54 protein-coding genes and 1 pseudogene (2 of these 55 cut by a window edge) are annotated in these 57,671 nt (G+C 32.4%); 41 read left to right on the plus strand and 14 right to left on the minus strand.

The window, feature by feature from the left end; all coding sequences use genetic code 11:
- Together LQ677_RS11865 and LQ677_RS11870 are read right to left on the minus strand one after the other, a co-directional pair.
- On the minus strand, positions 1-15 hold the beginning of the coding sequence (locus tag LQ677_RS11865; RefSeq protein WP_058611381.1) for an LrgB family protein. Its footprint begins 669 nt before the window's first position; only the first 15 of its 684 coding nucleotides appear in the window; it begins with the start codon at positions 13-15; its stop codon lies beyond the left edge, outside the window.
- Complete coding sequence (locus LQ677_RS11870; protein ID WP_239748897.1) at positions 12-398, minus strand: CidA/LrgA family protein; 387 nt, start codon at positions 396-398, stop codon at positions 12-14. Before LQ677_RS11870 ends, LQ677_RS11865 begins: the two co-directional genes overlap by 4 nt.
- 154 nt (positions 399-552) lie before the next feature.
- Between LQ677_RS11870 and LQ677_RS11875 the strand changes: the two genes are divergently transcribed.
- From LQ677_RS11875 to LQ677_RS11885, 3 genes are all read left to right on the plus strand, one after another.
- Positions 553-1,239, plus strand: coding sequence for a 2,3-diphosphoglycerate-dependent phosphoglycerate mutase (locus LQ677_RS11875; protein WP_049320582.1), 687 nt, complete (start codon positions 553-555; stop codon positions 1,237-1,239).
- Positions 1,240-1,444: 205 nt separating this feature from the next.
- Positions 1,445-1,645, plus strand: a complete 201-nt coding sequence (locus LQ677_RS11880) for a cold-shock protein (RefSeq protein WP_025905033.1) — start codon at positions 1,445-1,447, stop codon at positions 1,643-1,645.
- A gap of 154 nt (positions 1,646-1,799) precedes the next feature.
- A complete protein-coding gene (locus LQ677_RS11885) occupies positions 1,800-2,312 on the plus strand; it encodes a thioredoxin domain-containing protein (protein ID WP_239748898.1) in 513 nt (170 codons plus the stop codon).
- Between the two features lie 119 nt (positions 2,313-2,431).
- On the opposite strand, the pseudogene LQ677_RS11890 reads toward LQ677_RS11885, so the two are convergent.
- A pseudogene (locus tag LQ677_RS11890) lies at positions 2,432-3,983 on the minus strand (IS3 family transposase).
- A gap of 432 nt (positions 3,984-4,415) precedes the next feature.
- On the opposite strand from LQ677_RS11890, the gene LQ677_RS11895 reads away from it, so the two are divergent.
- The 3 genes from LQ677_RS11895 to pruA all read left to right on the plus strand — a co-directional run bounded on the left by LQ677_RS11895 (position 4,416) and on the right by pruA (position 8,410).
- Positions 4,416-5,744 carry an amino acid permease gene (locus LQ677_RS11895; protein WP_037589896.1) on the plus strand — a complete coding sequence of 443 codons (1,329 nt, stop codon included), beginning with the start codon at positions 4,416-4,418 and terminating at the stop codon, positions 5,742-5,744.
- A complete protein-coding gene (gene mmuM, locus LQ677_RS11900) occupies positions 5,728-6,630 on the plus strand; it encodes a homocysteine S-methyltransferase (RefSeq protein WP_239748899.1) in 903 nt (300 codons plus the stop codon). Before LQ677_RS11895 ends, mmuM begins: the two co-directional genes overlap by 17 nt.
- A 229-nt stretch (positions 6,631-6,859) precedes the next feature.
- Positions 6,860-8,410, plus strand: a complete 1,551-nt coding sequence (gene pruA, locus LQ677_RS11905) for an L-glutamate gamma-semialdehyde dehydrogenase (RefSeq protein ID WP_239748900.1) — start codon at positions 6,860-6,862, stop codon at positions 8,408-8,410.
- Positions 8,411-9,233: 823 nt separating this feature from the next.
- Here pruA and LQ677_RS11910 read toward each other — a convergent pair.
- Complete coding sequence (locus LQ677_RS11910) at positions 9,234-10,241, minus strand: LLM class flavin-dependent oxidoreductase (protein WP_239748901.1); 1,008 nt, start codon at positions 10,239-10,241, stop codon at positions 9,234-9,236.
- A gap of 225 nt (positions 10,242-10,466) precedes the next feature.
- On the opposite strand from LQ677_RS11910, the gene LQ677_RS11915 reads away from it, so the two are divergent.
- The 5 genes from LQ677_RS11915 (at position 10,467) to uidA (ending at position 17,322) form a co-directional block, all read left to right on the plus strand.
- Positions 10,467-11,387, plus strand: a complete 921-nt coding sequence (locus LQ677_RS11915; protein ID WP_239748902.1) for an ABC transporter substrate-binding protein — start codon at positions 10,467-10,469, stop codon at positions 11,385-11,387.
- Positions 11,388-11,509: 122 nt separating this feature from the next.
- Positions 11,510-12,394 (plus strand): 5'-nucleotidase, lipoprotein e(P4) family, encoded by an 885-nt coding sequence (locus LQ677_RS11920; protein ID WP_239748903.1) that lies wholly within the window; start codon positions 11,510-11,512, stop codon positions 12,392-12,394.
- 168 nt (positions 12,395-12,562) lie between these two features.
- A complete protein-coding gene (locus LQ677_RS14810) occupies positions 12,563-13,783 on the plus strand; it encodes a helix-turn-helix transcriptional regulator (protein WP_191836391.1) in 1,221 nt (406 codons plus the stop codon).
- 344 nt (positions 13,784-14,127) lie between these two features.
- A complete protein-coding gene (locus tag LQ677_RS11930) occupies positions 14,128-15,501 on the plus strand; it encodes a glycoside-pentoside-hexuronide (GPH):cation symporter (RefSeq protein WP_239705879.1) in 1,374 nt (457 codons plus the stop codon).
- Between the two features lie 24 nt (positions 15,502-15,525).
- Positions 15,526-17,322: a beta-glucuronidase gene (gene uidA / locus LQ677_RS11935; RefSeq protein WP_191836393.1), complete on the plus strand. Its 1,797-nt coding sequence runs from the start codon at positions 15,526-15,528 to the stop codon at positions 17,320-17,322.
- Between the two features lie 270 nt (positions 17,323-17,592).
- On the opposite strand, the gene LQ677_RS11940 is transcribed toward uidA, so the two are convergent.
- Complete coding sequence (locus LQ677_RS11940) at positions 17,593-17,871, minus strand: transcriptional regulator, SarA/Rot family (RefSeq protein WP_239748904.1); 279 nt, start codon at positions 17,869-17,871, stop codon at positions 17,593-17,595.
- 488 nt (positions 17,872-18,359) lie between these two features.
- On the opposite strand from LQ677_RS11940, the gene panD reads away from it, so the two are divergent.
- From panD to LQ677_RS11985, 9 genes are all read left to right on the plus strand, one after another.
- Positions 18,360-18,743: an aspartate 1-decarboxylase gene (panD, locus tag LQ677_RS11945; protein ID WP_025905023.1), complete on the plus strand. Its 384-nt coding sequence runs from the start codon at positions 18,360-18,362 to the stop codon at positions 18,741-18,743.
- A gap of 12 nt (positions 18,744-18,755) precedes the next feature.
- Positions 18,756-19,115 carry a DUF1304 domain-containing protein gene (locus LQ677_RS11950; protein ID WP_025905022.1) on the plus strand — a complete coding sequence of 120 codons (360 nt, stop codon included), beginning with the start codon at positions 18,756-18,758 and terminating at the stop codon, positions 19,113-19,115.
- A 186-nt stretch (positions 19,116-19,301) separates the two neighbouring features.
- Positions 19,302-21,731: an MMPL family transporter gene (locus tag LQ677_RS11955; protein WP_239748905.1), complete on the plus strand. Its 2,430-nt coding sequence runs from the start codon at positions 19,302-19,304 to the stop codon at positions 21,729-21,731.
- 593 nt (positions 21,732-22,324) lie between these two features.
- A complete protein-coding gene (locus LQ677_RS11960; RefSeq protein ID WP_239748906.1) occupies positions 22,325-23,374 on the plus strand; it encodes a MupG family TIM beta-alpha barrel fold protein in 1,050 nt (349 codons plus the stop codon).
- Entirely contained in the window at positions 23,375-24,259 is an 885-nt protein-coding gene (murQ, locus tag LQ677_RS11965) for an N-acetylmuramic acid 6-phosphate etherase (RefSeq protein ID WP_239748907.1), read from the plus strand.
- A gap of 19 nt (positions 24,260-24,278) precedes the next feature.
- Positions 24,279-25,715, plus strand: coding sequence for a PTS transporter subunit EIIC (locus LQ677_RS11970; protein WP_191836656.1), 1,437 nt, complete (start codon positions 24,279-24,281; stop codon positions 25,713-25,715).
- Positions 25,716-25,720: 5 nt separating this feature from the next.
- Complete coding sequence (locus tag LQ677_RS11975) at positions 25,721-26,572, plus strand: MurR/RpiR family transcriptional regulator (RefSeq protein ID WP_037589840.1); 852 nt, start codon at positions 25,721-25,723, stop codon at positions 26,570-26,572.
- Positions 26,573-26,854: 282 nt separating this feature from the next.
- Positions 26,855-27,145: a hypothetical protein gene (locus LQ677_RS11980; protein ID WP_037589838.1), complete on the plus strand. Its 291-nt coding sequence runs from the start codon at positions 26,855-26,857 to the stop codon at positions 27,143-27,145.
- Between the two features lie 247 nt (positions 27,146-27,392).
- Positions 27,393-28,355, plus strand: a complete 963-nt coding sequence (locus LQ677_RS11985) for an LCP family protein (protein ID WP_037589837.1) — start codon at positions 27,393-27,395, stop codon at positions 28,353-28,355.
- A 78-nt stretch (positions 28,356-28,433) separates the two neighbouring features.
- Here LQ677_RS11985 and LQ677_RS11990 read toward each other — a convergent pair whose 3' ends face one another.
- A complete protein-coding gene (locus LQ677_RS11990; protein ID WP_239748908.1) occupies positions 28,434-30,614 on the minus strand; it encodes an AraC family transcriptional regulator in 2,181 nt (726 codons plus the stop codon).
- 263 nt (positions 30,615-30,877) lie between these two features.
- Between LQ677_RS11990 and LQ677_RS11995 the strand changes: the two genes are divergently transcribed.
- Positions 30,878-31,207, plus strand: coding sequence for a MarR family transcriptional regulator (locus LQ677_RS11995; protein WP_025906024.1), 330 nt, complete (start codon positions 30,878-30,880; stop codon positions 31,205-31,207).
- A 55-nt stretch (positions 31,208-31,262) separates the two neighbouring features.
- On the opposite strand, the gene LQ677_RS12000 is transcribed toward LQ677_RS11995, so the two are convergent.
- Both LQ677_RS12000 and LQ677_RS12005 read right to left on the minus strand, forming a co-directional pair.
- Positions 31,263-31,478: a DUF2922 domain-containing protein gene (locus LQ677_RS12000; protein ID WP_191836660.1), complete on the minus strand. Its 216-nt coding sequence runs from the start codon at positions 31,476-31,478 to the stop codon at positions 31,263-31,265.
- A gap of 32 nt (positions 31,479-31,510) precedes the next feature.
- Positions 31,511-31,720: a DUF1659 domain-containing protein gene (locus tag LQ677_RS12005; RefSeq protein WP_025906021.1), complete on the minus strand. Its 210-nt coding sequence runs from the start codon at positions 31,718-31,720 to the stop codon at positions 31,511-31,513.
- Between the two features lie 136 nt (positions 31,721-31,856).
- Between LQ677_RS12005 and LQ677_RS12010 the strand changes: the two genes are divergently transcribed.
- Genes LQ677_RS12010 through LQ677_RS12045 form a run of 8 tightly spaced genes read left to right on the plus strand, consistent with a single transcriptional unit; the run spans position 31,857 to position 38,318 of the window.
- Complete coding sequence (locus LQ677_RS12010; RefSeq protein WP_191836661.1) at positions 31,857-32,408, plus strand: tyrosine-type recombinase/integrase; 552 nt, start codon at positions 31,857-31,859, stop codon at positions 32,406-32,408.
- An 18-nt stretch (positions 32,409-32,426) separates the two neighbouring features.
- Positions 32,427-34,826 (plus strand): DUF4040 family protein, encoded by a 2,400-nt coding sequence (locus LQ677_RS12015; RefSeq protein WP_191836662.1) that lies wholly within the window; start codon positions 32,427-32,429, stop codon positions 34,824-34,826.
- A complete protein-coding gene (locus LQ677_RS12020; RefSeq protein ID WP_025906014.1) occupies positions 34,813-35,238 on the plus strand; it encodes a monovalent cation/H+ antiporter subunit B in 426 nt (141 codons plus the stop codon). The genes LQ677_RS12015 and LQ677_RS12020 overlap by 14 nt, the downstream gene beginning before the upstream one ends.
- Positions 35,235-35,582 carry a Na(+)/H(+) antiporter subunit C gene (locus LQ677_RS12025; RefSeq protein WP_025906012.1) on the plus strand — a complete coding sequence of 116 codons (348 nt, stop codon included), beginning with the start codon at positions 35,235-35,237 and terminating at the stop codon, positions 35,580-35,582. Before LQ677_RS12020 ends, LQ677_RS12025 begins: the two co-directional genes overlap by 4 nt.
- The gene (locus LQ677_RS12030; RefSeq protein ID WP_191836663.1) at positions 35,575-37,071 is read left to right on the plus strand and encodes a Na+/H+ antiporter subunit D; all 1,497 of its coding nucleotides are present in this window, start codon (positions 35,575-35,577) and stop codon (positions 37,069-37,071) included. The genes LQ677_RS12025 and LQ677_RS12030 overlap by 8 nt, the downstream gene beginning before the upstream one ends.
- Positions 37,072-37,073: 2 nt before the next feature.
- Positions 37,074-37,556: a Na+/H+ antiporter subunit E gene (locus LQ677_RS12035; RefSeq protein WP_025906008.1), complete on the plus strand. Its 483-nt coding sequence runs from the start codon at positions 37,074-37,076 to the stop codon at positions 37,554-37,556.
- Positions 37,556-37,849 (plus strand): monovalent cation/H+ antiporter complex subunit F, encoded by a 294-nt coding sequence (locus tag LQ677_RS12040; RefSeq protein ID WP_049320936.1) that lies wholly within the window; start codon positions 37,556-37,558, stop codon positions 37,847-37,849. The genes LQ677_RS12035 and LQ677_RS12040 overlap by 1 nt, the downstream gene beginning before the upstream one ends.
- A complete protein-coding gene (locus LQ677_RS12045) occupies positions 37,827-38,318 on the plus strand; it encodes a Na+/H+ antiporter subunit G (RefSeq protein WP_025906003.1) in 492 nt (163 codons plus the stop codon). Before LQ677_RS12040 ends, LQ677_RS12045 begins: the two co-directional genes overlap by 23 nt.
- 594 nt (positions 38,319-38,912) lie before the next feature.
- Here LQ677_RS12045 and mntC read toward each other — a convergent pair.
- From mntC to LQ677_RS12060, 3 genes are read right to left on the minus strand one after another with little or no spacing between them, the layout of a single operon-like run.
- Positions 38,913-39,830: a manganese ABC transporter substrate-binding lipoprotein MntC gene (gene mntC, locus LQ677_RS12050; RefSeq protein ID WP_126477897.1), complete on the minus strand. Its 918-nt coding sequence runs from the start codon at positions 39,828-39,830 to the stop codon at positions 38,913-38,915.
- Between the two features lie 10 nt (positions 39,831-39,840).
- A complete protein-coding gene (locus LQ677_RS12055; RefSeq protein WP_159316346.1) occupies positions 39,841-40,665 on the minus strand; it encodes a metal ABC transporter permease in 825 nt (274 codons plus the stop codon).
- Positions 40,662-41,375 carry a metal ABC transporter ATP-binding protein gene (locus LQ677_RS12060; RefSeq protein WP_239756489.1) on the minus strand — a complete coding sequence of 238 codons (714 nt, stop codon included), beginning with the start codon at positions 41,373-41,375 and terminating at the stop codon, positions 40,662-40,664. The genes LQ677_RS12055 and LQ677_RS12060 overlap by 4 nt, the downstream gene beginning before the upstream one ends.
- 144 nt (positions 41,376-41,519) lie before the next feature.
- On the opposite strand from LQ677_RS12060, the gene LQ677_RS12065 reads away from it, so the two are divergent.
- Entirely contained in the window at positions 41,520-42,170 is a 651-nt protein-coding gene (locus LQ677_RS12065) for a metal-dependent transcriptional regulator (RefSeq protein ID WP_025905995.1), read from the plus strand.
- A 356-nt stretch (positions 42,171-42,526) separates the two neighbouring features.
- Here LQ677_RS12065 and LQ677_RS12070 read toward each other — a convergent pair whose 3' ends face one another.
- Together LQ677_RS12070 and pbp4 are read right to left on the minus strand one after the other, a co-directional pair.
- A complete protein-coding gene (locus tag LQ677_RS12070) occupies positions 42,527-43,276 on the minus strand; it encodes a M50 family metallopeptidase (protein WP_051575454.1) in 750 nt (249 codons plus the stop codon).
- Between the two features lie 88 nt (positions 43,277-43,364).
- Positions 43,365-44,732 (minus strand): penicillin-binding protein PBP4, encoded by a 1,368-nt coding sequence (gene pbp4, locus LQ677_RS12075; RefSeq protein WP_239748910.1) that lies wholly within the window; start codon positions 44,730-44,732, stop codon positions 43,365-43,367.
- A gap of 184 nt (positions 44,733-44,916) precedes the next feature.
- On the opposite strand from pbp4, the gene LQ677_RS12080 reads away from it, so the two are divergent.
- The 10 genes from LQ677_RS12080 to LQ677_RS12125 all read left to right on the plus strand — a co-directional run bounded on the left by LQ677_RS12080 (position 44,917) and on the right by LQ677_RS12125 (position 55,563).
- Positions 44,917-46,638, plus strand: a complete 1,722-nt coding sequence (locus LQ677_RS12080; protein WP_239748911.1) for an ABC transporter ATP-binding protein — start codon at positions 44,917-44,919, stop codon at positions 46,636-46,638.
- Positions 46,639-46,930: 292 nt separating this feature from the next.
- Positions 46,931-48,529, plus strand: a complete 1,599-nt coding sequence (locus LQ677_RS12085) for an L-lactate permease (RefSeq protein WP_037589894.1) — start codon at positions 46,931-46,933, stop codon at positions 48,527-48,529.
- Positions 48,530-48,552: 23 nt separating this feature from the next.
- Complete coding sequence (locus LQ677_RS12090; RefSeq protein ID WP_126477901.1) at positions 48,553-49,506, plus strand: L-lactate dehydrogenase; 954 nt, start codon at positions 48,553-48,555, stop codon at positions 49,504-49,506.
- A gap of 628 nt (positions 49,507-50,134) precedes the next feature.
- Positions 50,135-50,971, plus strand: a complete 837-nt coding sequence (locus tag LQ677_RS12095; RefSeq protein ID WP_025906313.1) for a YitT family protein — start codon at positions 50,135-50,137, stop codon at positions 50,969-50,971.
- 208 nt (positions 50,972-51,179) lie between these two features.
- On the plus strand, positions 51,180-51,983 hold the full coding sequence (locus LQ677_RS12100; protein WP_025906315.1) for an ABC transporter ATP-binding protein: 804 nt from the start codon (positions 51,180-51,182) through the stop codon (positions 51,981-51,983).
- Positions 51,984-51,998: 15 nt separating this feature from the next.
- Complete coding sequence (locus tag LQ677_RS12105) at positions 51,999-53,003, plus strand: FecCD family ABC transporter permease (RefSeq protein WP_037590409.1); 1,005 nt, start codon at positions 51,999-52,001, stop codon at positions 53,001-53,003.
- Entirely contained in the window at positions 53,000-54,016 is a 1,017-nt protein-coding gene (locus tag LQ677_RS12110) for a FecCD family ABC transporter permease (protein WP_126477902.1), read from the plus strand. Before LQ677_RS12105 ends, LQ677_RS12110 begins: the two co-directional genes overlap by 4 nt.
- 181 nt (positions 54,017-54,197) lie before the next feature.
- On the plus strand, positions 54,198-54,737 hold the full coding sequence (amaP, locus tag LQ677_RS12115) for an alkaline shock response membrane anchor protein AmaP (RefSeq protein ID WP_025906320.1): 540 nt from the start codon (positions 54,198-54,200) through the stop codon (positions 54,735-54,737).
- 21 nt (positions 54,738-54,758) lie between these two features.
- A complete protein-coding gene (locus tag LQ677_RS12120; RefSeq protein WP_369919472.1) occupies positions 54,759-54,986 on the plus strand; it encodes a DUF2273 domain-containing protein in 228 nt (75 codons plus the stop codon).
- 61 nt (positions 54,987-55,047) lie between these two features.
- Positions 55,048-55,563 carry an Asp23/Gls24 family envelope stress response protein gene (locus LQ677_RS12125; RefSeq protein WP_037590412.1) on the plus strand — a complete coding sequence of 172 codons (516 nt, stop codon included), beginning with the start codon at positions 55,048-55,050 and terminating at the stop codon, positions 55,561-55,563.
- 41 nt (positions 55,564-55,604) lie between these two features.
- On the opposite strand, the gene LQ677_RS12130 is transcribed toward LQ677_RS12125, so the two are convergent.
- Positions 55,605-56,762: an MFS transporter gene (locus LQ677_RS12130; protein ID WP_206166735.1), complete on the minus strand. Its 1,158-nt coding sequence runs from the start codon at positions 56,760-56,762 to the stop codon at positions 55,605-55,607.
- A 359-nt stretch (positions 56,763-57,121) separates the two neighbouring features.
- Here LQ677_RS12130 and LQ677_RS12135 point away from each other — a divergent pair, with 359 nt between their 5' ends.
- Positions 57,122-57,671, plus strand: partial view of a YjiH family protein gene (locus tag LQ677_RS12135; protein ID WP_037590415.1) — the start only. It continues 809 nt past the right edge of the window; 550 of the gene's 1,359 nt are visible here — the first part of the coding sequence; it begins with the start codon at positions 57,122-57,124; its stop codon lies beyond the right edge, outside the window.

The following is a 57,671-nucleotide window of genomic DNA, read 5'->3' on the forward strand; positions in this document are numbered from 1 at the left end:
TGCTTTAATCATCATGATTGATCACCACTTTCTTCTATATGATTCTTTTTTAACATTTTCTCAGCTATGTATCCTGAAGAGAGTGCAACAATGCATGTGCTTGCGATGACTAATACAATTAAAAAGATAAACTGTGCGTTTATTTGGTCAACCAAATTCATAGCACCGACGATTGAAGGGATGAAGAAGAAAATCATCGTACTTAATAATAAATTTGCACCATCTTTTATCCATTCTTCTTTTATAATTTTAAATTGTAATAATAAGAAAAGTATCACAAGTCCGATAATACTACCTGCAATAGGTATGTTTAATGTGTCTTGAATCCAACTACCCAGAATGGTAATAAAATAGATCATACATATTTGGAGTATGATTTTTATGAATTTATAAATCATGACAACTCAATCCTTTGAACTTTTTATGATGATATTTATTTATTATAGAACTGATTAGTATATTTTGAAATGCTATCGGACGGTCTTTTTATTTTTAAAAGTTTGCAATTAGTGGTTCAATAGACTTAACAATTAAAAGATTGGAGCGAATCATATGCCAAAATTAATTTTATGTCGACATGGGCAAAGTGAATGGAATGCGAAAAATTTATTTACAGGTTGGGCAGATGTAGAGTTATCAGAGCAAGGGTATAATGAAGCGAGAATCTCAGGTGAAAAATTATTAAAACAAAATATCGAAATAGATGTTGTATATACATCACTTTTAACAAGAGCAATTGAAACCACATATTTATTATTGAAACATTCTCACCAACTTTGGATACCAGTTTACAAAACGTGGCGTTTAAATGAACGTCATTATGGTGGACTTCAAGGTAAAAATAAAGATCAAGCACGAGAAGAATATGGTGAAGAACAAGTGCATATTTGGAGACGTTCTTATGATACAAGACCGCCGGAAGCGGATGAAAAGTTACGAGAAGAATACTTGAATGATAGAAGATATGAAATGTTAGATAGAAGAATCATGCCAGTTACAGAAAGTCTTAAAGATACATTGGATAGAGTCATCCCATATTGGATAGATCATATTTCAACAAGTTTATTAAACCATCAAACAACTTTAGTTTCTGCACATGGTAATTCTTTAAGAGCACTGATTAAGTATTTAGAAGATATTCCAGATGATGAAATTTCAAACTTAGAAATCAAAACAGGTGCACCATTAATATATGAATTAGATGAATCTTTAAAAGTGATAGACAAGTATTATTTATAGGTTATAACGCATGATAAAAGTAAAATAAAAGTTTAATTTCACATAAAGCTTTACTTTCAATCATTTATAGCGTATAGTGGGTAGCAAGTGATATTTCGAGATTAAATTAATTGGTAGTTTTATTCATAGTTAATAAAGTCCATTTAAGTTTGAAGATTGATTATTGCAAATATACGTGCAAAAGCACAATAGGAGGACTTTTATTATGAATAAAGGTACAGTAAAATGGTTTAACGCAGAAAAAGGTTACGGATTTATCGAAGGAGAAAATGGTAACGACGTATTCGTACATTTCTCATCTATCCAAACTGAAGGTTACAAATCATTAGACGAAGGTGCTTCAGTTACTTTCGATATCGAAGAAGGACAACGTGGACCTCAAGCAGTTAACGTTATCAAAAACTAATATTTAACCAATTAGTTAAACACTTCATAACTTTGTTATGGAGTGTTTTTTTGTATATTAAAATAGAATTGATAAACAATTCTGAATATAATCATTCGCTTTATCGGCTGTGAAATGGTTAAATAAGTATAACAACATATAGGAGGTAAACGTTATGACAGAAATCCAACATTTAACAGTAGGAAGCAAAGACGCAAACATAACAATTGAGGCATTTATTAATTTTGCATGCCCATATTGTTTAAATTATTTTGCAGCAGCTGACGAAGTTTTAGAACCTTATATTAATAAGAATAAAGTACAATATATCGTTAAGCATTTTGATAAGACGAAACAAAGATTGCTTAAAGGAACTGTTGCGAATATTTATCTGGATTACGATGACCCCGAAGAAACTTTTAAAATAATACGATACCTATATGAAACACAAGACGAATGGACATTGAATTTTGAAACAATAGAAAGAAAAATGGAACATGAATTAGGCTTATCACCACAAAAAAATGCAGACGACCGATCCTTAGCCATTATGCAAGAAACATTTGAAAGAGGGATTAAAGGCGTGCCAACCATTTTTATAAATGATGAAAAATTTGAATTTAATCCTGTAGAAGATGACAAAGAGACAATACAAGAAAAATTAAGAAATGCATTAGAAAGTATATGATGAAGCGGTGAGAACGCACGAAGACTTCGAGATATCGTGCGCAAAGATGCGAAATCAAGGTGTATCGCACGAAGACTCCGAGTGAACACAACCCTGTCAAGTAGACACTAAAAAAATAATCAATTTGATGGCTGTGCTTTTATAAGTGCAGCCATTTTTAATGAAATTCTTTTAGAATTATAAAATTTTATATATTCATTTATTTGCTTTGTAGCGTGTTTTATATCATTGAATGTTTGAGGTTTGTCTTTGAATACCTCTGATTTGAGAAGCCCCCAAAAACCTTCCATAGGACCATTATCAATACATCTACCTACACGAGACATGCTTTGCTTCATAGAAGCATTTTTAATCATCTCTCTAAATAGTACACTCGTATATTGGAATCCTCTGTCGCTATGAAATATAATGCCTTCGGTATTTCTTTTAATTATTGCTTTATTAAAGGTATCGTATACAAGTTTATTATTGTTTTTAGATGAGACTACATGACTGATGACTTTCTTAGCACCTAAATCATAAATAGCGCTTAAATACACTTTAGATCCATTTTTTAATTTAAATTCTGTCACGTCTGTTAACCAGACCTTATTAACTTTACTTGTTGTAAACTCTCTATTTAAGATATTTTGAGAAGTAATTTCTGGTTTACTAATTTTATAATGCCTTCTCTTTTTTCTAATGACTGCTTTTAATCCGTACTTCCTCATAATTCTATATACGCGTTTATGATTAACCTGGAATTTAGTGTATAACCTCAAATAAATATAAATTCTTCTAGATCCATATATGCCATCATGTTCATGATAAATCCTAAAAATCTCATCTTTCAATTCATTATTGAATCTTTCAGATTCTGAAACTTCTCTGTTTTTCCATTTATAATAACTCGCTCTCGATATTTCAAGTGCGGCGCATATCCATTTGATTGGATACTTATCTTTTAAAGCTTCAACCGTCTTGTATGCTGCTAATTGTCTGACTTTCGATTCATCAACTGCCTCTCTATTTCTTCCTGCTTTTTTAATACCTCATTCTCCATTTGAAGAAATTTATTTTTTTGTTCAAGTGCTTTTATTTTTAATTTGAGTTCTTCTTCAATAGTTAATGCTTCAATTGGTTTTCCTTTACCTCTACCATCTACTAAACCAATATCGCCATGTTTTTCATATTTTTTACCCAATTATAGACCTGTGAATAGTTAACTTGGTACTTTTCAGCTGTCTTTTTAAAGTCTCTATTATTTTCAATACAATATTTAGCTATTTCAATTCTCTCTTCAAATGTTGTTTTTCTAGTATTCATAGTGTCTACCTCCAGATATGGAAAATAAGATTTATTTTCCTTTCCTTCAGTATACTTTACCACCCAATTTTTTAAAGTAGCATGATGTGAAATATTGTAATAGGCTGCTAGATCTGAATACGTCTTATTAGTCTCTAGATATTCTTTAACAACTTTTTCTTTAAATTCACGTGTATAGATTTTATTTCGATTCTTATTTATAAGTGCGGTTATACCATGTTGCTTATACACTTTATATTTAAATCGAATCACACTATCACTAATATCTAGATTTAACTTATCAATTACATTTTGAAAGGAATAGCCCTGTTCGTGTAAATCGAAGATTTCCTTATAGAGTTCGGCAGATAGCCTAGTTTTATACATAAAAATACCTCCTATAGTGTTTTCAATTTTTTAATGTCTACACTAAAGGAGATAATACAGAGATATCGTGCGCAAAGGTGCGAAATCAGGGTGTATCGCACGAAGACTCTGAGATATCGTGCGCAAAGGTGCGAAATCAGGGTGTATCGCACGAAGACTCCGAGATATCGTGCGCAAAGGTGCGAAATCAGGGTGTATCGCACGAAGACTTCGAGATATCGTGCGCAAAGGTGCGAAATCAAGGTGTATCGCACGAAGACTCCTAACCTAAAACTTCTGTATAGCAAGGTATAAAAACCATGCTATACAGAGGTTTTTTTATATTTACAGAAAATTATAAGTTGACTGAATTATTCGAAAGATATAAAATTGAAGATATTTTTAATTTTAGAGAGAAGGTATATCGTGTCAAATCAGTCATATAGACGTGATATGAAACAACGTCATATTATGTTATTAAGTTTTGGTGGTGTAATTGGGACGGGGTTATTTTTAAGTTCTGGTTATACCTTGCAACAAGCGGGTCCGTTAGGTACGATGTTATCTTATGTCGTTGGTGCTATTCTCGTGTATCTCGTTATGCTATGTCTCGGACAATTAGCGATTGAACATCCGGTGACAGGCGGATTTCATGTTTATGCTTCAAAATATATACATCCTTCAATAGGATTTATTGTCGCTTGGTTTTATTGGTTAACATGGACTGTAGCACTTGGTTCAGAATTTACGGCAGTGGGTATTTTAATGCAGAAGTGGCTACCCGATGTACCTGTATACATATTTTCAAGTATTGCGATTATACTTGTCTTAGCTTTTAATATTGTATCTACGAAATTCTACGCTGAAGTTGAATTTTACTTTTCTTTAGTGAAAGTGTTAGCGATTATACTGTTTATTTGTTTAGGCGCTCTCACGTTATTCGGGCTTATTCACTACAGTGGTTATAACGGTCTAGATACAATTAAATCACGATATACGAATCCAACATTTCCGAATGGTTTAGGTGCCGTATTCTTAACGATGTTAGCTGTTAACTATGCATTTAGTGGTACGGAACTGATTGGTATTGCTGCAGGTGAAACGAAAAATCCTAAAAAAGTCATTCCGAAAGCAATTAATGCAACGTTATGGAGATTGATCATTTTCTTCATTGGAACAATGGTTATTATTTCTATTCTCATACCGAGTTATCAAGGGAAATCTTTAGAAAGTCCATTTGTTGTCATCTTTCAAAATATGGGTATCCCGTATGCTGGAGATATCATGAATTTAGTTATTATAACTGCATTATTATCAGCAGCCAATTCAGGGTTGTATGCAGCTAGTCGAATGGTTTGGAGTCTTTCAAATGAAGGCATGTTCCCTAAATATTTTAAGAAACTAAACAAACATCAAATGCCGATACGCGCGACTATTTTTAGTATGTGTGGTGGTTTACTGGCATTATTTTCAAGTATTTATACTGCAGATACTTTATATATCGTACTTGTTTCTATAGCAGGTTTAGCTGTTGTAATTGTATGGATGAGTATTTGTTTATCTTATTTCAATGCGAAACGTGCTAATAAACACTTGAAAATTCATCAAAGTGTACCAATCATTGGCTTTATACTTTGTTTAGTGTCATGTGTTGGTATGATTTTTGATCCGAACCAATCACCAGCACTATATTTCGGTATTCCGTTTGCGATTATTGCGATTGTATTTTATTTTGTAAAATATCATAAAAAGGACGGTCAGATCATTGAGACTTCTGAATAAAATTAAACAAGAACGCACTTTAGTATTAGATGGTGGATTAGCCACAACATTAGAAGGTTATGGATGTGATTTGAATTCGTCATTATGGTCTAGTGAAGTAATCATTCATGAACCTCATAAAGTGAAACAAGCGCATCAAGCATTTACAGATGCAGGTGCTGATATTGTATTAACAAGTACTTATCAAGCAAGCTTTGCTACATTTGAATCGATTGGCATGCAAACGTCAGAAATAGAACATTTATTTGATGTAGCTGTCGAACAAATAAAATCATCTGTGACGGATGAACAAGTTATAGTAGGTAGTTTAGGTCCATACGGCGCATATTTAAGTGATGGTTCAGAATACACTGGGGCATATGAAGTATCTATAGAAGATTATATCGACTTTCATCAAGCACGTATCCAAGCACTAATTGATAGAGGTATATATGATTTTGTATTTGAAACGGTGCCTAACTTTAATGAAATAAAAGCAATTGTTGAACATATCATTCCTCAATATTCAAATGACATGACATTCTGGATATCATGTACCGTTAATAATGAAGGCAATTTATCTGATGGTACTGAGTTTGAGACGGTATGCCAATATATTAAAGAGCATGAAGCGCGTCTGCCTGTATTTGGTGTGAACTGTTCAAAGATTGAAAGTGTTGATAAAGCAATTGAAAAAGGATTGACGGCATTACCACAAGTCATAGCTGTTTATCCGAATGGTGGTAAGACATTTGATCCAGTAGAGAAAGTTTGGATAGGTCAAGGAGATCATGCATTGCTTGCTCAAAAGTCTAAAGAGTGGATATCGCAAGGCGCCCAAATAGTAGGTGGGTGTTGTGAAACAACGCCACAAGATATTCAACACATTCATCAAGCGATTAAATAAAGTGTATAATTTCTCTATTCGAGTAAAGATGAGGCATCTAGTGATGTCTCATCATTTTTTTGTGTGTGATGCTCTGAAGTACTGCTGTTATAGGGATTATAATCTTTTTGAGTAATAATCATTTCTTTATGAAAGCCCTTTACTTGATAATTTTTAAAATACAATAGTAAAATGTTTTATAAGAGGTATTTATCTCTTATTAGGTTTATATTTTTAGGAGGTATGAAGGATGGTAGTAGAATTTCACAATGAACCAGCAACAGATTTTACAAATCAAGAGAATCAACAAGCGTTTAAAGATGCATTAATAAAAGTTAAATCTGAATTTGGGAAAGAAATTCCTCTAGTAATTAATGGTGAGAAGATTTATACAGATGATAAGTTTGAATCTGTAGATCCAGCAAACCACCAACAAGTACTAGGTACAATTTCAAAAGCTTCTAAAGAACAAGTTGACCAAGCGATGGAAGCGGCTAAAGAAGCCTATAAGACTTGGAGAAAATGGTCTCATAAAGAAAGAGCCGAATTATTAATTAGAGTTTCTGCAATCATTCGCAGAAGAAAACATGAACTTTCTGCATTAATGGTTTATGAAGCGGGTAAACCATGGAATGAAGCAGATGGAGATACAAATGAAGGTATTGATTTTATTGAATATTATGCGCGTTCTATGATGGAGTTGGCTAATGGTAAGCCAGTCTTCGATAGAGAAGGGGAGCATAACCAATATATTTATAAACCAATGGGTCCTGGTGTTACAATTCCACCTTGGAACTTCCCATTTGCAATTATGACAGGTACAACAGTTGCACCAATTATTACAGGTAATACAGTATTGCTTAAACCAGCAGAAGATACACCATTAATTGCATATAAATTAATGGAAATTTTAGAAGAAGCAGGTCTTCCAAAAGGCGTTGTAAACTTTGTACCAGGTGATCCGAAAGAAATCGGTGATTACTTAGTTGATCATAAAGATACGCACTTTGTAACATTTACGGGTTCAAGAGCAACAGGTACACGTATTTTTGAAAGAGCAGCTAAAGTTCAAGAAGGACAAAACTTCTTAAAACGTGTTATCGCTGAAATGGGCGGTAAAGATGCAATTATTGTAGATGAAAATACAGATACTGATTTAGCAGCTAAAGCAATTGTAGATTCTGCATTTGGCTTTTCTGGTCAAAAATGTTCTGCATGTTCTAGAGCAATCGTGCATAAAGATGTTTATGATGAAGTTCTAGAAAAATCAATTGCATTAACAAAAGAACTTTCAATTAATCATACAGAAGACGGTTCTGATGTATACATGGGACCTGTCATTAATAAAAAACAATTCGATAAAATTAAAAATTATATTGAAATTGGTAGTAAAGAAGGTAAGTTAGAAGTTGGCGGTAAGACTGACGACAGTAAAGGTTATTTCGTACATCCAACAATCATTTCTGGACTTAAATCAAGTGATCAAATTATGCAAGAAGAAATCTTCGGACCAGTTGTTGGCTTCACTAAAGGCGATAACTTTGAAGAATTATTAGAAATTGCTAATGACACAGATTATGGATTAACAGGAGCAGTCATTACAAATAATCGTGAACATTGGAGACAAGCATGTGAAGATTATGACGTAGGTAACTTATACTTGAACAGAGGTTGTACATCAGCAGTAGTAGGTTATCATCCATTCGGCGGCTTCAAAATGTCAGGTACAGATGCTAAGACAGGTAGCCCAGACTATATGCTAAACTTCTTAGAACAAAAAATCTTATCAGAACAATTCTAGAATAGATAAAGAGAACCTGAGGCACATCGTGTGCCTCAGGTTCTTCTATTTTGATGACTATTTTAGGTTGTTAGGGACAGAATTCCGAGAAATGTCCGTAAGAGGTGCTGTTAGGGACAGAATTCCGAGAAATGTCCGTAAGAGGTGCTGTTAGGGACAGAATTCTGAGAAATGTCTCTAAGTGAGTGCCCACCTAATTACCAGAATTCGAAATAATGGTAGTTAGCGGATTCTAATTACCAGAATTCAGAATAATGGAAGTTAGCGCGTTCTAATTACCAGAATTCAGAATAATGGAAGATACAGCATTCTAACTACCACAATTCGGAATAATGGAAGTTACAGCATTCTAATTACCAGAATTCAGAAAAATGGAAGTTACAGTATTCTAATTACCAGAATTCGGAATAATGGAAGTTAGCGCGTTCTAATTACCAGAATTCGAAATAATGGAAGTTAGCGGATTCTAATTACCAGAATTCGAAATAATGGAAGTTAGAGGATTCTAATTACCACAATTCGGAATAATGGAAGTTAGCGCGTTCTAACTACCACAATTCAGAATAATGGAAGTTACAGCGTTCTAACTAACACAATTCGAAATAATGGAAGTTAGCGCGTTCTAATTACCAGAATTCGGAATAATGGAAGATACAGCGTTCTAATTACCAGAATTCGAAATAATGGAAGTTAGCGGATTCTAATTACCAGAATTCAGAATAATGGAAGTTAGCGGATTCTAATTACCACAATTCGAAATAATGGTAGTTAAATCCCCGCGTATATCCCCGCTCATATCTCAACCCATCCTCTCACATCTCCATCAAATCTCATTTTCAGTTAAGATTTCTTCTGCTAGTAATTGATATGATTTTTTCTTGGCTTCGAAATCATAAATATTTGTGATAATCATAAATTCGTCTGTTTGATATTCTTCTGCTAGTTGATTAAGTTGTTTTTTCACTGTTTGTGGTGAACCTATAATACTTCTTTTTCGGTTCGTCTTAATGAGTTCTAATTCTTCTTCTGTATAATCGTCTATATTGATTTCTTCTGGTGGTTGAACTTTTGTTCCTAATCCTTTACCTACGTTTAGTAACCATTTGTCTTGTGATATGGCTAATTGTTCTGCTGCTTCGTCTGTTTCTGCACATACTACAAAAATACAAACAATGGTTGATGGTTCTTTCATATTAACGGATGGTTTAAAGTCTTCGTAATAGCGTTTCATTGCGATTTCTTTATATTTCGGATTTATAAAGTGACCGAATACAAATCCAATACCTAGTTGTGCTGCGTTTCTAGCACCATTCTCGGTTAAACCTAATAACCACATTGTTGGTGGATTGTCTATGCGTGGTCCTGCTTTAACGAGTCTAAATTGATGATCTCTAGGTAATGAGTTATGCAAGAATCCTTGTAAGTCAGATGCTTGTCTGTAAAAGTCTTCAATTGGTTTAATATGATCATCAGTTAAAGCTTTTTGTGTAATTGGAGAACCACCTGGTGAATTACCAAATCCTAAGTCGATACGGTTAGGAAATAATGCAGATAAAGTCTTACCATTCTCTGCAATTTTATAAGGATTATATTGTGGTAATAATATGCCACCAGAGCCAACTCGAATATGTTCAGTTGAAGAAGCAATTTGAGTCATTAAGATTTCTGGTGAAGAACTTGCGAGACCACTCGTATTGTGATGTTCAGCAACCCAATATCTGTGATAACCTAACGATTCAGTCCATTGTGCCAATGCGATAGTATTTTGTAATGTTTCTTCAGGTGTACTTCCTTTAGAAATGGGTGCTTGATCTAATACACTTAATTTCACGTTATAACGCTCCTTATAATTGACGTTTGTATTTTAATGATATGTAGTTTTCATTTTCCGGTAAAGTATACATTGGTTTTTAAATGTATCACCTTCGTAATTTATTTAATTCTAGTATATCTTATCTTTAAAATTTTTAACTATTTTTGCTTATGTGTATGGTTATTTTTTTTAAAAGTGTATATAATTGATAATGTATATCAATTAGAAAGTGGGAAGCATAATTTGAAAAAGCTTATTATAGGATTGTTAAGTTGTATTTTACTTCTAAGTGCGTGCTCAAATAGTTCAAATGATACGAAAAAGTCAGAATCGAATGAAATGAAAGATTACAAACTAGAGAACGGGAAGACGATTCAAGTTCCTAAGAAACCTCAGAAAGTTGCTGTTTTGACAGCTTTTTATGTAGGGGATTTTATTGAATTAGGTATTAAGCCAATTGCTGTGCCGGATTGGACGAAAGACTCATCTATTATTAAACCACATTTAGATGGTGTAGAACTTGTTGGTGATGGGAATGTTGAGCAAGTAGTGAAACAGAAACCGGATTTAATTATTGTGGATGCAATGGATAAAAACCTTAAAAAATATCAAAAAATTGCACCAACCGTTCCTTATACTTATACAAAGTATAACCATAAAGAAATTTTAACAGAGTTAGGGAAGTTAACTGGTAAAGAAGATAAAGCTAAAGATTGGATCGACAAGTGGAATAAAGAAACAGCTAAAGATAAAAAAGAGATTCAAAGTAAAGTTGGCGATTCAACTGCATCAGTATTTGAACCAGACTCAAAAGAAATCTTTATATATGAAAGTACATGGGGACGTGGATTAGACATTGTACATGATGCATTTGGCATGCCAATGACTAAAGAATATGAAGCTAAAGTTAAAAAAGGCGGAAAAGGTTATGAATCTATTTCTAAAGAAGAAATTTCAGATTATGCCGGAGACTATATCTTCTTAAGTAAACCATCATACGGTAACTTTGATTTTGAGAAAACAGCAACTTGGAAAAACTTAGACGCTGTAAAAAATGATAGAGTCATTACGTATAAAGCAGAAGATTATTGGTTTACAGATCCACTTACATTAGAACAACTTAGAGTAAAACTTAAAAAAGAAATTCTTAAAAAAGCTGAATAATATAACGGGATTCCAGTATAGATGAAACTTCAAATTAATCTATACTGGAATTTTTTTGAAGGTTGAAATAAATATTAATTAAATGTAAAGTGGATGTGAAAAAATAAAAAGGGGATGAAAGTATGAAAAAATTAATTGCAAGTTCAGCTTTAGTTGTATTATTAGGGGGCGTAACAGGTGTTTCAAATGCTGATTATGCATTAGCTAATCAAACAGCAACTAAAGAAGTTAAGAAAGATAAAGTCACTAAAAAAGATTTAACAGAACAAAATGTAATGAGTGTTGCATGGTATCAAACGTCAGCCGAAGCAAAAGCATTATATCTACAAGGTTATAATACTGCTCAAGATAAATTAGATGAAAAGTTAAAGCACCATAAAGGTAAAAAGAAACCTGCCATTGTATTAGATTTAGATGAAACAGTTCTAGATAATTCACCATATCAAGCATACGCATCACTTAAACATAAGACTTTTCCTGAAGGTTGGCATGAATGGATTGCAGCAGGAAAAGCAAAGCCAGTTTATGGCGCTAAAGAATTTTTACAATACGCTGATAAAAAAGGGGTAGAAATTTTCTATGTGTCTGATAGAGACCAAAAAGAAGATTTTAAAGGTACTTTGAAAAATATGAAAGACCTTGATATGCCACAATCAGATAAACATCATATATTACTAAAAGGTGAAAATGAAAAAGGCAAAGAAGAAAGAAGAGCAAAAGTACGTAAAAATCACGATTTAGTTATGTTATTTGGGGACAACATACTTGATTTTGATGATCCAAAAGAAAATACATTAAAATCAAGAAATGAATTTGTGAAGAAACATAAAAAAGACTTTGGAGAAAAATATATTATTTTACCAAATCCAATGTACGGTAGTTGGGAAGCAACACTTTATAACGGAAATTATGATCAAAGTCCAGAAGACATTAATAAATTAAGAAAAAAAGAACTCACATATTTTAATCCAGAAACAAATAAATTAGAAAAAGAAAATAAGAAATAATAACTATAAAAATTGCCTGTTATAGCCTGATTTGAAAAGGTTATGATAGGTGATTTTTTATTTTATCAAACTCACTTTCAATCCACCTTATAAATTCAATACTAAACACCAAAAGCGTATTATACGTTAAAATAACTATAGGATGGTTAGTTGAGGGGGAGTGTTATTGTGGAGAAGACTTTATTGCAATGGCATAGGGATGTTGCTGAACAAATTTTGAGTATCCATTTAAATGTGTTTAATGTTGAGGATATTGAAGATGTTGTTAAAGTTCTTGCGACACCGTTTGATAATGTGAAATCGAAAAAGTTTCAACGAAAGATTTATAAATGGATAAAGGGTCTAAGTTCTAAAAAGATTTATCATATGATTAATGGTTATGGTATTCATTTTATGGTGATGAAATTTCATAATATAAACGAGATTATTTTGTTTGGTCCGTTCGTATTAAAGCGACCTTCAGAGAAGGAATGTCTAAATATGTTGGAAGAACAAATGCGTTCTAGTGCTGACTTGAAAATATTAAAGCATTATTTAACTGGGATTTCTACTGGTCATTATCAACAGATTGTTCGCTTTGCTAAATTAGTCGGTCGCCATGTTCATCAACAAAAAAGAAATTATGATGTTGTTGAGGTACATATGGATGAAACAGATCAAGACCAAATCATTCAACAACCAATTTCAAAGACTTATTTACTTAAAGAATTAGAGGAGCGCTATAAACTTGAAAATCAAATGATGCTCGCTATGCAATATGGGAGAGTTGAAGAAGTACTAGAAATAAATAGGAAGTTAAATGATAAAGTTCAAGGTTTAGAAAGATTGAGTACTAAAATGGATAACTTCTTATATGCTGCTACTTTAACGAATACACTTGGTAGAAAAGCAATTGAAGCGGCTGGGGTAAATTATTTAACGATTGATGATATGTCCAAATCCCATGCGAGAATGATTGCCAATGTGTCTGATAATAAAGAAAGAGCATTATTGTTAGAAGAAATTTGCTGCAATTACGCGAAAGCTGCACAGAAAGTTCATGCTATTCAATATTCAGCACATGTTAAATCAGCTGTACAATATATTCATAAATACATTCATACAGACATTTCGCTAGATGATATTTGTGAAAACCTAGGTGTATCAACATCATATCTTTCAAGATTATTTAAACAAGAAGTCGGTAAAAGTGTAATTCAATATATTAATGCGATTCGTTTAGACCTCGCAAAAGACTTGTTGATTAAGACGAATATGAATGTACAAGAAATAGCTGAATATATCGGATTTCAACATACTCATTACTTTATTAGTTTGTTTAAAAAAGTGTATGGTCAAACGCCATTAAGTTATAGAAAAACGTTAAAAACTGAAAATTCATATAATTGAGTTCGTAATTGTGTTATAAAAAGCGAAATATTGATATTATAATATGTGATTTTTCGTGTGAGTGATATAGAAAAATGTTACTTATTGTATCAATTTATGTTAAGTAGTGTGTGAACATGAGTTCCTTATAATCCTTGATATATAAGGCTTTTGGAATGTTTTTGATTTTTTGTAACAACGTTGTTATTTTGTGTGATGATTTTCATCGAATGCTAATAGAATTATAATGAACTCGTAGATTCGAGTTTATTTATGTAAGCGCTTACTCAAATTATTGAGGGGGTGTTGTTATTAGCACTGCAAAAACAACAACTAGTCACCAAGCAAATAAAGGGAAAACAAAAATTGAAACATTTAAGGATATTAACAAACCTAAACTATCTTTAAGAGAGAAAATGGCATATGGTGCCGGAGATTTTGGTAATGGTCTCATGTTTGATTTAGGTTTAATTTATTTACTGAAGTTCTACACAGATGTATTAGGTATTTCATCATTTTACGGAGGTTTAGTGTTTTTAGTTGCTAAACTTTTTGATGCTTTTGTCGATACAGGTGTTGGCGCATTAGTAGATTCTAGAAATAAAATCGGTCCAAAAGGTAAATTTAGACCATTTATATTATATGGGACTTTACCACTTGCATTTTTAACGATTGTTTCATTTATTTCACCTGATTTTTCTGATCAAGGTAAAATAATTTGGGCGTTTGCGACATATTTATTATTTAATGTTGCATACTCAGTTGTGAATATACCATATGGTTCATTATCTGCTTCAATGACTTTGAATTCAGATGATAGAACACAATTATCTGTATTTAGAAATTTCGGTTCACAAGGTGCGATGTTTATAACAGGTATCATCGTTATTCCAATGATATCGCTCTTTGATAGTGTATCTGTTGGCTATCCAGTCGTGATCGGTGGTTTAGCACTAATAGGTGTGATATTTCATATTCTATGTTACAAAGGTGTTAAAGAAAGATTTATCGTTGAAAGAGATGAAAATGAAAAGAAAGGCAGTGAATTGAGAGCGTTTAAAGGACTCTTTAAAAACGGACCTTTTGTCGTTTTAATTATATTTACATTGCTCAGTATTACATCACTCTTCTTAAAACAACAATCACAACTGTACTATTTCCAATATGTATTAGGCGAACAGAATTTAGTAGGTATCGTAAGTGTATTAAATATTATCACGTTAATTCCAGCATTATTCTTAACAACTTTTCTTAATAAAAAATTTGGTAAGAAATATACCGCGATTATCGGGCTTTTAGGGTTTGCGATTGCTGAAGCGGCAAACTTCTTAATCAGTGGTGAACATGTGATAACATTCTTAGTTATTAACTGTATATCTCAATTTTTCCTTGTTATACCGAATACAGTTGTTTGGGCCTTTATTAGTGATATTGTAGATTATTCACAATGGAAGACAGGTGTTAGATCTGAAGGGATTATTTATTCAAGTTATAGCTTTGCGCGTAAAGTGTCACAAGCATTAGCTGGCTTTATTCCTGGTATGGCTTTAACGATTATCGGATATCAACCGAATGTTCAGCAAACAGCAGGCACAATACATGGTTTGAAAATACTTTATTTCATCGTGCCAGGCGTTGCAGTATTATTAGCACTCATCATATTTGGACTGTTCTATACGCTTACAGATAAAAAACATAAACGAATTGTTTCAGAACTCGCATTATTTGAAAAACTATAATAAATAGATAAAGGAGAATGTTATATGCTATATCCAACTATGACAGAAACGAGAAACGTGATTGATTTATCAGGTATTTGGTCTTTTAAATTGATTGAATATAAAGGTGAATATGACGTTACAACTGAAATTGATACAGATTTACAAATGGCAGTGCCAGGTTCTTATAACGATCAAGGTGTTGTATCATCTATTAGAAATCATGTCGGTAAAGTGGTCTATGAAACAACTTTTACAATTCCTAACGTATTACAACAAGAAAGACAAGTGCTCAGATTTGGTTCAGCTACACATGAAGCGGAAGTATTTGTGAACGGTCAAAAAGTTGTGTCGCATCGAGGTGGATTCTTACCATTCGAAGTTGAAATCAATGATGTTGTACAAAAAGGGAAAAACCGATTAACAGTTATCGTCAATAATATTCTTGATGACTCAACACTTCCAGTTGGGAATTTTAAAGAAGTTAAAGATTCAAAAGGAAATATTAAAGCAGTCAATGAACCTAATTTCGATTTCTTTAACTATGCAGGTTTACATAGACCGGTCAAAATATACACAACGCCAAAAGAACATTATATAGAAGATATCGTCATCGTACCGCATGTAGATGGTCAGAATGCACAAGTAGAATATACGGTTAAAGCATCAGGCAATCAATCTATACAGGTGGATATCATTGATCAAGAAGGTCATATTGTAGCGTCTCAAAATGGTGCGGAAAGTGCGGTAGAAATTGAAAATGTTCATTTATGGCAGCCAGGTGAAGGTTATCAATATACGTTAGCAGTATCTATTAAAGCTGATGATGAAGTCATAGATTATTATGAAGAACCATTTGGAGTAAGATCAATTGAAGTGAAAAATGGCCAGTTTCTCATTAATGGTGAGCCGTTCTACTTTAAAGGATTTGGTAAACATGAAGATACTTATTATCATGGAAGAGGTTTGAATGAAGTTTCTAATATTCAAGATTTAAATTTAATGAAATGGATAGGTGCCAATTCATTTAGAACTTCACATTACCCATATTCTGAAGAAATGATGCGTCTTGCTGATGAACAAGGTGTAGTCGTGATTGATGAAACAACAGCAGTCGGTGTGCATTTGAATTTCTCAGCAGCATTAGACGGTAGTCAAAATACAGATACATGGAAGAAAATTAGAACGAAAGAAGATCATGAGCAAGTGATTAAAGAATTAATTGCTCGAGATAAAAACTTAGCATGTGTTGTGATGTGGTCGATTGCAAACGAACCAGACTCTGCTTCATTAGGGGCAAAAGAATACTTTGAACCACTTGTAAATCTTGCGAAAGAACTAGATCCGCAAAATAGACCTTGTACGATTGTGACATTACTTAATTCATTACCAGACGTGTGCCAAGTGCAAGACTTAGTAGATGTTCTTTGTCTAAATAGATATTATGGATGGTATGTACAAAGTGGTGATTTAGAAGCGGCAAAAGAAGCATTGCGACAAGAATTAGACGGCTGGCTAGAAAAACAACCAGACAAACCAATCATGTTCACAGAATACGGAGCAGATACAGTAGTTGGTTTACATGCAATAGATGATATTATGTTTACAGAAGAGTACCAAGTTAAATATTACGAAGCAAACCATGAAATCATTGATCAATGTCCTAATTTTGTAGGAGAGCAAGTATGGAATTTCGCAGACTTTGAAACAAGTAATGGTGTCATTCGCGTACAAGGAAACCGTAAAGGTATCTTTACTAGAGAAAGAAGACCAAAAGCAGTCGCACATTACTTCAGAAAACGCTGGAATAACATACCAGACTTCGGATATAAGAAGAAATAAGTGTGAAGTAGGTGCTGTTAGGGACAGAATTCCGAGAAATGTCCGTAAGAGGCGTCCCTCTAATTACCACAATTCGGAATAATGGAAGTTAGCGGATTCTAATTACCACAATTCAGAATAATGGAAGTTAGCGGATTTTAATTACCACAATTCAGAATAATGGAAGTTTATTATGGATAAACAATCAATATAAACATTAAAACGCGTCTGGGATATGTAAATGTCCCAGGCGTTTCAGTTTGTTAAGCGTAATAATGAATATGTAATACTTTAGTTAGAAGTTTGGTTGATTTTTTCTAAATTTTCGTAAGTGATTTTTTTACAAGTATCTAATGTTTCTTTGATTGCATCATAATTGATATTTTTTAAAATGATAGAACGCTCATCTTGAGGATCTCTTACTTTATTGAAGTATTTTAGTTCTTCGAGTGATTTTAATGCCCCTGTTAATTCTGACGAAGAAGGTTCAAACATGAGTCTGCGTAATTTACGGACGTAGACTTCCTCTTCATTGATTTCGTTAAGATAGAATAGTGTGATTAAATCCATGCGTTTTAAGTGCGTTTCATCAAAAATTCTATTAAAGATGTCTTTTTTAGTAGTTCATAATGAATAATGTTTTCCATGTTATCCTCCTAATGTTTAATTTTTTAGTTGTTCTTATCTTTAAAAATGTAAAATTGCAATGTCTGAAACTTGTTGAATTTTTCAAAGAGTAAATAGTTTACTCCTAAATAATACCAAAAAATTAACTACTTACGCAATATAATAAGTAAAAAATCATATGTATTTTATTAAAATGAAAAGTTATAAAAATAATTGTATTATACAAATAAATTAATAATTATCTTGTGCGAAATCAAAAAGTTGTTTAATACAAATGTTTTCTTTTTGAACTATCTATAATCGTGGTAGAAGATAAATAAAATAAAAAGTGTAAGAACTTAATAGTTGACGGATGAAAATATCATTGTATGATAATAACGAGTATCAAAATTTATAAATTTAAAATAAAAATATATATGGAGATGAATTTCATGATAAGAACAATGATGAACGGGAAGATTCATCGTGCTAGAGTTACGGAAGCTAATTTAAATTATGTAGGTAGTATTACAATAGATGCAGACATATTAGATGCAGTAGATATTTTGCCTAATGAGAAAGTTGCGATTGTTAATAATAACAATGGGGCAAGACTTGAAACATATGTAATTGAAGGTGAAAGAGGAAGCGGTAAAATTTGTCTTAATGGTGCTGCTGCACGACTTGTACAAGTAGATGATGTGATTATTATTATGAACTATGTACAAGTAACAGATGAAGAAGCGAGATCACATGCACCGAAAGTGGCAGTTATGAATGAAAAGAATGAAATTATTGAAATGATTCATGAAAAAGAAAGTCAAATCATTCTATAGAGGTGACCAGAGATGAGTATTCTAGCAACGATTTTTGTCGTGATTGTAGCAGTTGAACATTTGTACATTATGTATTTAGAAACAATCGCTACGACTTCTAAAAAAACGGCAGAAACATTTAATTTAAAGCAACAAGAGTTAAAAGATAAAAATATTCAAACACTTCTTAAAAACCAAGGAATTTATAATGGTTTACTGGCATTATCATTATTTTATGGTGCCTTTTTATCAAGTAGTCCTAAAGAGTTTGTAGCAGTTCTGTTAATATTCATTATATTAGCGGCTATATATGGTAGCCTTACAAGTTCAAAATCTATTATTTTGAAACAAGGTGGACCAGCAATTATTGCATTAATTCTACTATTAATATAGAAATAAGAAATCCCAAATGTGAACGTTTTGTTAACAGCTTTTCTACAATTTTTGAAAAGTGTAGACAAAGTATACACATTTGGGATTTTATCTCTTTTTAGGGAATATTACAGGTGTTAGTATAAGCGTTATGTTGTATACACTGTATGCATAAACTATATAGTAGATTTAAGGGAGGAAATATTTTTGGCGAACTTTTTATACAAATTGGGTTCTTCCATTGCTAAACATAAGTGGTTAACTATATTTATATGGGTCATCTTATTAGCTGGAATCGTAACGCCATTAACGATTAATAAACCTACATTTGACAACGATATTACAATGAGTGGTATTAAATCAATCGATACGAATGAAAAGATTGAGAAAGAATTTAATCAAGATAGTGAAAAGGCAAATATAAGAGTTGTCTTTAAAAGTGAAGATAAAAAAGGCATAACGGATCAAAAGGTTATGCAAGATATTCAAAAAGCTTTAAAAGATGTAAAAGATAAAGATGATGATATTAAAGAAGTGACAGATCCTTATAAAAATAAACAAATTAATAAAGATCAAACAACTGCTTTTGCAGATATCAATTATAAAGTATCTCAAACTTCTATTAAATCGGATTCCGTTGATAAAGTTAAAGATGCTGTTAAATCTTTAGAAGATGATGACGATATTCAAACTGAATTAACAGGTAATGCTTTAACTGCGAATACTGAAATCGGTGGCGCTTCTGAAGCTATTGGTATCGTAATTGCTTTCGTAGTGTTACTTGTAACTTTCGGATCATTTATTGCAGCGGGCATGCCAATATTAAGTGCAGTTATCGGACTTGGTTCTAGTATTGGTACAATCGCTTTACTAACGTATTCATTTGATATTCCAAACGTTACGTTATCATTAGCAGTTATGATTGGATTAGCGTTAGGTATTGATTATGCTTTATTTATTTTATTTAGATATAGACAAATTATTAAGACTGAGAAAAATCATATTAAAGCAATTGGATTAGCATTAGGTACAGCCGGAAGTGCCGTTATCTTTGCAGGGGTTACGGTTGTTATAGCTGTCTGTGGTTTAGCATTAGTTGGTATTGATTTCTTAGCTACAATGGGATTTGCATCAGCGCTTAGTGTTATCTTTGCTGTACTCAGTGCCATTACATTACTACCAGCATTGATTAGTGTCTTCCACAAACAAATTCATCCGAAAAAACGTAAAATACATTCAAATGAAAGTTTGGATACACCATGGTCAAAATTTGTAGTAGGTAAACCATGGATAGCATTAATCATTGGATTTGTTATTTTAATCGCAGCAGCACTACCAGTGACACATATGCGTTTAGGTATACCTGATAATGGTATGAAACCAAATGATTCTACAGAGAAGAAAGCATATGATATAATTTCTGACGATTTTGGAGAAGGCTTTAATGGTCCAATCGTCATGCTTGTGGATACTTCTGATAAAAAAGATAATCCTAAAGCATTACAAAAAGATTTACAAGATTTGATGAAAGATGTAGGCGATATTAAAAATGTTGAAACTGTCACACCACCTCAATTGAACAAAGATCAAGACTATGCACTTGTGACTGTTCTTCCTGAAAAAGGACCAAATGCAGAATCAACATATGATTTAGTTCATGATTTAAGAGATTATAATAAAGATGCTAAAGACAAATATGATTTAGATACAGAAATATCAGGTCAAAGTGTTATTAATATAGATATGTCTGAAAAACTTAACGATGCGATACCGTTATTTGCAGGGGTTATTATATTATTAGCCTTCATATTATTAATGGTTGTATTTAGATCAATTATTATTCCTTTAAAAGCAGTACTAGGATTTGTATTGTCATTAGCAGCAACTTTAGGATTTACAACACTTATCATGCAAGATGGCTTTATGAGTAGCCTGTTTGGCGTAGATACAACAGGTCCATTATTAGCATTCTTACCTGTTATCACAATAGGACTGTTATTTGGTTTAGCTATGGATTACGAAGTATTCCTCATGTCACGTGTACATGAAGAGTATGTACGTACAATGAATAATACGAAGTCCATTAAAGTCGGTCTTAAAGAAAGTGGACCAGTTATTGTCGCAGCAGCACTCATTATGTTTAGTGTATTCATCAGCTTCGTATTCCAAGATGATGTGATGATTAAATCGATGGGTATAGCATTGGCAGTCGGAGTATTATTCGATGCATTTATTGTAAGAATGACAATTATTCCAGCATTGACGAAACTATTTGGTAGAGCATCATGGTATATTCCAAATTGGTTAAATGCAATTTTACCTAAAATCGATATTGAAGGTCATGCATTAAGTGAGAATAATCACGTTACAGAAGAAGCAGGTTCAAACAATACAAATGCAACAACAATAGAAGTAAGTTCAAAAACAAAAGCATTGTACGATAAGATAGATGATGCAAATAAAGATGAAGTATTATATGAAGCATTGCGTCAACATCGAAACAAGCAAGACCATAATACTCAAGAAGACATTAAAACAAACACAGACAACCAAGAAATTATAGAAATATTGAATCAACAAACTAAAAATATCGAACAAGTAAACCAATTAGTAGAACGTTTGATAAATAAGAAATAATAGAATAAGGATAAGCGCCGGAACAGCAGAAGTTCCGGCGTTTTTTTTGGGGTGGGGAGGAAAATTTATAAAAGATGTGAGTTAAAGACGGAGTAAACACACGAGATTGAAAAAGATGTGAGTTAAAGAGGTAATAAACTCACAAGATTGCGAAACATGTGAGTTAAAGGTGGAATAAACACACGAGATTGAAAAAGATGTGAGTTAAAGACGGAGTAAACACACGAGATTGAAAAAGATGTGAGTTAAAGATGCAATAAACTCACAAGATTGAGAAACATGTGAGTTAAAGGTGGAATAAACACACGAGATTGAAAAAGATGTGAGTTAAAGAGGTAATAAACTCACAAGATTGCGAAACATGTGAGTTAAAGACGGAGTAAACACACGAGATTGAAAAACATGTGAGTTAAAGGAGTAGTAAACTCACAAGATCGCAAAAGATGTGAGTTTATTCTATATAAACACATTATTTACCTACTATCCCCACATTCTGTAACACCATTTCACAAAAATACACAAAAACTTTTAAACATTGAAATATTATTTCAAAAATGAGATAATGTAAACGATTCCAATAAGGGTGTGTTGATATGTTAGGTTTTTCGGTATATTTAGGTGAAGCGTTTGATGAATTATATATTGAGACGATGCTCAATCATGGTTTCAAGTATGTGTTTACTTCTCTTCAAATTCCTGAAGAGGATTCGGAATTGTATTTTGATAGGTTGAAGGAATTGAAGCTACTTATTGGTGATAAAGCTGAGATTATAGCTGATGCGAGTCCTCATGCTTTTCAAAATCTTGGGCTTTCTTATAAGCAACCTGAAGTATTAAAAGGTTTAGGTATTGATTATATAAGGTTAGATATTTCTTTAGCGATTCCGGATATTATTTCTTTATTAAGTGAAGTTAAAATTGTCTGTAATGCGAGCACGGATGCGATAAGTTTATTGGATGAACTTAAAGATCAAGATATTGATATGTCTCGTATTATGGTTGCGCATAATTATTATCCTCGTCCTGAAACTGGACTGGATAAAGCTTACTTTATAAAACAAAACACAAAATTAAAGACATCATTCCCGGATATTTCAATTATGGCTTTTGTACCGGGTACCGTATTTAGAGGTCCGGTATATGAAGGCTTACCTACATTAGAAGATCATAGATATTGCCACCCATTAGTTGCTGCTCATGAATTAGCAGCTTTAGGAGTAGATGATATTTGTATAGGGGATACAGGTATCGATACAACAACGATCGATCAATTCAACAACTTCTTTCATAAAGGAATCGTGTCACTTCAAGTGCAATCTGAAACAAAGCATTTAGAAAGTTATATTGGGAGAATTTTTCATAATAGAAAAGACAAAGCTAGAGATGTGATTAGAGCGGAAGAAGGACGGCAAATGTTTCAATCTGAAATATTGCCTGAGAACACGGTTGCAAGAACAAGGGGTGCGATCACTTTAGATAATAAAAAATATGGTCGCTATATGAATGAATTACAAATCGTCAATAAAGATTTAAAACGTCATGAAGCTGTTAATGTTATAGGACATATATGCCAACATGATATACCGTGTATAGATTTAATTGATGCAGGTACAGCTTTTCAGTTTGTGAAGGGGGAAGAATAAATGGATATCAGTCGTTTAACGACAGAATCAAGAAATGAGCATTCGTCTAAGTTAGACACATTAACACCTGAGCAATTTGTTGATGTTATGAATAACGAAGATCAAAAAGTGGCTCAATTTATTAAAGAAGAAAATCATGCTATTGCTCAATTAATTAAGCAAGTTATTAAAGGATTAAACAATGGTGGAAGATTAATTTATATGGGCGCAGGTACAAGTGGTCGATTAGGTGTATTAGACGCAGCTGAATGTGTACCAACATTTGGTGTAACACCTGATGTTGTCGTTGGACTTATTGCAGGTGGTCCAAGTGCGATGACTGTAGCTGTTGAGGGTGCAGAAGATGATGAAAGTCTAGGCGAACAAGATTTAAGAGATTTAAATATTAATGAACATGATACGGTTATCGGGATAGCTGCCAGTGGTAGAACACCATATGTAATAGGTGGTTTAAGATACGCACAAAGTATAAATGTACCTACTGGCTGTGTGACATGCAATAAAGCATCTGAAGTTGGCAAACATGCAGATTATCCGGTCCAAGTAGATGTCGGTCCTGAAGTATTGACGGGTTCAACGAGATTGAAAGCAGGTACTGCCCAAAAATTAATTCTTAATATGATATCAACAGGGGTAATGGTTGGTATAGGAAAAGTATACGAGAATTTAATGATTGATGTTAAACCAACTAATAAAAAATTAAAACAAAGAGCCGTAAACATGATTCAAGAAGTATTACAAACAACGGATGAAGATAGTGAGAAATTATTCAAACAAAGTGATGAGCAAGTGAAAGTAGCAATAGTAATGGGGATGCATGACATTTCTAAAGAGGAAGCATTAGAAAGACTTAAACAAGCTAAAGGGTTTGTGAGAAATACGTAAAATAAGGGGTGTGTAGGCTATGTCAAAAGAAAGAGAGATTGCACAAAATATTCTCAAAGAAGTCGGGGGAAGAGATAATTTAGACAAAGTGATACATTGTATGACGCGTGTCAGAATGAATATCGTCGATTACAGTAAGGTCGATGTCGAAGGTTTAAAGAATATAAAGGGCGTAATGGGTGTCGTAGAAGATGACATGCTTCAAGTTGTGATTGGACCAGGTACTGTTAATAAAGTAGCTAATGAAATGAGTTCAATTATAGGGGTTCCTTTAGGTGAAGATATAAAGCATAAAGTATCTAATAAAGAACAAGTTGAAAAAGAAGCGGATTTATTTAAGCAAAGTATTAATAAGAAGAATCAAACACCATTTAAAAAAGTATTAAGATCTATTGCTAATATATTTGTACCATTAATTCCGGCTTTTGTTGGTGCAGGTTTAATTGGTGGTATTTCTGCAGTACTATCTAATATGTTAACGGCAGGCACGATAGATGGTGCGACATGGGAACAGTTCGTATTAATATTTGATATCATTAAAAATGGTATTTTCGCATACCTCGTGATTTATGTGGGTATTAATGCGGCAAAAGAATTTGGCGCAACACCAGGTTTAGGAGGTGTTATTGGTGGTACAACCATGCTAACGGGTATGGATCCAGAAAGTCCACTTAAAAATATTTTTAATGGAGAACCATTAGCTGCCGGTCAAGGTGGTGTCATTGGTGTTATCATTGCAGTTTGGATTTTATCTTTAATTGAAAAAAGATTACACAAAGTCGTTCCGAGTGCGGTAGATATCATTGTTACGCCAACGATTACACTATTTATTATGGGGCTAGGAACAATATTCTTAATCATGCCAATTGCCGGCTTTATTTCAAATGGCTTATTAGGCGTAATAGATTGGGTTCTAAATATCGGTGGTGCATTTAGTGGATTTGTACTTGGTGCAACGTTCTTACCACTTGTTATGTTTGGCTTACACCAAGTATTAACACCGATTCATATTGAAATGATTAATCAGTCTGGTGCAACTTACCTCTTACCAATTCTAGCTATGGCTGGTGCAGGGCAAGTAGGTGCAGCATTTGCATTATGGTTTAAATGTAGAAAAAATAAAAAGATTATCAACTTACTAAAAGGGGCATTGCCAGTTGGTATTTTAGGCATTGGAGAACCGTTGATTTACGGTGTTACACTTCCTCTAGGTAGACCATTTATCACAGCATGTATCGGTGGTGGTGTTGGTGGTGCAGTTATCGGGGGCATTGGTCATATCGGTGCATCAGCAATTGGACCAAGTGGCGTTTCACTTATTCCACTTATTTCTGATAATATGTATTTAGGATATATCGCAGGATTGCTAGCAGCATATCTTGGCGGATTCATTGCCACATATTTATTTGGAACAAATAAAGAAATGACGGCACCACAAGAATTAGAAGAGGATTAAAGCATATGGAACATCAACATTTACTCATATTTATAAAAGAACAAATGCCACGTTTAACAAAACATGAAAAACGTATTGCAGAATATTTTATTGAACATCCTGAAAAAACAATTAACTTGAGCGCTAAAGAACTTGGCAAATTAACAAATACAAGTGCAGCTTCTGTTATTAGATGTACACACAAACTTGAATTTAAAGGGTTCACAGACTTGAAATTAGCGATTTCTAGATATTTACCGCAACATGAACAAAGTATTTATCAAGAAATTAAACAAGATGAAACAGTCGACTCAATTAGTAAGAAACTCATCACAAGAGCTTCGCATACACTTGAAATGACCGAAAAGAATATTTCGAGTAAACATATTGAGCAGGTTGTTGATCAATTATACGATACAGATACGATAATTGTATTTGGTGTCGGTGCTTCAAGTTTGGTTGCTCAAGATTTGTATCAGAAGTTCACTAGAATAGGTAAGCAAGTGATTCATTCTTTAGATACACACTTTTTAGCTACAGCCATTGCTTCACATAGTGATAGTTGTGTACTCATTGGTATATCTAATTCAGGAGAGAATCATGAGACGGTATCTTTAGCCAAAGTAGCTCGAAAATATGGTGTAAAAATAGTTGGTTTAACACAGTCAGAACAGTCTACATTAGCAAAAAAATCTGATATATATTTAATTCATGATGCAAGTTCAGAAAAAAGTTTAAGATTAGCAGCGACAAGTTCTCTTATCTCTCAACTTATGACTATAGATATTCTCTTCTATAGTTATTTATCAAGAAATTATGATGAACACGTTGTAACGATGAGCAAAACAAGAGATGCAGTGGAATTGTATCTAGAATAGTATGATTAAGAGCATGGACATTTGTCCATGCTCTTTCTATTAAGTATTATATTGAAAAAATAATAAAAAAATAGTACAATTTAACTAATAAACCTATTGCCAAAATATGTAATGTAATGATATTAATAATTTCAAAAAAGTTTAAATATCCTAAAGAAAAAGAAATGGCATAAGACAAATTATATAAATATTCTTCAACTCTATGAAACGAACATAACAGTCCTCTAAGCACTTATCATCACATTTCATATATTAAGAATTAAAGAAAGTTAGCGTGAAGTTATGAAACAAGTGGAAATTATAAGAATATTAGATGATACGTCATTTATTATTAATGCAGGAACAAATAAGGGTATTAAACCTGGTTATTATATTGATGTATTGAAAAGGGATAAGTCATATAATTATATTGCAAAAGTAGAAGAAGTTTATCCAGAGTTATCTTTATGTACAAGATACGGAGAACAAAGGTTATTTTATGGTGAAGTTGTAAGAATTAGATATCCAGATGCGTTTAATATAGAAACAAAAGTTATTAAATCAAAAACAAATAGACGAAAAAAGAGAGGATGAGATCGCCGAATCTCATCCTCTTTCCCGTTTAATATGTCATAAAAATTTAAAAACAAGTAACGTTGTAGATTTACAAGAATACTCTATCATATAATGTATAGATTTTCCAGAAATAAGTAAGAAATCTTTGTATAAATTTTAGAATTATTAAAATAAAATTTAAGTTGTGTATAGAATTATGTTCAATATGGAAATATGAGATAAATAAATGTATAATAAAGAAAAAAATAGAATGGACTGAGAACACGTGGCAAACCAATATGAGCGTTCTGCAAAGAAAAAGAAGTCAACAGCATTCAAAATAGTAACGACAATCGTCATTATTTTATTACTCGTATTTTTATTAGTGATCGCATTTTTTGTCTATAAATTCTTCGCATTAGGTAATTCAATACATAATCCATTAGACAGAGATAAATCAGAATTACGAAAGAAAGCAGTAGATACAAATGGTGATCCGATATCTATCGCATTATTCGGAATAGATTCAGATTCAACAAGAGCAGCAGCGGGTGGAGGAGAAAGATCGGACTCAATCTTATTATTATCTATCAATCCTGATAAGAAAAAGACTGTTATGGTAAGTGTACCTAGAGATACGAGAGCTCAAATCGTAGGTAGAGATTCTGTCGAGAAAATTAACCATGCATATGCATACGGTGGACCGAAGATGGCCATTAATTCTTTAGAGAAATTAATGAATGTACCAATTGACCATTATGCGACGATTAATATGGATGGTGTTAAAGAATTAGTTGACCAAGCAGGTGGCGTAACCGTTAAAAGTAATGCAACATTTACCGTTAAAGGTAATTCATATGTTAAAGGTCAAAAGTACAAGCTTGATGGAGACGAAGCATTAGCATTTATTAGAAGTAGAAAAGAAGATGGTGCTGGTGGAGACTTTGGTAGACAAGAAAGACAACAACTTGTTATCCAAGCATTAGCAAATGAATTAGTAAGTATCGGTTCATTACCGAAAATCAACCAAATCTTTGATACATTAGGTGATAATGTTCAAACAGATTTAAAAATTTCACAAATCAATAGTTTAAGATCTAAATATAGTGATGCATTAGATAATGTTGATAGAAATCAATTAGAAGGCCAAGATACTATTCTAGATGATGGATTGTATTATTTCGTACCTAGCGATTCAAGCAAGAAAGAAGTCGTAGATAACTATCGTACTAATTTAGAATTAGATTAAATAAATAATCTTGGACATCAATCGATGCCCAAGATTTTTTTATGGATTTTTATTAAGTTTGTTTGAATATGTGTTAGTCTATCCTCTATTTTGTACGATTAATAATTGAACAGCGTTCGTCTTTAAGAAATAAGTTTCATCAATTTTATTTGTATTATAATCTGCCATTTCTATATCTGGCGAACAATATCTATCTAATAATACTGTATTTAAGAAGTCTAAATTACCATGAGTATGATCTAATTTTCTAATCGCTTTAAAGATATTTCCGTTGTCTTGGTCGAATGTAATTTTCGTGACTCTGAATTTATCGAATGGGATGTCTCGATAAGATAAGATAATCCCGATATTATTTTGATAGTTGATATCATGCGGATGATACAGTTCATAGTTAAATAATAAATAGAATATTTTATTGTGAATTTCAAATTTAATATAGTTTGGCCCTTCATAAAATTCATGACCGTTAAAATGACTCAGAATAGATAATAAATAATTCGTCGGACTTTTACAGTGATATTTTAAATACAAAGATAATGGTTGTTCGATAGCTGAATATTTAGCAGAAGCTTCTTCCATTAACCAAAATCCTATACCAGATATGTAATTCGTAATACTCATTAAATGCTTTAACATAATGGCCGCATTAAAATAAAAGCTTTTACTAGTATACGTATCACCGTTTAATATATTCCATTCCATTGGGATAACATGTTTATTTTTTGATTTTAAATAAGCCATATTTTGAATGAGTTGTTTCGTATGTTGGTTTGTAATGTCTGCGATATCATAATTGTTTATTTCATCTAAGTTATACAAGTCGTTAAAGTTATAACTTAATGCAAAAGCATCAATGTCTTCATATTGCGAGAAATCAATCTCTAATTCTTCATATATATGCATAAATGGATTTGGCGCATTTATTCCAATTTGTATATCAGGTAACTTTATCTTTGTTTCTCTCATTTGCTTTTTAACATGATAAATATCGCTAAAATCTACATCAAAGAATATTTCTCCATTCTTGTTATAAAAATAATTGTAAATGGCATCTATTAATTCATGCCAGTTGTTTTTAAAGTTGTCGTCGTCATAATCAATATCATATATTTTTATGGCAGGTATAATCCTCGTATCTGAAAACATACTTAAACAAAATGCTAAATTTTGTTTATAATGATTTTGTTGTTCTGTATCAAAGAAAGTCTTCATAGAACAGTGAATAACAATGATCGGCATATCCGTCATTTTCTCTACATTTTCTAAAATTTCACCAAGAAAAGGTGTATAGAAATCATGAACATCACCGACATGTAAATATGTCTTATGGTTTGCTGAGAGGGTCTTAAAAGGTACATCACTAAAGGCCATTCTTTTATATTCATGAACAAACGATTTATTATGCATCAATTTTTGTAATTTAGAAATCAATGAAGCTTTTTCTTCGTTAGAAATCACTGCATTTTCTTTGTCTTTTTTATGACGTCTATATTGTAGTCGGTATTGATTAGGCGTTACATGAAACTGCTCTTTAAATTGTCTATTAAAGTTATGATAACTAGAAAAACCATGACTGTTTGCAATTTGCTCGGTTTTAAACTGTGTGAACAGTAATGCATATGTCGCTTGAAAAAGTCTTGTTTCCTTTAAATATTGAATAAATGTTGTTCCCATTTGTTTAGAGAATTCTCTAGATAAATGTTCAGGAGAAATATAAAAATGACTTGCGACACTATTAAGTGATAATCTTTCGTGATAATTTTGATCAATATATTGTTTTACTTTATAAATAAGACTGCTAAGTTCAATTTCAATATGACCATAATTTTTAGTATCCACTTGAAAGCGTTCAAACATGATTTTATAAATTTCAACAACGTAATTACTGCATCTAATTTTAACGTTTGTTAAGTTTGCGAGAATAGCCCTAATATATAAATCTTTAATTTCATGTTTATATCTATCTAATTCATTAGTCTTCGAAGTACGGGGGATTCTAAAGACAAATGCTTCTTCTCCACTTAAATTTTCCATCATGGCATAACTAATATGAAGTATAGCGACCAACCCATTATTAATAATAGGTAAATAATTATCGTTATCTTGAAGATAAAATAAATCACCAACATTATACTCATAAGTCGTATGATTTAAAGTAAGTTCTGTATGACCTTCTAAAACGAAACATAAAGCGCCATATCCGAGTAATTTCGGATTAATGATACTTTCTTTATGTAGTGAAATCTTATAGTTGTACAAATAATCACCTCTCAATAAAGACAAATTATGGAATAAAACATCAAAATCTGTCATTATATTTATTTATTTAACAATATGATATCAAAAATCGTATGTAAATGTTACCTAATTTAATAAAATGGAGAAGATACTTTATAATAAATCAAATATGTTAATCGATTTAATCAAAATATGAATTTAAAACGCGTTAAAATAATAATTAATGAAATTTGTGTGTTGTGAACTATTAAAAATCGGGAAAAATTAAATTGGGAGGGCTTTACTTGATAGAAACATTCAACAAAACTATTCAACAAATGATCGACTATGAAAATAAAGTAACAACTTTAAAAAATGAAAAGAAATTATCACTCGTTGACTTCATTATTTTAGAAGAAATATACACTGCAAAAGAAATTACAATCAAAGAAATTCTAAGTGGAAAGCTTTTAGAATTAAAAACAAGACCTTCTAATATTGGTACAAACTTAGCAAAATTATATAGAAAAGGTTTAATCGATAAATATAGAAGTAATCTCGACGAAAGAAAAGTTTACTACTTTATGGATGCAGAACATAAAGAAAAATACGAAACACTCGTTAAAGATATATAAGAAAAAAGGCAAGGACAAAATTTATGTCCTTGCCTTTTCTGTTGCTATAGAATACTTATTTAATCAATTGTCGTGTGCTGCGCTCGATATATTGTGCAGAATGGATTGATACGAGCTCACCTTTGTTTAAGTTAAATAAGTTAAGCTTCATAATTTTATTCATTGCATCTTCAACGATATCGCTTGATAAGTTTGCTTTTGGATTTTGAATTTGTAATGTAAATGTCTTATCTAATGATGTTTTGAATGTTAACTCCAATACTCTTTTCATATTTTCACCTCCTAAATGGTTTTTAGATAGCATTAATTTTCTATCTGTATTGTTTTGACGATATACGCATCTTTAAATTTCTCGTCACTTAATGTTTCGATAATGCCTTTAAAAGTTTTAACTTGTTCTGGTGTAACGTTTAAATTAATTGCATTAAATTTACGTTGAACAGTTTTTACTTTAGAAGCTTCATCTAAATACTGATGCAATAAAATAATGTTGATGTCTTTAACTGTTTCCATAATTAAAACCTCCTTTCACTTTATATATCGAAATAAGTATGTAAAAACGACAAAAAAATGTATAAATTACTTTCATGTTACTCAAATATATATTATTATTAATATGTACCTTAATTAGGAAGGATGGACCAAATTTATGCAACAAGTATCTCCAATTAAGAATAAAGATGACATTAGAGCAATGTATGAAGTATTGAAATCACATAGTGAACGAGACTATTTATTGTTTAGCTTAGCTATTCATACGGGTATGAAAGTAAACCAGCTACTTAATTTAACAGTCCAAGATTTATTTGATGAGGACAATGATATAAAGCAAGATTGGATAAATGATGAACAGGATTTAATTAAAGTCGTTATACCGTTACATTTGAGATCGAGCTTATCTAATTTTATTTATGAAGAAGGATTAAAAAGAGATGACTTTGTTTTTATGTCCATCAAAACAAAAAAACAATTATCAAGACAACAAGCTTATCGAATTATACATGTTGCAGCTGAAGAAGTAGGGTTGAAGAATATCGGGTTGTACTCGTTAAGGAAGACTTTTGCATATCATGCCTTCAAATCAGGGGTATCAGTTTCGATTATTCAAAAATACCTTGGACATCAGTCTTTAATAGAAACATTAAAATTCATTGATGTCACAACTATAAAAAAAGAAACGACAATTGAACTTAATATATAGAGAGAAAGGGGTTAATGTATGGCTTTAATATGGCTGTTTTTAATGATTATCGTTGTGATGTCAATCGTGCTCATGACGATGAATACAAAGTTTAGCCGATTTGCTGGATGGCTAAGTTTAATTGCGCCAGTTCTAAGTTCCATATATTTCTTAAGTCAAATTAAGACGATATATGCTGGCCAAAGTATTACTTATTTCAAAGAGTGGATTCCACTTGTCGATGTTAATTTAGATTTACGTTTAGATGGTCTATCTTTAATTTTTGCACTACTTATTTCATTAATTGGTGCAGGTGTCTTCTTATATGCCATTTATTATCTTTCCCATGAAAAAGAGAATCTTCCAAGATTTTATACGTATTTGTTAATGTTTATGTTAGCAATGTTAGGTGTCGTACTTTCAAATAATACGATATTGTTATATACATTTTGGGAGTTAACAAGTATTTCTTCATTCTTGCTCATTTCATATTGGTATCAACGTAGAAAGAGTCAAGACGGTGCTTTGAAATCATTTTTAATTACAGTGTTTGGCGGTATGGCAATGTTAGTAGGATTGATTTTGCTATACAGCATTACGGGTACGAATACAATTACTGAACAAGTCGGTATGATTGATAAAATTTATGAATCACCATGGTTTGTACTTGCAGTCATTTTAATCTTACTCGGAGCATTTACGAAATCTGCACAATTTCCATTTCATATTTGGTTGCCAGATGCTATGGAAGCACCAACGCCTGTCAGCGCTTATTTACATTCAGCAACAATGGTTAAAGCAGGATTATATTTATTATTAAGATTTACACCAATTATCGGTCAAAGTACATGGGTCGTTTATACAGTTGTTACTATCGGTTTAGTGACGTTATTAGTCGGTTCATTCTTTGCAGTTAACAAGAAAGATTTAAAAGCAATGCTTGCCTATTCAACAATCAGTCAGCTCGGTATGATTATGACGATGATCGGTTTAGGGCTATTAGCATTAAATAGTAATTTTAAAGCTGATAATGAAATCTTTTTAGCGAGTTTATTTGCAGCATTATTCCATTTAATTAACCATGCGATTTTCAAAAGTGTTCTATTTATGGGTGTTGGTATTATCGACCATGAAACAGGAACAAGAGATGTTAAAAAGCTTGGTGGATTAAGAACAATCATGCCAATAACAGCAGTTGTCATGACAATCAGTGCACTATCTATGGCAGGTATTCCGTTATTTAATGGTTTCTTAAGTAAAGAAAAGTTCTTTACGAGTTTAGTAGAAACAGGTCATACAGAAATCTTTAATCAAACGATGTCTACCGTGATGATATTAGCTGGGTTTGTCGGCAGTATATTTACATTTGTATATTGTATTAAACTCATTAAAGAACCATTTTTCGGTAAGCTTAAAAAAGAACAATTACCAAAAGTACCACGTCATGATGGAGGCGGGTTATTAATCTCACCAATGATTATCGTATTGTTTGTTCCAATCATTTTCTTTGTACCGAATGTATTAGGAGAATATTTAATTGGTCCAGCATTAAGAGATATATTCCACGATAGCGAGATTATGGCTCATTTACCACATATTAAAGCATGGCACGGATTTACAGTAGAATTATTCTTAACACTTGGCATATACATTATTGGGGCACTTCTTATACTCGTGCCAAAATGGGATGTTATTTATAGTAAGATTTCTAAAAACTTAGAAATCAATACGCTATATACAAAAGGTATGGATGCATTAGATCGTATCAGTACGTTTTCAATTCAAGGTATTATGAATAATAAATTGAATCAATATTTACACATTATTTATGTAATCTTCTTTGTCATTATGGGATATGGTATTTATCAAGTCGGTATTTATGATATTGCTTATTACCATATTACTGAAGCGACAACATTTGAAATCATTATATTAATTAATATAGTGATTACAGCAACAGCGTTAATGTTTATACGTGAGAGAATGACAATGACGATTTTAAATGGTGTCATCGGATATTCGATCGCGGTCGTATTCATATTTATGAAAGCACCTGATTTAGCTTTAACGCAACTTGTTATAGAAACGATTACGACAGTATTATTCTTATTAGTGTTCTATCATTTACCAAACGTTCAGAAAGATACACCAAACGTTATGAGTGAAATTGTGAAATTAACAATTGCTTTATTAATGGCAGTATTTGTTGTGGTCTTTGTCATTATGATGCAACAAGATAGTCTGTTCGACAAAATTTCATTCTACTATGATAATGCTTACGAATTAGCAGGTGTTAAAAATATCGTTAATGGTATTCTAGGAGACTTTAGAGCGTTAGATACAATGCTTGAAGGAATCGTTATATTAATTGCAGGATTAGGTATATTTACATTAGTTAAATTTAAGATAAGAAAGGATGAGCCAAATGAAAGAAAATGATGTTGTATTAGAAACGATATCCAAAATTGCTATATTCATAATATTGACGTTTGGATTTTATATTTTTCTTGCTGGTCACGATAACCCAGGTGGTGGGTTTATAGGTGGGCTCGTCTTTAGCTCAGCTTTTATCTTAATGTTTTTAGCTTTTGATGTGGAAACAGTCGTTCAATCAATGCCATTAGACTTTAGAGCAGTTACGATTATTGGATGTCTCATTTCAATTGGTACAGGTATTATTCCAATGTTCTTTGGACATCCGATGTTAACACATGAGGATGGCTATATGACATGGCCGTTGTTAGGTGAGATTCATTTATCAAGCGTTACACTTTTTGAGCTCGGCATACTACTTACTGTAGTAGGGGCAGTTGTAACAATTATGCTTGCGATAAGTGGTGATAACAGTTGAATTTAATACTAGTTATTATAATAGGCGTACTCACATTTGTAGGAACATATATGATTTTGTCTAAGAACTTAATTCGAATTGTTATTGGTACAGCAATTTATACACACGTAGCAAACTTAATGATTTTATCCATGAGCGAGTTTGGTGGAAAGAATGTTCCACTTATTAATGGAGAAGGAAAAGATTATGTCGATCCTTTACCTCAAGCATTGATCTTAACAGCAATCGTAATTGGTTTTGCTGTTACAGCATTTTTACTCGTACTTATATATAGAACATTTAAGTTGACGAAAGTAAATAGAATAGAGGCGTTACGCGGTGAGGATGAAGATGTAGATGAATAATTTAATATTAGTACCATTACTCGTACCTTTAATTACTGGATTAATATTGTTCTTCTTTAAAGAACGTTTAGCTTTAACAAGACGAATCGCGATAACGAGTTTATCAATTACAACAATCATTTCGTTATGGCTACTTATAGAAGTTAGTTTAAATAAAGTACTTGTTATTAACTTTGGAGATTGGCAACCGCCATATGGTATACAGTTTGTCGGAGATGAATTAGCACTTCTATTTACGTCTGTTTCTTGTTTTGTTGTAACAGTTATTATATATTTTGGTTTTGGTAAACGAGAAAGAGTAGCAAATAGATATTTCTTGCCATCTTTTATACTATTTTTATTAACAGGTGTTAACGGAAGCTTCTTAACGGCAGATATCTTCAATTTATACGTTATGTTTGAAATTATGTTATTAGCATCATTTGTATTATTAACACTTGGACAATCTATCGAACAACTAAGAGCGAGTGTTATTTATGTTGTTATTAACGTTGTCAGTTCTTGGTTCTTCTTAATGGGTGTAGCATACTTATATGGAACTTTAGGTACTTTGAACTTTGGACACATTGCAATGCGTATAACTGAAAGTAATCAACCAACGACCGTTACTTTAGTAGCAGTTATTATGATTTTCGTCTTTGGTGGTAAAGCAGCCTTAGTCATGTTTATGTGGTTGCCGAAAGCATATGCTGCTTTAAATACTGAGTTAGCAGCATTGTTTGCCAGCCTTATGACTAAAGTGGGTGTCTATGCATTGATAAGAGTTATGGTGTTGATGTTCGATGAAAAGCCAGAAGTTACACATTTCCTATTATATATTATGGCTATCATCACAATGATCATCGGTAGTATCGGTGTATTAGGATTTAAAGATATTAAAAAGATTGCAGCTTACCAAGTTATTTTATCAATAGGATTTGCTGTCCTCGGTTTAAGTGCGAATAATAGCGATGGTATTACAGGGGCAATATTCTATGTCAGTCACGATATGATTATCAAAACATTACTATTCTTAATCATCGGTACTTTCGTATTATTATCAGGCACGAGATATTATGATCAATTTGGTGGATTAATTAAATATTATCCGAGTCTAGGGATTATATTCTTTATCACGATATTATCAATCGGTGGTGTACCACCCTTTAGTGGATTTCCTGGGAAATTATTAATTATTAAAGGTGCTTTAGATAATGGTTATACAATTGGTGTCATCGTGATGGTAATTACAAGTGTCATCGCTATGTACAGTTTACTAAGAATATTCTTAGTGATGTACTTCGGTAGAAACGATATTCCTAAAGTTGAAAGGGTACCACTTTCTAAACATAAATTATATGCGATGATCATATTAACAGTAGCTACTATCGTATTAGGTATAGCATCACAATATGTATTGAACATTTCAGAATTGGCAGCACAATTTAACATACATGAGCAGTCATATATTAAAGAAATTATTCCAAACGTAGAAGTGGAGGCGAAGTAATAATGGCACAGTTGTTATTAAATATTTTAATCGCCTTCTTATGGACGTTATTCCAAGATGAAGATAAATTTCATTTATCAACCTTTGTAGGTGGATATCTCATTGGTATCGTTATTGTTTATTTAATGCATAGATTCTTTGGACATGTCTTCTACTTGAAAAAGGTTTGGGTAATCTTCAAGTTTATATGTGTTTATAACTATCAACTTGTGACTTCAAGTATGACAACAATCAATTATATTTTATTTAAAACAAACAAAGTTAATCCAGGTCTTGTAACTTATGAAACAACGTTAAAACAAGATTGGGCGATTACATTGTTAACATTGCTTATTATGCTTACACCAGGTTCCGTCGTGCTTAGACTTTCACCTGATGGTAGAAGATTCTTTATACATGCAATTGATATTTCAGATAAAGAAAAAGAAATTTTAACGAAGCAAATTAAGAAATATGAAAAACTAATCTGGGAGGTGCTTAAATAATGTCATTTATCATATTAGCAATTATCAAAACAGCGCTTGTTATATATGGTATTTCCATTGTTGTCGTACTTCTCAGAACGATCATAGGTCCAACTACTGCTGATAGAGTCATTGCTTTTGATGCAATCGGTGCGATTTTAGTTTCCGTAGTAGGGGTATTAAGCATTATTTATGATACATTCAGTTATTTAGAAGCGAGTTTGATTATCGCAATACTTTCTTTCTTGAGTACAGTAGGTATTTCACGTTTCATAGAAGGGGGTCGTGTCTTTGAATCTAAGCGAGATCGTTAGTTTAATTGCCGCTTTATCAATATTGTTAGGTTCAATAGCAGCGCTCATCAGTGCGATAGGAATTGTACGCTTTAGAGATACATTTCTTCGAAGTCATGCCGCTACTAAAAGTTCTACATTATCTGTGTTGCTTACTTTGACAGGTGTGTTTATATATTTCTTAGTGACACAAGAATACTTTAGTGTCCGAACATTATTAACAATACTGTTCTTATATTTAACATCTCCAGTAGCAGGACATATGATTATTAGAGCAGCTTATAATTCAGGATCATATATGTATATGAAAGAATTTACTAAAAAAGGTACTTCGTTAAACTTTAGATATGATCGTAAAGAAACAAAGAAAGATAGAAGAAGAAGAGCCGAAAAAAGACAAATGATGAACGAAGCATTTTCTAAAAATGATAAAGAAACATTTAGTAAATATAAACAAGTCATGAAAAAAGATGATCCAACATTAAAATAATAGATTTTATTTGAGAAGTGTATGTTATGGGATGTCGTTAGGGACAGAATTCCGAGAAATGTCCGTAAGAGGTGTCGTTAGGGACAGAATTCCGAAAAATGTCCGTAAGAGGTGCTGTTAGGGACAGAATTCCGAGAAATGTCCGTAAGAGGTGTCGTTAGGGACAGAATTCCGAGAAATGTCCGTAAGAGGTGCTGTTAGGGACAGAATTCTGAGAAATGTCCGTAAGAAGTGTTGTTAGGGACAGAATTCCGAGAAATGTCCGTAAATGAGCACCTTCTAACTACCAGAATTCGAAATAATGGAAGTTACAGCGTTCTAACTACCAGAATTCGGAATAATGGAAGTTACAGCATTCTAACTACCAGAATTCGGAATAATGGAAGTTACAGGGTTCTAACTACCAGAATTCGAAATTATGATAGTTACAGCGTTCTAACTACCACATTTCAGAATAATGGAAGTTACAGCATTCTAACTACCACAATTCGGAAAAATGGAAGTTACAGCATTCTAATTACCACAATTCGAAATAATGGAAGTTAAATACACAAAGAAGAGGCCGAGATTTCATCATCTCGGCCTCTTTTTTCATTATTTCATACTATTATGAATCGCTTCTGCATTGTGTTCCATCATATTGTAATATGAGTTACCTTTAGAATCTTTTTTACCGATTGAATCTGTGAATACTTCATCTTTAATGTTGAGGTTTGTTTCTTCTGCTAATGTTTGCATACTTTTCTTATCAACACTTGTTTCGACAACTAATGATTTTAGGTCATGGTCTTTCACAAATTTAATGGCTTGTTTCATTTGTTCTGGTGTACCTTGTTTTTCTGTATTAATCTCCCAAATATATCCTGGTGTTATATGATAGCTTTTCGCAAAGTATTTAAATGCACCTTCACTTGTTATAAAAGCACGTTTATCTTCAGGAATATCATTGAATGCTGTCATCATTTTATGATGTAGTTTATCTAATTTATTCGTGTATTTTTCAGCATTATCTTTAAATTGTTTGCTGTGATCTTTATCGATATCACTTAAGTGCTTTTCAATTGTATTGACGTATTTTATACCATTTTCAATACTTAACCAAGCGTGTGGATCGATTTTATTTTTATCGCCTTCTCCACCTTTTAAATAGATAGGTGTAACGTCTTCAGTTGCTTGAATAACATTTTTGTCTGAGACTTTTTTACCTGCTTGTTCTAATGCTTTTTCAAACCAACCATTTCCACTTTCAAGGTTAAAACCATTATATATAATAACATCTGCATCTGTTAATGCTTTGACGTCTTTAGGTTTAATTTCATATTCGTGAGGGTCTTGTCCGATAGGGACGATGCTTGTAACTTTTGCATCAGACTTTGTTACTTCTTTAGTCATGTCCGCTAATATTGAATTTGTTGTTACTATTTTTAAATGTTTGTCTTCATTAGATGATGTTGCATTACAAGCACATAGTAAAACAATGATAGCGAGTAATGGCATAAATAATTTCTTCATGTTTAACCTCCTAAGCAAATTTTAATTTCATTTTATGTATGGTGAATGTAATCATGTACACTAAGCAGCAGACTAATACGATACACGCGCCACTTGGTAAGTTATAAAGGTAACTAATATACATGCCACAGGCCGCACATATTGCACTGATAACACTTGCGACAATCATCATTGATTTTAATGATTTTGTGATTAAAAATGCAGCTGAACTCGGTGTAATAAGTAGTGCAACGACAAGTATAATGCCCACTGTTTGTAAACTAGCAACTGTAACGAGTGCTAATAGCATCATGACAAAATAATGAATGACTTTTACATTTAAACCGCTCATTCTAGCTGCAATAGGGTCAAACGTTGATAAATGCAAGGGTTTGTAAAATAATATGACACAAGCGATAACGATTAGACTGACTATACTCGTTGTATAAAATGCACTTGAAGTTACTGCTAATATGTTCCCAAATAAAATATGATATAAATCAGTAGAGGAGTTAATTTGACTTATGATAATAATTCCAAGGGAAAAGAATGCAGTAAAGATAATACCGATAGCTGCGTCATTTTTAGTTTTTGAGTGTTGGGCAATGTAACCAATCAGAAAGCTCGTTAACATACCGGTAACAAGCGCACCTATAAACATCGGGATGTTCAATACGTAACTTATTGCAACACCAGGCAGTACAGCGTGGCTCATAGCATCACCCATTAAAGACAAACCTCTTAATATGATGAGGCTACCTACAATGCCACAAACAACACCAACTACAATAGCAGTAATCAGCGCTCGACTTAAGAAATTATATTGTATTAGGGATGAGATAAATTCATTAATCATGGTGTAACGCCTTCCTTTAGAAATACTTCTTTAATATTGTGTTCTGTTAAAGCTTCAGATGCTGTGCCAAAAAATTTAATAGTTCGATTGAGGAGGATGATTCTATCGAAATATAATTTGGCTTTTTGAATATCATGATGAACAATAATGATGAGTTTTCCTTCTGACTTTAATCTTCTAAGCATGTTTATCATGATTTCTTCACTTTTAAAATCAATACCGACAAATGGTTCATCGAGACATAATAAATCACTGTCTTTCATTAAAGATTTTGCTAAAAGAACACGTTGTAATTGACCACCACTTAATTGATTTAATGTCTTGTCTTTTAATTCAGTTAGTTGTAACTCTGACATTAATTGATCCCTTTTTTGATACGCTTCTTTTTTTAATGGCCTAAACCAACCTGATGTAGCATAATAGCCTGTTAATAAACTATCTTGAACAGTGATAGGGAAATCTAAATCTAATTGATTTCTTTGAGGAATATACGTTAATTGTTTCAACTGTTGGTTTATCGGTTTATCATGCCAATAAACGTCTCCTGATGCCTTAAATTCACCCAAAATCGATTTAATAAATGAAGATTTTCCTGCACCATTCGGTCCCATAATGCCAATTAATTCACCTGTTGATTCAATGGTTAAATTAATATCATGCAATATGTGCTGTTGACCTAAATATAGATTCAAATTTTTTACCTGCAACATGTTATCACCTTTTCTAAAAATAAGTTTAGGCTAACCTAAACTATAATTCGATTATATTAGAAAATTATCTAAAGTCAAGAGATAGCCTGTAAAAATAAATCGTGGTACAATAAATATATGATAATAAAAGTGAGGTCAGAGTAGATGTTGACTGAAGAACAAGAAGACTACTTAAAAGCGATTTTTGGATTAAATGGCACAACAGATTACGTATCCAATAAGAATTTAGCGCAAGATTTAAATATTAAACCTTCATCAGTTAGTGAAATGATGTTACGTTTGAAAAAGGATGACTACGTAGATATTCGTCCTTATAAAGGTGTGAAATTAACTCAGAAGGGGTTAGATCATACAACTAATATTATTAAAAGACATAGACTCATAGAGCGATTCTTAATAGAAGAACTTGAATATACTTGGGATGAAGTTCACGAAGAGGCAGAAATATTAGAACATCGTGTATCTGACCGTTTTATAGATAAGATAGATAAGTTAATGGGTTACCCAACAACTTGTCCGCATGGTGGTATTATTCCAAGAGAGAATCAAATAGAGGAAATTTATAACACATCATTAAATGAGTTTGAAATTGGAGATGACGTTGAAATTAAACGTGTAATGGATTACGTGAATCTCTTAGATTATTTAAGTAATCAAGAATTGCATATTGGCGATGTAGTAACAATTAGCAATAAAGATAGCTTAAACCAGCTCATAGAACTTAAACTAAAAGATAAAACAATTATGATAAGTGAAACAAATGCATCATATTTGTTTGGTATAAAAACAGCTTAATAAATAAAAACCAGCAGAAATTCAAGCGAATGAATTTCTGCTGGTTTTTTGTTAATGGATTAAAATAACGCACGAAGACTACGAGATATCGTGCGCTAAGGTACAAAATCAGGGTGTAACGCACGAAGACTACGAGATATCGTGCGCTAAGGTACAAAATCAGGGTGTAACGCACGAAGACTATGAGATATCGTGCGCTAAGGTACAAAATCAGGGTGTAACGCACGAAGACTACGAGATATCGTGCGCTAAGGTACAAAATCAGGGTGCAACGCACGAAGACTTCAAGATATCGTGCGCTAAAGTATAAAGTCGAATTATACTACGCGAAGACTCCATATTTAAAGTTCCAATATCTATGGCCATAAAATATTGAATGTATACATAACCGCATATACATTAATCGCTATCCATATAACACTAAAGAAAATAGTTGGAATTTTAGTGAGTTGTCTTAACTGACTACCATCCCATTCTTGTCTTGAACGTGAGAATGTTAATAGGAATATTGTAATACTTGATTGTGCGACTTCACCTAATAATGTTCCTAAACTAATGTGATAAATATACGTAATGATTTGTCCAAAGTCATGTATATTCGGTGCAGATAGTACTTCATATAAAGCTACTGCAATAATGACGAGAATGATACTTGGGATAAATTTCCTAGATGTTAATATGACATAGAATAAAAACATGATCAGAAGAATGATTAAGAAAATTGGTCCGAATGTGTGATGTTTTAGCCATACACCTAAAATCAACATTATCGGCGGCATGATATAACCGAATAAAGTCGTTATAAATTGATTTAAACGTGATTTGGAACCAGTAACGGCATAACCTTGTCTACCGGTTTCCATGCGCTCTTTACGACGCCAAACAACTACGAGGTCTTTAGGCTTACCACCTGATAGTTTATTTGCTATAACATGACCCATCTCATGGATGAGTATTGGAAAATAACCTAAAATGATATCAATTAAACTTAAAATGGGCTGTTGTCGTCTATGATGCACAAATACATATATAAGCGCGATGATCGTTATCATTGTTAAGGATAAATTAATTGGTTCTGATAGAAAATTCGGTAAAAATTGAATCAAAAAAACGTCACCTCGTATTGAATAGTTTAAGACTATTCTACACTAAAGTGACGTTTTTGTTGTCGGACTTAAGACTTAATATCCGTTATTATTTTTTCTTACGCTTAATTAACCAAGTTAATAAAAGAATGATTCCAGCAATAAGTAAGATAGACGCTGTCATAATAATAGGTCTATTATCCGTACTTGTTACTTTTTTCTTTGTTTCGTTAAATTTATGTTTGCTTGGCGTTTCTACTTTTACAGACGGTGGACCATAGCTATCATTGATATAAGAACGGTTATAATCAATGCTTGCACGTCCATCTTTAAGTACGACTTTATAATCTTCGCCTTTACGTACGACATCATATAAGTCTTCTGTAACGTAGTATTTTTTGCCATTAATTTTTTGAGTACCTTTAGATAATACTTTTTTCCATTCATATTCTTTGAATGATTTTTCCATCAAGCTATTACCCATCATATTACGTTCTTTCTCTCCACCAACACTGTTGTAATCTCCTGCACCTAAAAGAACTTGGTTAATTCTTAATCCATCTCTTTTAGTAGAAAGACTGTGGTTATAGTCGGCAGTGTCACTAGAACCCGTTTTTAGACCATCAGTACCTTTAAGTGACATATCTGCACCTTCAAGTGAATGATTATACGTATAATATGTAACGTAGTGAACAGTAGGGGCAACTTTTTTAGTGTATTCTAAAATGTCAGGATACTGTTTTACAAGATGTTGCGTTAAAATGGCAAAATCTCTAGCTGTTGTATAGTTATCTTCATCTGATTGGTAACGTTTAGCTTTATATTCTAGTAATAAATTATTAGAAGCACCATTAGCATTGTAGAACTTCGTATGTTCCATGCCTAATTTCTTAGCTGTCTCATTCATGTAGTCAACAAAGTCAGAATCTAAATCCTTTTTTTGTTGTTTTGATGCTGTATTTTTATTAGAGTCTTTATCTTTTTTATCTATCTTTTTAGCAGAAGCTAAGTTCTCAGCTTTCATCGTTTCTCTTCCTAAAATCATCGCACCTGCATTTGAAGAGTTAGATACGGTAATTTGCATGAGTTCAGAGATTGTATAAACATCTCCAGGATACAACTTTGTATTACTTAATTCTGGTAATGTAGATAAACGATATTCTTCATTTGTCATTTTAACTTTAGCATTTTTATCAAGTTTGCCACTATTGATTGCTTTCTCAGTTAAATATAATGTCATTAATTTAGACATACTAGCTGGATACCATTTAGCATCTATTTTATATTCATACAAAATTTGACCAGTATCAGAACTATAGTTAATAGCGCCTTCAGGTTCATAGATTTCACCGAGTGAGTATCCATCTTCATTGGCTACTTGTGTTGGTGATTTCGGATTATCCGCTGCATAAGCACTTTGAGTTACTGCTATGCTTAATAAAAGTAATGCAAAAAATAATAATAGACTTTTTTTCATGAATAAGACCTCTTCATTTATTTTTAAAATTAACTATATCATTCTAACATATATTAATTAACTACCCTACAATAAGATAACAAATGAACGTTAATTTTTTGTGAACATATTTTAAATTTGGTATGTATAATCTCAATGCTGTAAAATATACTATATCATTAATTTTAGTAAAGAGGTTATTAAAATGACAAAACAAAATCCTCTGCTTTATTTATTAAAAAAGGTAGACTGGCCTAAAAAATTAGTGTTTACAGCTATGACACTTTCTATTTTAGGTAGTCTTAGTGGTTTGCTTGTACCATTATTTACTGGGAAATTAGTAGATACATTTAATGCAGAAAATTTGGATTTAAGAATGGTTTGGCTATTTATAGGTGTATTTTTAGTAAATGCAGTCTTGAGCGGTATCGGGACATATTTACTAAGCAAGATTGGTGAAAAAACAATTTATTCAATTAGAGAAAAGTTATGGAAGCATTTAATCAATTTGAAAATGAGTTTCTTTGACAAAAACGAAAGTGGTCAATTGATGAGTAGAATTACAGATGATACAAATGTGATTAACTTATTTATCTCTGAAAAAGCACCAAGTGTATTGCCATCATTGTTAACACTTATTGGTTCGATTGTGATGTTATTTATTTTAGATTGGCAAATGACACTCATGACATTTCTGATCTTACCTATATTTATCGGGATAATGGTACCATTAGGACGAAAAATGGGTAAAATCTCAAAAGACACACAAACTGAGATTTCTAGGTTCAGCGGTATATTAGGAAGAGTACTGACAGAAATGAAATTAGTAAAAGTGACAACGTCAGAAGAAAAAGAACTAGAAAAAACAAAAGGTACTTTACTAGGTATATATGATCTAGGATTAAAGGAAGCGAAAATTAGAGCAATCATATCTCCACTTTCAGGCGTTATTATGACGTTAACCGTAGCTGTCATACTTGGGTTTGGTGGTATTAGAGTTTCGAGTGGTGCGATTACTGCAGGGACATTAGTCGCAATGATATTCTATGTTGTGCAATTATCAGCGCCAATTTTGAATTTTTCTATGTTTTTAACGGATTATAAGAAAGCTGTCGGCGCAAGTGAACGTATCTATGAGATTTATCAAGAAGAAGCGGAAAAAAGAGGCGATGAACATAATCAACCGATTACGAATCATCAAGATATTACATTTGACAATGTTTCATTTGGATATGAAGATAATCCGGTCATTAAAGATTTATCTTTATCCATTCGTTCTGGTGAAGTGACAGCGTTTGTAGGTCCTTCAGGTTCAGGAAAAAGTACGCTATTCAGTTTAATTGAAAGACTTTATCCAATCGATCATGGCCAAATATTATATGGAAACCAACCAATAGACGATATATCTTTAAAATATTGGCGACAGAAAATTGGATATGTTATGCAATCTAATGCGATGATGTCAGGGACGATTCGAGATAATTTAACATACGGTGTCTATTCAGATGTAGATGAAGAAACACTGATACATTATACGAAGATGGCACGTTGTTATGATTTTATAATGGCATTTCCACAAGGCTTTGATACTGAAATCGGTGAAAGAGGTACCAAATTATCTGGTGGGCAAAGACAGCGTATAGATATCGCACGAAGTTTCATTAAGAATCCAGATATTCTACTACTAGATGAAGCAACAGCTAATTTAGATAGTGAAAGTGAATTCTACATTCAACAAGCGTTGAATGAATTAATGAAAGATCGTACAACTATTGTGATTGCTCATAGACTTGCTACGATTAAAAAAGCGAATCAAATTGTATTTTTAGATAAGGGTGAAATCACAGGCGTAGGTACCCATCAAGAATTATTAGCATCTCATGATAAGTATAGACATTTTGTAAATACACAAAGTTTAACAGAATAATATAGAAGTGAATTGAACAAGATCCTAGAAAAATATTTCAGGATCTTGTTTTTTATTGTAAAAAAATTTAAAAATTATGAGAAATAATGAAAACGCAACCATTTAGATAGGGCAAAGGATTCAATAAATATCAAAAAACGAGTCAAAAATAATTCGTGAATTTTTTCACAAAATATGTGTCAAAGCTATTGACCTCAGGGGATTGAGGTGCTATATTTACATTGTGAAAAACATCACAAACGTTAAAGATGCGCATCTTGAAAAAATAAAATTAAGAAAGAAGTTGTTCATTGTGCTACTAAATAATATAAATCCATTAGACAACGTTACACTATCAGCAGTTGTTGCTAGTATACCGATTATATTATTTCTATTATGTTTAACAGTTTTTAAAATGAAAGGTATTTATGCATCTATTACAACACTTATTGTAACTTTAGTCATTGCATCATTTATCTTCGAATTACCACATACTGTAGCGATTGGTGCTATAACAGAAGGGTTCTTTCAAGGTATTCTTCCAATAGGCTATATCGTCGTAATGGCAGTATGGTTATACAAAGTTTCAATTGGTACAGGACAATTTAGTATCATTCAAGATAGTATTTCAGGTATTTCTCAAGACCAACGTATCCAATTATTATTAATAGGTTTTAGTTTTAATGCATTTTTAGAAGGTGCTGCTGGGTTTGGTGTTCCTATCGCAATATGTAGTGTATTGTTAATTCAAATTGGTTTTAAACCTTTACAGGCAGCAATGCTTTGTTTAATTGCTAACGGAGCAGCGGGTGCTTTTGGTGCGATAGGTATTCCAGTTGGTATTATAGATAGTTTAGGTCTTCACGGTAATATTTCAGCGCTTGAAGTATCACAGATTTCAACACTTACACTTCCAATCTTGAACTTCTTTATTCCATTTTTACTAGTCATGATATTGGATGGATTTAAAGGTGTAAAAGAAATTTTACCGATGATTCTTGTTGTAAGTACAACTTATACAGGCTTACAAATATTGATTACGTATTTCCAAGGTCCAGAATTGGCTGATATTATTCCACCATTATTATCTATGGTTGCATTAGCAATTTTCTCAAAATATTATCAACCAAAAAATATTTTCAGAATTTCAGATCAAGAAGTATTGGAAACAAAGAAACATTCTGTTAAATCCATTATGTATGCATGGAGTCCATTCTATATTTTAACGATTTTCGTCATGATATGGAGTGCACCGTTTTTCAAAGCTTTATTTGCTGAAGGTGGTTTACTTTCTTCATTAGTATGGAATATAAGTATTCCGGGAACATTTAATGAAATTACTAATAAACTGATCACATTAAAAATCGACATCTTTAGCGCAACTGGTACAGCAATATTAATCTCAGTTGTGATTACAATATTAATTTCGAAACACTTTAAATTTAGTGACGCATTCAATTTACTAGGCGTAACAATTAAAGAATTGTGGTTACCAATTTTGACAATTTGCTTTATTTTAGCCATTGCTAAAATCACAACTTATGGCGGACTAACAGCTGCAATGGGTCAAGGTATTGCAAAAGCTGGTAACATTTTCCCAATACTATCTCCAGTATTAGGTTGGATAGGTGTATTCATGACTGGTTCAGTCGTTAATAACAACACTTTGTTTGCACCAATTCAAGCGTCAGTAGCAAGTCAAATTGGTACAAGTGGACCATTGTTAGTTGCAGCAAATACAGCAGGTGGTGTAGCAGCTAAATTAATCTCACCACAATCTATCGCGATTGCAACAGCTGCTGTTAGAGAAGTTGGTAAAGAGTCTGAATTGCTCAAAATGACTTTGAAATATAGTGTCGGATTCTTAATATTCATCTGTGTATGGACATTTATTTTAACAATAATTTTATAAATATAAATTGAGGAGCGAATATAATGAAACAATTCAAAGGTAAAAAAGTCGTATTAGTAGGTAATGGTGCAGTAGGTTCAAGTTATGCATTTTCAATGATAAACCAAGGTATTTGTGATGAATTTGTCATCATAGACTTAGATAAAAAGAAAGTTATCGGGGATGTCATGGATTTAAATCATGGTACAGTATACGGACCATCACCAATTAAGGTTAAATCAGGTGACTATAAAGATTGTCGTGATGCAGACTTAGTAGTTATTTGTGCAGGTGCAGCACAAAAACCAGGTGAAACAAGACTAGATTTAGTAGCAAAAAATATGAAAATTTTCAAATCAATCGTTACTGAAATTATGGACTCAGGATTTGATGGTATATTCTTAATTGCAACTAACCCAGTAGATGTATTAACTTATGCAACTATGAAATTCTCTGGTTTACCAAAAGAACGTGTAATCGGATCAGGTACTATATTAGATACAGCAAGATTTAGATATTTATTAAGTGAAGAATTCGATGTCGCACCACAAAGTGTACATGCAAACATTATCGGTGAACATGGCGACTCAGAATTACCAGTATGGTCTCACGCTAATATTGCAGGTAAACCATTAAGAAGTATTATTGAAAAAGACGAATCACGTAAACATAGAGTAGAAGAAATATTTGTACAAACTCGAGATGCAGCCTATGAAATTATAGAAGCAAAAGGCGCAACTTATTACGGAGTAGCAATGGGGTTAATGCGTATTACAAAAGCCATTTTAAATAACCAAGATGTGGTGTTGACAGTGTCTGCATATTTAGAAGGCGAGTATGGACATGAAGGCGTGTATATAGGCGTACCAGCACTTATAAACAGATCAGGCATTAGAGAAGTCATCGAAATGCCATTAGATGAAGAAGAAAAATCATTATTCGATAACTCTGTTAAAGTGTTGAAAGATATACAAGCACCATTTGAAAAAGAATTTTAATAGTAAGATATATCAGGGATTTAATATATGAAGATTTTAGTAGTACCGACAAAGTCTAGAAAAGATTTTGTCGGTATTTTTTGTGGTAGTTTGAATTAAGGAGGATTTTGAAAATGAGCGAGATTGGATGCGGAAGATGATGGAAGACGTGAGTTAAAGGTGGAATAAACTCATAAGTCATGGCTTAAGTCCAGAGTAAAGCCAAGAGATCGTCTAAGTCATGGCTTAATGTCCGAATAAAGCCAAGAGATGAGCCAAGTCATGGCTTAATGTCTGAATAAAGCCAAGAGATAGTCTAAGTCTTGGCTTAACGACCTAATAAAGCCAAGAGATGAGCCAAGTCATGGCTTAAGTCCAGAGTAAAGCCAAGAGATCGTCCAAGTCATGGCTTAACGACTGAGTAAAGCCAAGAGATCACCCAAGTCTTAGCTTAACGCTCTAACTAAGCCAAGACATCATCTATTTCTCGCACCTCCATCACTTCCTTTAATTCAAATCACTTTTTTTCACATCATCATTCCTCATCCATTATATGATTCGTCTTCTATTTAAAATCGGCATGTTGAGGGGATTTGAGGATTGTGGTAGTATCTATATGTCTGTTAAAAAATATAGAGGAGGTAAGGTCATGAAAAATAGAATTTTACGAGATATGATATTAATTTTGGCAGGATCTTTTATTTTTGCTACGGGTGTTAATGCCTTTATCATTTCTGCTAATTTAGGTGAAGGTGGCGTAACTGGGGTTTCTTTAATCTTACTTTATGCATTCGATATTTCACCTGCATGGTCTACGTTTATTTTAAATGCTATTTTAATTGCGTTAGGTTATAAATTTTTAAGCAAGAGAAGTACTGTATATACGATAATAGCGGTTATTGCTATTTCTGTATTTCTAGGTCTGACTGAATCTTGGGTTGTGCATACGAATGAAATTTTAATTAACACAATCTTTGGTGGTTTCATGGTTGGTCTAGGTATAGGACTCATTGTATTATCTGGTGGTACGACTGCTGGGACGACGATTCTTGCTCGAATAGCGCATAAATATTTAGACGTAAATACATCATATGCTCTACTATTCTTTGACCTTATCGTCGTGATGTTCTCACTTACTGTAATGCCTTTAGAAAAAGCGTTACTTACAGTGATTTCATTATATGTAGGAACAAAAGTGATGGACTTTGTAATTGAAGGTCTCAATCCTAAAAAAGCCGTTACAATTATTTCTCAAAATCCCGATCAAATCGCTAAAATGATTGATGAACAAATTGGTCGTGGTTGTACGATTCTAAATGGTAGAGGCTATTATTCTAAGAAAGATACCGATGTCTTATATGTTGTTATTGCAAAGACACAACTTTCTAGAACAAAACGCATGATTAGAAAATTCGATGAAAATGCATTTGTTGTTGTCCATGACGTGAGAGACGTTCTTGGAAATGGCTTTTTAGTAGATGAATAATAATGTTTAAGAGGTTGGTACACGTTAATTGTGCCAACCTCTTTTTGTGAACGGAATACGAAAATATTCAGAAAATGATAGAAAAAGCTACTATTAAATGCTATAATACATGAATGTGAATGATGATAATGATTATCATTTACAAATATATACAATTAATGAAAATATCATATAAATAGAGTTTATTTTAATGGAAAGAGGGTTCTTTATGAATCGTTTAACGGGAGAAGCTATTTCAATAGGTTATGGAGACAAATTAATAGTTAATGAATTGAATCTTGAAGTACCAGATGGCAAAGTGACTTCTATCATCGGACCAAATGGTTGCGGTAAGTCTACTTTATTAAAAGCTTTAAGCCGTATTTTAAATGTACAAACAGGTCAAGTGTTGTTAGACGGTAAGAATTTGCATTCAACTTCAACTAAAGAAATAGCTAAAAAGATTGCAATTTTGCCCCAATCTCCTGATGTTGCAGATGGATTAACAGTTGGAGAACTCGTATCTTATGGTAGATTTCCTCATCAAAAAGGTTTCGGTAGATTATCTAAACAAGATAAAGAGGAAATTGAATGGGCTTTAAATGTAACAGGTACGCATGAATTTAAATATAGATCAATTAACGATTTAAGTGGTGGTCAAAGACAACGTGTTTGGATTGCGATGGCGCTCGCTCAAAAAACAGATATCATTTTCTTAGACGAACCAACTACTTATTTAGATATTTCACACCAATTAGAAATTTTAGAACTTGTACAAGAATTAAATAGAGAACAAGGTTGTACGATTATTATGGTCTTACATGATATTAACCAAGCAATCCGTTTCTCAGATCATTTAATTGCTATGAAGTCTGGTAAAATTGTTGCACAAGGTCAAACTGAAGAAGTTCTAACAAATGAAATATTGGAAGAAGTCTTCAATATTGATGCAGAGCTTTCTACAGATCCACGTACTGGAAAACCAATGCTTGTAACATATAATTTATTATGTAAGCACTATACGAAGTTATAAAAGGATGGCAACCCAATGACTCAGACTAAAACATTAAAAGCTAATCGCTATCCAATTATATTAACAGTTACAATCATTTTACTTGTAGCTGTTTTACTTCTGTCATTTTTATTTGGTGCAAAGACGACTTCAATACAAATGGTTTATGATGCGATTTTTCATTATAATCCTAAAATAGAAGAACATAATATATTAAGAGAAATCAGAATTCCGAGAGAAATAGGTGCTGTTATTGTAGGTATGGCACTTGCTGTATCCGGTGCTGTCATGCAAGGCGTTACACGCAATGGCTTAGCTGACCCTGGTTTATTAGGTCTGAATGCTGGTGCGAGTATGATGCTTGCGTTAACTTTAGCCGTTATACCTAATGCAGGCTATTTCACATTAATGCTTGCAGGGTTTGTAGGTGCAGCTATAGGTGGCATACTCGTTATGAGTGTAGGCTCATCTAAACGAGGTGGATTCAGCCCGATGAGGTTAGTACTTGCTGGTGCTGCAGTATCTGCGCTTTTAACAGCTGCAAGTGAAGGAATTGCTTTAATATTTAGATTAAATCAAACATTAACATTCTGGAGTGTTGGTGGTGTAAGTGGTACAACTTGGAAACAACTTATGATCTCTACACCAGTTGTTATTGTTATTTTAGTTGTTCTTATTTTTATGAGTAGACAACTTACTATACTTAGTTTAGGTGATACACTTTCTAAAGGATTAGGCCAAAATAGTACATTTGTAAGATACACAAGTTTAATTGCTACAATGTTCCTAGCAGGTATAGCAGTTTCAATCGTTGGACAAATCGCATTTGTCGGCTTAATGGTGCCACATATTGTTCGTTTTATGATTGGAACAGATTATAAACGTGTAATACCTTTATCAGCAGTACTTGGAGGCTTTATTCTGTTATTTGCAGATATGATTGCAAGAATGTTAGGAGAAGCACCTATTGGAGCTGTTATCTCAATTATCGGTGTGCCGTTCTTCCTTTATCTTGTTAGAAGGGACGGTAAAATACTATGATACATCCTAAAGTTATTAAAAAACAACGTATTACATTTATTATATTAGTTATCGCACTTATTGCTTCAATGGGATTTGCCATGACAACTGGTGAATTTAATATGTCCTTTACGCAATTTTTCAAGACGATATTTGGACAAGGTAATGAGCTAGATACAATGGTATTATTTGAATTTAGAATGCCTAGAATGCTCATCACAATACTTGCTGGTGCAAGTTTAGCGTTAAGTGGTGCAATCCTACAAAGTATTACGAAGAACCCTTTAGCAGAACCAGGTATTCTTGGTATTAATGCAGGAAGCGGATTTATGATTACACTATTTCTTGTTGTTGGTACGATTAAAGCAGGAGATTTTGTATATGTATTACCACTTGTAAGTATGCTCGGTGGTTTAGCAACTGCAATGGTTATTTTCATATTCAGTCATAAACGTGGTGAAGGCATAAACCCTGTAAGAATGGTCTTAATAGGTGTAGGTTTATCTACTGCTCTGAGTGGAGCATCTATAACAATTATGTCTACATTTGATCAAGATCAAATGGAATTTATCGCAAGATGGTTCGCAGGTAACATATGGGGAGATGAATGGCCATTCGTGTTCGCATTTATCCCATGGTTGGCGATTGTTATGCCATTCTTGTTCTATAAAGCAAATGTATTAAATGTATTAAGTACGAATGAACAAATTTCCGTTTCTTTCGGTATTAATAATAATAGAGAAAGAATTCTACTCGTATTTTTAGCTGTTGTATTATCATCAGCTGCAGTTTCAGTAGCAGGCGGAATTGGTTTCGTTGGCTTAATGGGACCACATATCGCAAGAAGTATTGTTGGACCTAGACATCAATTATACTTACCAATTGCAGTGTTAAATGGTGCGATTTTACTTGTTGTAGCAGATACAATCGGTAAAATTGTATTAGAACCTAACGGACTTCCAGCAGGTATTATCGTTGCAATTGTAGGTGCGCCGTATTTCTTATACTTAATGCAAAAATCAACGCATATATAATCATGAACTCTCTTTCTATAATGAAAGAGAGTTTTTTCGTGCTTATAATCACGACACATTCTAAGAATTATTAAAATTTCTCAAAAAAGTATACATAAATTATAAAATTTTGTTTTCAAAATCATTTTAGGGGTATAACAAGGAGTAGTAATAGAACTTTACATAGGAGGTGCAGTTGCCAGTGAGAAGATTAAAAAATTTTTTCCTAGGCTTATTCATAATAGTAGTTGTAGGCACGCTTCTTTTTATGTATTTGGATATTAGCCAAATTAAGAGCTATCAACAAGAATTATTAAAATATAATTGGTTTGAACCAACGTTGATTGCTTGTGCAGGCGTATTAATATTCTTTGGTATATTGATGTTCTTTGCAACATTTAAACCAACACATAAAAAGCCAGGCTTACATCGTGACTATGAGGATGGTCACATTTATATTACGAGAAATTCAGTTGAAAAATGTATTTATCGTACTATTCAAAAATACGATGAAGTACGTCAACCAAATGTTATTGCGAAACTGTATAATAAGAAAAATAAATCTTATGCAACAATCAAAGCTGATTTCTTTGTTGTTTCAGATACAGGTCAAATTCAAACATTAACAGATCGAATTAAATCTGATATCAAACAAAATGTTGAGCATTTCTCAGAAATACCTGTAAAAAATATTGAGATTAATGTCAGAGATCAAAAATCGAGTGACACAAGAGTTTTATAAGACTAAGGATAGGAGGTTCCGATTATGCCAAATGAAAATCAAGATCCAAATCAATTCATTAATTTTATTAAAGAATATAAATGGAGAATTATTGGTTTTATCGCAATGTTAATATTAGCAGTACTATTTTTAACAATTGGTTTTTGGAAAACAGTTTTAATCCTAGTCCTATGTTTAATAGGTGTAGGATTGGGGTATATTAAAGATTGTACACAGCAGTTCTTAAATTTCCTAAATAGAATAAGTTAGACTGCTTACAATATAAATAAAGAAAACAAACAAATTATAAATTAAAGGGAGAGAATCTATTATGGCAAACGTAGACAACAACAAAGCAAAAAGTAGTTACAATGAACAAACAGGGGTAAACGAACAAGAGCGCGAAGCTCAACAACAACAACAAGCTCAAGCTCAAGAGCAACAATTTTCAAATACATTATCATTTTCAGATGAAGTAGTAGAAAAAATTGCTGGTATTGCTGCAAGAGAAGTTAGAGGTATTTTAGATATGAAAGGCGGCTTTGCTTCTAGCTTAACTGATCGTTTCACATCTGGAAATAACGTAACACAAGGGGTTTCTGTTGAAGTAGGAGAAAAACAAGCAGCTGTAGATTTAAAAGTTATTTTAGAATATGGCGAATCAGCTCCTAAAATCTTCAAAAAAGTTGCAGACTTAGTTAAAGAACAAGTTAAACATATGACTGGACTTGAAGTTGTTGAAGTAAATATGCATGTTGATGATGTAATGAGTAGAAAAGAATACGAACAAAAAAATTCATCATCTGATGATGAAGGCCAATCAAAAGGCAATAAAGAATTACAATAATTTATAAAAAAGACGAGTGAGATTTTTCTCACTCGCTTTTTTTATGCTTTTTGCGCCTTTGGTTGTTTCTTAATCGTTAAACAAATTAGGAATGCAATAAAGCTTAATGCACCTGCTACATATAAACTAGATACGACATTAAAGTATGATACGAATATACCACCTAATAATGAACCAGCACCTATTCCTGCATTTAAACTTGACATGTTCCAACTCATTGCTGCACTTGTATCTCCTTCAATTTGAGAGATAATACCGATTTGGATAGGTGGATTTGATCCCCATTGGACAATATTCCAAGCAAATACACCAATTAATGTAATAACAAGTATCGGTAAGAATTGTTCAAATACAAGCATGAGTACTGTATAAGTACTTAATGAAATTAATAGCCACTTTTTACTACCTAGTGCATCTGTAATATATCCACCTAATGACGTACCGATAATTGCACCGATACCTGCAACAAGTAGTACGAGTGATACAATATTTAAATCATATCCATACACAGATAATAATGGACTAATATACGTTACGACAACATAATTTGCCGCTAATATAAGGAAAGTAATGCTTAAATATTTTACAATTTCTAAAGGATGAACGACTTTGTAATCTTGACTTTGGCTAGAAGATTCTAGCGTATCAATTTTATTACTTGCGACATTAAAAATAATAAGTATAAGCGCAATAATACCAACTGTAGAAATAAATACAAATGACATTCTCCAACCTACTAAGTCTCCTATTTTAGTACCTAGAGGAACACCAAGTACGTTCGCTGCACTGAAACCAGTATAAACAAGCCCAATCATTTTCCCACGTTCACTTGGATTTGAATACACAACAGTTAAAGATAAGATTTTCACGACAATAATTGCTGCAGCAGCTGAAGATAATATTCGACCTATTACAAGTATTGTAAAATTAGGTGAAATCGCAATAATCCCGTTTCCTAAAATAAATATAGCCATACTTACTAATAATACAGTCTTTGGTGAGACATTCTTAGTCAGTTTAACAAGTATGGGTCCGCTAATTGCGAATGTTAATGCATAAACTGTTACAAGTTGTCCTACAATTGCTTCTGATACATTCAAATCTTTACTCATTAAAGTAAGTATACCTGCAATCATTAATTCAACCATTCCCACAACAAATACGCTTAACATAAATGTAATTAATCGAGGTTTCGACATCATATTACTCCTTCTCTTTGACATATAATCATGATTATAACAGTGTGATTTGTAAAAATACAGATAAAATTTAATACCCGAACAATCAGAAATATAAGGTGTTTTTAAGGTATAAATTGAAAGAATTAATTGGAATTGTTCTATATATTATACGGATAATAAATAGTTGTTTGAAAATTAAAAATATTTCAAGAAAAAATATAATAAATACATTGGTATATTATGATTAATAATTCTTTTATTTTTACTAAAAATAATGACAGCGCTTACATAAAAATATATAATAAAATTAGAGATGAATAGTATTGAATATTTATTAATTATTGTGTATAGTTAGTCTTGCGTAAAGGAGAGAAAGTATGAAAGAGACGAGCGTTTTAGTAGGAAGGTTAAAGTTTATTATATTATCACTGTTAGGAATATATTTATTTTTAGTGCCTGTAACGGTAACTGACGATAAAGGGGAGAAGGAAACAAGTTTACCTGTTGCATACCTTGCAAATACAGCTTTAGATTGGATAGGTGACTATGCTGGGCTAATTATTATGCTTTTAATTAGTTTCTCTGCAGTAATGACATTAATCTATTCTACGATATTCAGTACTTCTACTAAGAGATCTATAACGAATGAATTATTTAACGTCAATTGGATTTGGGTCGTCATTAGAATAATAGGTGCGATATTTGCAATATTTATTTATTTCGATTTCGGACCAGGTGTAGTTGTAAATGAAAATACCGGATTAATGGTTTACAATGATTTATTACCAACATTACTTGCCGTATTTTTCTTTGCAGGTTTGTTCTTACCATTATTAATGGACTTTGGTTTATTAGAATTTTTAGGACCAATGTTTGCTCCAATTATGAGACCAATGTTTAAATTACCAGGTAGATCAACTGTTGATA

This window comes from Mammaliicoccus sp. Q-M61 (assembly GCF_022386055.1).
GTDB classification, from domain to species: domain Bacteria; phylum Bacillota; class Bacilli; order Staphylococcales; family Staphylococcaceae; genus Mammaliicoccus; species Mammaliicoccus sciuri_A.

What these genes read in the sequence shown, in the direction of transcription:
- LQ677_RS12060 (WP_239756489.1), bottom strand. Translation starts at nt 41,375, where the DNA reads ATGTTGCAGGTAAAAAATTTGAATCTATATTTAGGTCAACAGCACATA.
- LQ677_RS12005 (WP_025906021.1), bottom strand. Translation starts at nt 31,720, where the DNA reads ATGGAAACAGTTAAAGACATCAACATTATTTTATTGCATCAGTATTTA.
- LQ677_RS11880 (WP_025905033.1), top strand. Translation starts at nt 1,445, where the DNA reads ATGAATAAAGGTACAGTAAAATGGTTTAACGCAGAAAAAGGTTACGGA.
- pbp4 (WP_239748910.1), bottom strand. Translation starts at nt 44,732, where the DNA reads ATGAAAAAAAGTCTATTATTATTTTTTGCATTACTTTTATTAAGCATA.
- LQ677_RS12105 (WP_037590409.1), top strand. Translation starts at nt 51,999, where the DNA reads ATGACTCAGACTAAAACATTAAAAGCTAATCGCTATCCAATTATATTA.
- LQ677_RS12090 (WP_126477901.1), top strand. Translation starts at nt 48,553, where the DNA reads ATGAAACAATTCAAAGGTAAAAAAGTCGTATTAGTAGGTAATGGTGCA.
- LQ677_RS11920 (WP_239748903.1), top strand. Translation starts at nt 11,510, where the DNA reads ATGAAAAAATTAATTGCAAGTTCAGCTTTAGTTGTATTATTAGGGGGC.
- LQ677_RS12065 (WP_025905995.1), top strand. Translation starts at nt 41,520, where the DNA reads ATGTTGACTGAAGAACAAGAAGACTACTTAAAAGCGATTTTTGGATTA.
- pruA (WP_239748900.1), top strand. Translation starts at nt 6,860, where the DNA reads ATGGTAGTAGAATTTCACAATGAACCAGCAACAGATTTTACAAATCAA.
- LQ677_RS12130 (WP_206166735.1), bottom strand. Translation starts at nt 56,762, where the DNA reads ATGTCGAAACCTCGATTAATTACATTTATGTTAAGCGTATTTGTTGTG.
- LQ677_RS11980 (WP_037589838.1), top strand. Translation starts at nt 26,855, where the DNA reads ATGAAACAAGTGGAAATTATAAGAATATTAGATGATACGTCATTTATT.
- LQ677_RS12100 (WP_025906315.1), top strand. Translation starts at nt 51,180, where the DNA reads ATGAATCGTTTAACGGGAGAAGCTATTTCAATAGGTTATGGAGACAAA.
- LQ677_RS11975 (WP_037589840.1), top strand. Translation starts at nt 25,721, where the DNA reads ATGGAACATCAACATTTACTCATATTTATAAAAGAACAAATGCCACGT.
- LQ677_RS12080 (WP_239748911.1), top strand. Translation starts at nt 44,917, where the DNA reads ATGACAAAACAAAATCCTCTGCTTTATTTATTAAAAAAGGTAGACTGG.
- LQ677_RS12125 (WP_037590412.1), top strand. Translation starts at nt 55,048, where the DNA reads ATGGCAAACGTAGACAACAACAAAGCAAAAAGTAGTTACAATGAACAA.
- LQ677_RS11940 (WP_239748904.1), bottom strand. Translation starts at nt 17,871, where the DNA reads ATGGATTTAATCACACTATTCTATCTTAACGAAATCAATGAAGAGGAA.
- LQ677_RS11950 (WP_025905022.1), top strand. Translation starts at nt 18,756, where the DNA reads ATGAGTATTCTAGCAACGATTTTTGTCGTGATTGTAGCAGTTGAACAT.
- panD (WP_025905023.1), top strand. Translation starts at nt 18,360, where the DNA reads ATGATAAGAACAATGATGAACGGGAAGATTCATCGTGCTAGAGTTACG.
- LQ677_RS12095 (WP_025906313.1), top strand. Translation starts at nt 50,135, where the DNA reads ATGAAAAATAGAATTTTACGAGATATGATATTAATTTTGGCAGGATCT.
- LQ677_RS11895 (WP_037589896.1), top strand. Translation starts at nt 4,416, where the DNA reads ATGAAACAACGTCATATTATGTTATTAAGTTTTGGTGGTGTAATTGGG.
- LQ677_RS12055 (WP_159316346.1), bottom strand. Translation starts at nt 40,665, where the DNA reads ATGATTAATGAATTTATCTCATCCCTAATACAATATAATTTCTTAAGT.
- LQ677_RS11970 (WP_191836656.1), top strand. Translation starts at nt 24,279, where the DNA reads ATGTCAAAAGAAAGAGAGATTGCACAAAATATTCTCAAAGAAGTCGGG.
- LQ677_RS12020 (WP_025906014.1), top strand. Translation starts at nt 34,813, where the DNA reads ATGAAAGAAAATGATGTTGTATTAGAAACGATATCCAAAATTGCTATA.
- LQ677_RS12035 (WP_025906008.1), top strand. Translation starts at nt 37,074, where the DNA reads ATGGCACAGTTGTTATTAAATATTTTAATCGCCTTCTTATGGACGTTA.
- LQ677_RS11875 (WP_049320582.1), top strand. Translation starts at nt 553, where the DNA reads ATGCCAAAATTAATTTTATGTCGACATGGGCAAAGTGAATGGAATGCG.
- LQ677_RS12010 (WP_191836661.1), top strand. Translation starts at nt 31,857, where the DNA reads ATGCAACAAGTATCTCCAATTAAGAATAAAGATGACATTAGAGCAATG.
- LQ677_RS11870 (WP_239748897.1), bottom strand. Translation starts at nt 398, where the DNA reads ATGATTTATAAATTCATAAAAATCATACTCCAAATATGTATGATCTAT.
- mntC (WP_126477897.1), bottom strand. Translation starts at nt 39,830, where the DNA reads ATGAAGAAATTATTTATGCCATTACTCGCTATCATTGTTTTACTATGT.
- murQ (WP_239748907.1), top strand. Translation starts at nt 23,375, where the DNA reads ATGGATATCAGTCGTTTAACGACAGAATCAAGAAATGAGCATTCGTCT.
- LQ677_RS12040 (WP_049320936.1), top strand. Translation starts at nt 37,556, where the DNA reads ATGTCATTTATCATATTAGCAATTATCAAAACAGCGCTTGTTATATAT.
- LQ677_RS12110 (WP_126477902.1), top strand. Translation starts at nt 53,000, where the DNA reads ATGATACATCCTAAAGTTATTAAAAAACAACGTATTACATTTATTATA.
- LQ677_RS12030 (WP_191836663.1), top strand. Translation starts at nt 35,575, where the DNA reads ATGAATAATTTAATATTAGTACCATTACTCGTACCTTTAATTACTGGA.
- LQ677_RS11885 (WP_239748898.1), top strand. Translation starts at nt 1,800, where the DNA reads ATGACAGAAATCCAACATTTAACAGTAGGAAGCAAAGACGCAAACATA.
- LQ677_RS12015 (WP_191836662.1), top strand. Translation starts at nt 32,427, where the DNA reads ATGGCTTTAATATGGCTGTTTTTAATGATTATCGTTGTGATGTCAATC.
- uidA (WP_191836393.1), top strand. Translation starts at nt 15,526, where the DNA reads ATGCTATATCCAACTATGACAGAAACGAGAAACGTGATTGATTTATCA.
- LQ677_RS11960 (WP_239748906.1), top strand. Translation starts at nt 22,325, where the DNA reads ATGTTAGGTTTTTCGGTATATTTAGGTGAAGCGTTTGATGAATTATAT.
- LQ677_RS12000 (WP_191836660.1), bottom strand. Translation starts at nt 31,478, where the DNA reads ATGAAAAGAGTATTGGAGTTAACATTCAAAACATCATTAGATAAGACA.